The organism is Brevundimonas halotolerans, from assembly GCF_003730275.1.
GTDB classification, from domain to species: Bacteria; Pseudomonadota; Alphaproteobacteria; order Caulobacterales; family Caulobacteraceae; genus Brevundimonas; species Brevundimonas halotolerans.
Map to the genome: position 1 here is coordinate 1 of NZ_QTTA01000007.1, position 56373 is coordinate 56373.

Below are 56373 nucleotides of genomic sequence, written 5' to 3' on the forward strand. Positions count from 1 at the left end.
CGACCCGACGGCGTCAGACGGGCATTCTTGTGTACGTTCATCCGGGGAACTCTTCGGTTGAGGTTGGTGCTTCGCAACCCCAGCTTCTCAGCCCACCCCCGGGTGAACAACCTTCATAGCTTCGACAACTAGCCGGCTGCCTTCACCGCCGCGCAGATGTCGTCAACGACCGACCGGACCAGCGCCTCGTCGTCGCCCTCGGCCATGACGCGGATCAGCTTTTCTGTGCCCGATTTGCGGACCAGAACCCGGCCCTGCCCCTTCAGTCGCGCCTCGCCCTCGGCAATGGCGGCCTTGACGCTGGCGGCCTCCATCGGCTTGCCCGCCACATAGCGGACGTTCTCGAGGATCTGCGGCACCGGGTCGAACTGGCGGGCCAGATCGCTCATCTTGCGCCCGCTCTTGACCAGCACGGCCAGCACCTGCAGCGCCGAAATCAGCCCGTCGCCGGTGGTCGCATGGTCGCGCAGGATGATGTGGCCCGACTGTTCGCCGCCCAGATTGAAGCCGCCCTCGCGCATCCGCTCCATGACATAGCGGTCGCCGACCCTGGTCCGCTCCAGCGTCAGACCGTCAGCCAGCAGGGCCCGCTCCAGTCCCAGATTGGACATGACGGTGGCGACCACCCCGCCGCCCATCAGCAGCCCTTGCGCGGCCCAGTCCCTTGCCACCAGCGCCATGATCTGGTCGCCGTCGACGACCTGGCCCTTCTCGTCGCAGATGATGACCCGGTCGGCGTCACCGTCCAGCGCAATGCCGATATCGGCCCGGTGCAGATTGACCGCCGCGCTCAGCGCCTGCGGATAGGTCGAGCCGCAATCGGCATTGATGTTCAGGCCATTGGGCTCGACGCCCAGCGGGAAAACCTCGGCGCCCAGCTCATAAAGCGTGGTCGGCGCGACGCGGTACCCGGCCCCGTTGGCGCAGTCGATCACGACTCTTAGGCCCTTCAGGCTGAGCGCCTTGGGAAAGGTCGCCTTGGCCACCTCGATATAGCGCGCCTGGCTGTCGTCGATGCGCCGGACCCGGCCCAACTGGTCGGCGGGGGCCAGATCGGCATCCAGATCGGCGTCCATCATCGCCTCGATCTTCAGCTCGACCGAGTCCGACAGCTTGTAGCCGTCCGGCCCGAACAGCTTGATGCCATTGTCCATGAAGCCATTGTGCGAGGCCGAGATCATCACGCCCAGATCGGCGCGCATCGACCGGGTCATCATGGCCACGCCCGGCGTGGGCAGGGGGCCAAAGGTGATCACGTCCATGCCGGCGCTGGCAAAGCCGGCGACCAGGGCGGGTTCGATCATATAGCCGGACAGGCGGGTATCCTTGCCGATCACCACGGTGTGGCGCCGGTCATCCTCGGACATGAACATCCGCCCGGCCGCGAGGCCCACCCGCAGCGCCACCTCGGGCGTCATGGGGTGGGTGTTGGCCCGGCCCCGGATTCCGTCGGTCCCGAAATAGCGTCTCTCAGCCATGAATATCCCTCACTCCCGGCCCCCCGGCATGCCCGACATCAGAGACAGAAACCTTGCGAAACCGCAATTTAGGTGTCAGGCCCCGTCGTCTTGGCCTAGGGGGGAGCCGCCCCCCTAGGGCGGAGTGGGCTTAGACCGTCACAGGCCTGTGCGTAAAGCCATGGTTTTCTGACGATCTTTGATAAGGGACGAACCTATGTGCGGCATCATTGGCGTCACCGGTACCGGACCGGCGATCCCCCGGCTGATCGAGAGCCTGAAGCGGCTCGAATATCGCGGCTATGACTCGGCGGGCGTCGCCGCCCTGGTCGAGGGTCGCATCGAGCGTCGCCGGGCCAAGGGCAAGATCGCCGCGCTGGAGGCGGTTTTGCGGGCCGAACCCCTGTCCTCGACCGTCGGCATCGGCCACACGCGCTGGGCCACCCACGGCGCGCCCACGACCCAGAACGCCCACCCGCACAAGGCGGGCCGCGTGACCCTGGTCCACAACGGCATCATCGAGAATTTCGCCGACCTCAAGGCCGAGCTCGAGGCGTTCGGCAATACTTTCGAGAGCCAGACCGACACCGAGGTCGTGGCCCACCTGCTGGATCGCGCCCTCGGCGGCGGCAACGATCCGGTCGTCGCCTTCAAGTCGGTGCTCGACCGGCTGACGGGTGCCTATGCGCTGGCCGTGCTGATCGAGGGCGAGGACGGCATGATCCTCGGCGCCCGCCGCGGCAGCCCGCTGGTGGTCGGCTGGGGCGAGGGCGAAATGTATCTGGGCTCGGATGCGCTGGCCGTCGGCCCCTTCACCCAGACCATCAGCTATCTGGAAGAGGGGGACTATGTCGCCCTCGACCGCACCGGCGCCCGCATGTTCGACGTCGATGGAGAACCGGTCGAACGTCAGAAGGTGATTGTCTCCGCCTCGGCCGCCCAGGTCGAGAAGGGCGAATACCGCCACTTCATGGAAAAGGAGATCCACGAGCAGCCCGACAGCGTCCAGCGCACGCTCTCGGCCTATCTGGATTTCGTCAACGGCCGGGCCCTGAAACAGGACGTCGACTTCAAATCGATCGCCCGCATCCAGATCGTGGCCTGCGGCACCGCCTTCTATGCCGCCCAGATCGGGCGCTATGCCTTTGAAAAACTGGCCGGCCTGCCCTGCGATGTCGAGATCGCGTCCGAGTTTCGCTATCGCTCCCCGGCCCTGATGCCCGACACACTGGCCGTGGCCGTCAGCCAGTCGGGCGAGACCGCCGACACCCTCGCCTGTTTGACCTGGTGCAAGGGGCTGGGCCTGCCGACGGCGGCGCTGGTCAATGTCCACACCTCATCAATGGCGCGCGAGTCGCAATATCTGTGGCCCACCCACGCCGGCCCCGAGATCGGCGTCGCCTCGACCAAGGCCTTTACCGCCCAGGTCGCCGCCCTGCTGGCGCTGGCCGTCACCGCCGGTGTCGCGCGCGGCCGGATCAGCGCGGACGAAGAAGCCAGACTGGTTCAGGCCCTGTTCGAGTCTCCGCGCCTGATCGCCGAGGCCCTGCAGATGGAAGACCGGATGCGCGATGTGGCCCACGACCTGTCGCGCGCCACCGACGTCCTGTTCCTCGGCCGGGGTGCCATGTTCCCTCTGGCCATGGAAGGCGCGCTGAAGCTCAAGGAGATCAGCTATATCCACGCTGAGGGCTATGCCGCCGGCGAGCTCAAGCATGGCCCGATCGCCCTGATCGACGAGGACACGCCGACCGTCGCCCTCGCTCCGCTGGACGATCTGTTTGAAAAGACCGCCTCTAACCTTCAGGAAGTGGCCGCGCGCGGCGGTCCGGTGGTGATGATCGCGCCCCTGTCGGCGCCCACGCCCCACGGCACCGGCATTACCCGGATCGAGGCGCCGGACTGTCATCCCCTGATCGCGCCGCTGGTCTATGCCATTCCCGTCCAGATGCTGGCCTATTTCACCGCCGTCCATAAGGGCACCGACGTCGACCAGCCCCGGAACCTTGCCAAGTCCGTCACGGTTGAGTGATCCCGTACAGGAGTCGTCCATGCCCGCCACCCCCGCCCGCCTGCGCAAGGCCGTCCTTCCCGTCGCCGGTCTCGGCACCCGGGTCCTGCCCGGCACCAAGACCACGCCCAAGGAACTGCTGAACGTCGTCGATCGCCCCATCCTCAGCTATATCGTCGAGGAAGCGCGCGAGGCGGGGATCGAGCATATCGTCTTCGTCACAGGCCGCGCCAAACAGGCGATCGAGGACTATTTCGACCACCAGATCGAGCTGGAGGCCCAGCTGGAGGCCAAGGGCAAGACCGACATCCTCGAGATGATGAACGGCGAACTGGCCATGGCCGGCGAGATGAGCTTCACCCGCCAGATGCAGCCCAAGGGCCTCGGCCACGCCGTCTGGTGCGCCCGCGACATCATCGGCGACGAACCCTTTGCCGTCATCCTTCCCGACGTCATCGTCGACGGTCAGCCCGGCGCCCTGAAACAGCTGGCCGACGTCTATGCCGAGGTCGGCGGCAATGTCATCGGCGTCGAACAGGTGCCCGAGGCCGACACCCACAAATACGGCATCGTCGACCCGGCCGAGCGCGACGGCCGCCGCATCTCGATGAAGGGCATGGTCGAAAAGCCCCCGCGCGGCGAGGCGCCCTCCAATCTTTCGATCTCGGGCCGCTACATCCTCCAGCCGCAGATCTTCGACCTGCTGGCCACGCAGGGCCGGGGCGCGGGCGGCGAAATCCAGCTGACCGACGCCATGGCCCGCCTGATGCAGGATCAGGCCTTCACCGCCTACGAGTATGAGGGCGTCACCCACGACTGCGGCGACAAGATCGGCCTGCTGCGCGCCAATGTCGCCCTGGCCCTCAAACGCCCCGACCTCGGCGAGGCCGCGCGGGAAGCCATCTCGGCCCTGCTGTAGAGGGCCACGGTCCGGCGGGGCCCCCGGGGCCTTAATCGTGACGGGTTCTGTGGTATAAGCCCCGCCTTTCCACCCGTCCCGCCCGCTTCGACAGGATTGCTCCCGTGAGCATCACGCTCGATCTTTCCCGCGCCCAACCGGCCACGGCTGCGCCCGTCAACCTCTCGGGGCTGACGCGCGAGGGCCTGCGTCAAGCGTTGATCGACGCTGACATCTGCCCGCCGGAAAAGGCAAAGATGCGCGCCTCGCAGGTCTGGGGCTGGATCCACCATTTCGGCGTCACCGACTTCGCCGCCATGAGCAATGTGGCCAAGGACACGCGCGAAAGGCTGGCCGCCGCCTTCACCCTCGCCCGGCCCGAGATCGTCGAGCGTCAGGTGTCGAACGACGGCACCCGCAAATGGCTGATCCGCACCGCCCCGGGCATCGAGATCGAGGCCGTCTACATCCCCGATGTCGGCCGCGCCGGCGCCCTCTGCGTCTCCTCCCAGGTCGGCTGCACCCTCAACTGCACCTTCTGCCACACCGGCACGCAAAAGCTGGTCCGCAACCTGACGGCGGCCGAAATCGTCGCCCAGGTCCAGGTGGCCCGCGACGACCTCGGCGAATGGCCCAGTCCCAAAGAGGACCGCCGCCTGTCCAATATCGTCTTCATGGGCATGGGCGAGCCGCTCTACAATCTCGACCACGTCGCCGACGCCATCGACATCATCTCGGACAATGAGGGCATCGCCCTCTCGCGCCGCCGCATCACCGTCTCGACCTCGGGCGTCGTGCCGCAACTCGAGGCTCTGGGCACCCGCACCCAGGCCATGCTGGCCATCAGCCTGCACGCCACCAACGACCCCCTGCGCGACGTGCTGGTGCCGCTGAACAAGAAATATGACCTGGCCCAGCTGATGGCCGGCATCCGCGCCTATCCCGGCCTGTCGAACGCCCGCCGCGTGACCTTCGAATACGTGATGCTCAAGGGCGTCAACGACAGCCCCGACGAAGCCCGCGCCCTGCTGAAGCTGATCGAGGGCATCCCGGCCAAGGTGAACCTCATCCCGTTCAACCCCTGGCCCGGCACCGACTATGAATGCTCGGACTGGAAGACCATCGAGCGGTTCGCCGCCATCCTCAACAAGGCCGGCTACGCCAGCCCCATCCGCACCCCCCGCGGCCGCGACATCCTCGCCGCCTGCGGCCAGCTCAAGTCCGAAAGCGAAAAGGTCCGGGCGTCCACGCTCAGGAAGGCGGAGCAGGACGCGGCTTAGGTCGCGCCCTCAGCCATCATGCGCTGAAATATTCCCCCGCCGACGCCGCCCGCGAGCGGAAAGGCTGCGGTGATCCACACTCCATCCCAACCGGCCCAGCTGAGAAACAGCAAAGCCCCGGCAATGAGCGCAATCCCGGCCCCGATCAGGGCTGAGGGCTGTGGCTGATTCAGGCGCGTCTTCCTGACGATCAGCCAGATGGGCGGTCCAAACAGCGCCGTGCCAATCAGGAAGGCGGGACCCGCGAGGAAGAAGGTCACCGCCCCGACTACGGCCCCAGCCGGACCGTCCTTCACAACGCCGAACACGGCGAGCTGCATCACATAGGCGGTGGCTGCCAGAACTCCTGCGCACAAAGTCGCGACAACAAGTCGGCTGGCTGTGGGAACGGCTTTCATCGCACCGCCTCCAGCCGCTCGATCCGCCCCGGCATGACCTCCGGTGTCCGCACATCCCACGCCAGACCCATCCGTACGAGCAACTGGATGACGCGGTAGCCCCAGTCGCTCTGGCCCGGATAAAGGCCGAGGCGCGCCGAGCCTGGAAAGGCGTGATGATTGTTATGCCAGGCCTCGCCCATGGTCGGGATGGCCGCCCAAGGCACATCGTGGGCCTGCACACCCGACGCCGGCACCCGCCAGCTCTGCGGACCCTGCGTATGGGCCAGACGCCCGACGAACCAGTGGCCGATGATCGAGACGGAGATCCGGACACAAACGCCCCAGACGACAAAGCTCCACCCTCCGGCCAGCCACAGCAGCCCCGCAATTGGCAACTGCTGCAGCATCCAGGTGCGCTCCAGAAACCGGTAGAACCGGTCCCGCTGGAATCGACCCAGATCGAACGCGGGCGGGTGGGCCAGCTCCAGCCGACAGTGCATCTGCCACCAGGCATCGGTCAGGATCGGCGCACGATGGGCCAGATACGGATGGCACTCGGGCTGCCGCTGGGCCCAGTCGCGCAGGTCGTGGGCGCGGATCATCCAGAACGGGCCGCTCATGCCGACCGCGGTGCCGATCCAGACCAGCGCATGTTCCAGCCACAGCGGGCACTGGAAGCTCCCGTGGATCATGCGCCGGTGAAAGCCGATGGAGTGACCGAGCAGCAAGGCGCCCCCGGTTGTGACGACGAACACGACAAGCGCGCTCCAGCTGAAGGTCAGCGGCGCCAGAACGACCGCTGCGACCAGCATGCCGCCGTTCCACAGCGAGTGAACGGGGTCCCAGACGACCCGGCCTTCGACCGGGCTGCACCCCGGCAGTTCGACAAGACTGTTGACGGCATTCGGATCGTGGACGTCTGACATGCGCATGGCCCTTCGGTAATTAAGTAATAGCTTACACATACGAATGCGGCTGGCAAGCCCTTAGCAAATCGCTTAAATACTCAGGGATGCAACGTGTGTTCGAAGCCCTCTCCAGTCCCGTGCGGCGCAAGATTCTGGCCTATCTGGCCCATGCCGACCTGACGGCGGGAGAGATCGCGGCCCGGTTCGAAATCTCCAAACCGGCCGTGTCCCAGCACCTCTCGGTGCTCGAGAATGCCGGTCTGGTCGCCAGCGAAAAGAAGGGCCAGTTCGTTCACTACAGCCTGGTTGCCGACGCCTTGGCCAACACTCTGAACGGCTATGTGCAGGAGGTCTGCCCCGTCTCGCGCCCGCTGAAGAAGGAAAGCGCCGCCCTCGCCAGTAAGAGCGCGCCTCCGACGTCAGACTGACGCCCTCCACTGCGCCATATGGCTGCAGGAATTCCTCGCCGGATCAGCGCCCTGCCCGCATCCCGTACCGACTTTCCGGCCCTGCTCCGGAATGCCCCTACACTGTCGGCCCGCCGGGCGGCACAGGAGGCAATCCAGACGGTTCAGACGGTATTCTTCTCCCCCTCTCCGTTGGGACCCGAAGGGCAGCGCGGAGCCTGAGAGGGAGTGGGGGGTGAGGGTCTCTCCGTGGCCTTCGGCGTGAGCCGTCGCACCGGCCCTGCTACGGCATTCGCCGACAGACACCGCCGCCCCTCATCCGGCGCTCACGCGCCACCTTCTCCCATCGGGAGAAGGGAAGCACCCCAACGAACGGAGAAGCCATTTCATACGGTTCAGACTATCCAGACTATCCAGATTATCCAGACTATCCAGACCATCCAGACCCTTCAGACCATTCAGACGGTATTTCCCCCACCCCACCCCGTAACCTTTCGTCACAGACTGTGGCTCCGCCGCGCTTGCGGATTGGGGCTGGATTGAGGCAAGGACGGGGGGCGGTTTTTTTGTTCCGTGATCCTCAGGCCCGCATACCCCTTCCATGGACTCCTCGTCCCTCTCCAGCGTCCTGACCAGCCCCGAAGTCCAGGCCTTTGCCCGGGGCTTTCCGGTTCTGATGACCCATCTGGCGGTGACCATCGCCCTGCTGGTGCTGGGCGCGACCCTGTACGCCCTGCTGACCCCCTGGAAAGAGGTCGCCCTGATCCGTGAGGGCAACTCCGCCGCCGCCGTGGCCTTTGCCGGCGTCCTGATCGGTCTCGCCATTCCGCTGGCCATCAGCCTGTCGGTCTCGACCTCGATCCGCGACATCGTCATCTGGGGCGTGGCGACCGTGGTGCTGCAGCTGTTCGTCTTCCGGCTGGTCGACATGCTGCTGACCGGCCTGCCCCAGCGCATCCGCGAGGGCGAGGTCTCGGCCGCCGTGCTGCTGGTCGGGGCCAAGCTGGCGACCGCCCTGATCCTCGGCGCCGCCCTGGCGGGCTAGGGGGGCAAATGTCGCGACTGACCGACTGGGCCTTCTACGGTCTCCTGTCGCTGGCGATCCTGATCTGGGCGCTGGACCGGCGCGAGGAGGTCTTCACCCCGCCCCCGCCGCCCGAACCGGATGAGGTCGAGGGCGCGCTTCTGGGGCCCATCACCCCCTTCGACCCGGCCATCACCCTGAATGCGCCGGACATTCCCTTCCAGCCCGCCTCGGGCACCGCCTTCTCGGTCGCGGGCGAGGGGCGCTGGGTCACCGCCCGCCATGTGGTCGAGGGCTGCCCAAGGCCCGCCCTGATGGTCGGCGGGGGGCGCGCCGTCGCCGCCAGTGTCCGCATCGCGCCGCGCGCCGACGTCGCCGTCCTGATCACCGAAGGGGGCCCGGAGCCGCTGGCGGTGGTCACGGCCCCCGAGCTCCGCAAGGGCCAGCGGGGCTTTCACCCCGGCTATCCCCAGGGCCGGGCGGGCGAGGTCACCTCGCGCCTGCTGGGCCGCGAGACCTTCCGGGTGCGCGGGCGGGGCCAGCGGGACGAGCCGGTCCTCGCCTGGGCCGAGGTCGGCCGTACGTCGGGGCTGAAGGGCACCCTCTCGGGCCTGTCCGGCGCCCCGGTGCTGGATCGTCAGGGCCGGGTGCTGGGCGTGACCATCGCCGAGGCCCCGCGCCGCGGCCGCATCTACACCACGGCCCCCGACACCTTCGGCCCCGCCATCCGCGGCATGCCGGACCGGGACGCCCGGCCGCTGGAGGAGCCTGTGACGCTGGCCAACTACGGCCGCGTCGCCGACGCCCTCCGCCGCGACCTCCGCGTCGCCCAGGTCATCTGCCTGTCGGCCTGAGCTAAGGCTCAGTCGTTGAAGACGGCGACGCCAATCTCGCCCTCGGGGGTCAGCCAGGCCCGCTTCATGCCCTGGCTGTTGTAGGGGTCGGCGTGGCGCCCATGGCGGTCGAGCGCGATCAGGCCCCCGTCGCCGCCCATGGCGCCGATGGCGTCGATCACGGCCTGTCCGGCCTCGGCCACCGTCTGGCCCGAGGCCACGCGCCAGGCGACCTGCGCCGCTGCTGCCGAGCGGATGAAGTACTCCCCCTGACCGGTCGAGGAGACCGCGGCATGGCCGTCGGCCCAGGTGCCGCTGGCGGGCAGGGGGGTGTCGCCGACCCGGCCCGGCAGCTTGCCGAATACTCCGGCGGTCGAGGTCGCGGCCGCCAGCCGTCCCTGTGTGTCCAGCACGCAGCAGCCGACCGTGCCGTGCGCCAGCGTCCCCGGCGGATGGTTGTCCTCGCCCTGTCCGGCCCGGGTGAACCAGTCGTTGCCGCCGGGGACGGGCTCCAGCCCCTGTTCCTCGCAGAACCGCCGCGCTCCCTCGCCGACCAGCAGGACGTGCGGCGTGTGGTCCATGACCGCCCGGGCGGCCCGCACCGGATTGCGGAACCCCTGCAGGGCGGCAATGCCCCCGGCCCGACCCGTGGCCCCGTCCATCAGGCTGGCGTCCAGCTCATAGTCCCCGTCCAGATTGGGCGAGGCGCCGCGCCCGGCGACATAGAGGCCCGAGTCCTCCAGCAGGCACACGGCCTCGACCGCGACGTCCAGTGCGGCCTCTCCGGCCTCCAGACGGGCCTGCATGGCGCGCACGACCTCGACCATATCGGCCCGCTCGGCGGCATAGTCGCGGCTACGCCGGGCACCGGCGCCTCCGTGCAGGATCAGGGCGGGTCGGGTCATCTCGGGGTCTCCGCAGTCCGGCAGGGCCGGTTCCTGTCTTTCCAGTTCGGGGCCGGAGCGTTACCGTCTGACCGGCAGGGGTGGCAAGTCGCCCCGGTCGTCCGGCATCCGTCTCCCCGAAAGGTTCTCCATGCGCGCAGTCCTGTCCAAGGCCCCCGGTGGCCCGGAAACCCTGGTGGTCGAGGAGGTGTCGGACCCGACCCCCAAGGCCGGCGAGGTGGTCATCGAGGTCCGGGCCGTGGGCATCAACTTCCCTGACACCCTGATCATCGAGGACAAATACCAGTTCCGGCCCCAGAGGCCCTTCGCGCCGGGTGCCGAGGTGGCGGGCGTGGTCGAGGCGATCGGCGAGGGCGTCAAGGGCATCCACAAGGGCGACCGGGTCATTGCCGTGCCCGGGTGGGGCGGACTGGTCGAGCGGATCGCCGTCCCCGCCGCCAGCGTCATCCCCATCCCCAGGGAGATGGACTTCGAGACCGCCGCCGCCCTGATCATGACCTATGGCACCAGCTACTATGCCCTGAAGGACCGGGCGAAGCTGCAGGCGGGCGAAACCCTGCTGGTGCTGGGCGCCGCCGGTGGCGTGGGCGCTGCCGCGGTCGAGCTGGGCAAGGCCATGGGCGCGCGCGTCGTCGCCGCCGCCTCGACCAACGACAAGGTCGAGTTCGCGCTGGAGCTGGGTGCCGACAACGGCCTGATCTACCCCTCGGGCCCCATGGACAAGGCGGCCCAGAAGGAGCTGTCCGGCGAGCTGAAACTGGCTACCGGGCGCGACGGGGCCGATGTCGTCTATGACGCGGTCGGCGGCGACTATGCCGAGCCGGCGCTCCGGGCCATGGACTGGTGCGGTCGCTATCTGGTGGTGGGCTTCCCGGCCGGGATCCCGTCCCTGCCCCTCAACCTGACCCTGCTCAAGTCAGTGGCGGTAATCGGCGTCTTCTGGGGCGCCGCCGTCATGCGCGATCCCAAGGGCCACGCCGCCAATATGGCCGACCTGATGACGCTGTGGAGCGAGGGCAAGATCCGCCCGCGCGTCAGCCGCACCTTCCCCCTGCACAAGGCGCATGAGGCCATCCAGGCCCTGGGTGATCGCTCGGCCATGGGCAAGATCGTGGTGACGGTCGGGCCGTGACCCTCGCCCTTGCCCCGGACCTTGATCTGACGGGCGCGGCGGATCGGCTGGCCGCCACCGGCCGCGGGCGCGTGGCCGGTCTGCTGGGTGAGGGGGCCGGGGTCCTGCACGACGCCCTGACCGGGCCCGACATGGTCTGGAACCGCGCCATCCAGAACCCCTACAACGCCGACGTCCCGGTCGCCGTGTTCGAGGCCGAGCCGCTGACCGAACAGGCCCGCCTCTACGCCATGGCCCATGAGGAGGCGACCGAGGGCTTCCAGTTCATCTTCGACCGGATCAAGCTGGGACAGGCGCGCGCCATGGGCCTGCCCCTGCCGCCCGTCCTGTTCGAGCTGCACGCCCTATTCAACGCGGACCCGTTTCTGGACTTCGCGCGCGGCCTGACCGGCGATGACCGGATCGCCTATGTCGATGCCCAGTCGACGCGCTATCTGCCCGGCCATTTCCTCAATGGCCATACGGACGCACATGAGGATGCCGGGCGGCTCTATGCCTATGTGCTGAACCTGTCGCCGCGCTGGCGGGCGGAATGGGGCGGGCTGCTGATGTTCCTCGACGGCGAGGGGGCGGTGACCGAGACCTTCACGCCTTCGTTCGGCACGCTGAACCTGTTCAAGGTGCCCCAGGACCACGCCGTATCCATGGTGGCGCCGTTCGCAGGCGCCCCCCGCTATTCGATCACGGGCTGGTGGCGGACGCGCGCGCCGGGTGCCTAGTCTTCGGACCGGGCCAGACGGGTCAGCGCCTGACGGGCCGCCTCGCGGTGCCGGGACCGGATATGGGCCGACAGGGTCGCGACCACGGCCGTGATCACGGCGGCGTCGTCGGTAAAGCCGATTCCGACCAGAACATCGGGGATCGCATCGACCGGCATGACGAAATACGCCAGCGCTGCCAGCATCATCCCCTTGGCCCCGGCCGGCGTCTGCGGGTCGCGGGCGGCATACCAGACGCTCAGCAGGTGATCAGCAAAGGGGATCCGCGCCAGGCTCCGCTGCACCTTGGGCCAGAAGCGGCGCTCGACCTTGACCTCGTCGACCTTGTCGATGCGGGGGATCAGGGCCTTGCCCCGGGCGATTTCGGCGGATGAGGGTTTGGCAGGACGGACCATGACCCCTAAATCGTCACAGACCCCTTCCGGTTCAATCCCGATCTGACAAAGGACTTCCCATGAAACTCGACGCCTCCATTTCCGCAGTCGTCACCGGCGGCGCCTCGGGCCTCGGTGAGGGCACGGCCCGCGCTCTGGCGGCCAAAGGGGTCAAGGTCGCCCTGTTCGACCTGAACGAGGAGGCGGGCGAAAAGATTGCGGCCGAAATCGGCGGCGTTTTCTGCAAGGTCGATGTGACCTCGGATGAGGATGTCGCCGCCGGTTTCGAAAAGGCCCGCGCGGCACACGGACAGGAGCGCCTGACCGTCAACTGCGCCGGCATCGCCACCGGCCAGAAGACCGTCAGCCGCAAGCGCGACACCGGCGAGCTGCGCGCCCATGACATGGCCGCCTTCGAGCGCACCGTCCGCATCAATCTGTTCGGCACCTTCCGGGTGCTCAGCCAGTCGGCGCTGGGCATGGTGGCGACCGAGCCCATGGCCGACGGCGAGCGCGGCCTGATCGTCAACACGGCCTCGGTGGCGGCCCAGGACGGCCAGATCGGCCAGGCGGCCTATTCGGCCTCCAAGGGCGGCGTCTATGCCATGACCCTGCCGGTTGCGCGCGACCTGGCCCAGGAAGGCGTTCGGGTGAACACCATCCTGCCCGGCATCATGTGGACGCCGATGATGGCCGGGATGGACCAGAAGATCCAGGACGCCCTGGCCGCCGCCATCCCCTTCCCCAGCCGCCTCGGCACCCCGGCCGACTATGCCGCGCTGGCCCTGCATCTGGCCGAGAACGTCTACATCAACGGCGAGTGCATCCGCCTGGATGGCGCCATCCGCCTCGCGCCCAGATAGTCGCGCTACCGCTCGCGTCGCGGACGCTCGCTGCTTGAGCGCAGGATCGTAGCAATTTGCGTTCTGCCTCTTGCGGCCACCGCCCGTGCTCGGCTATACGCCCCGCTCTCGACTGAGAGTGCGGGCGTAGCTCAGGGGTAGAGCATCACCTTGCCAAGGTGAGGGTCGGGCGTTCGAATCGCCTCGCCCGCTCCAGTCGAACCGACCAGAAGGCCCTGCTCCGGCGGGGCCTTTTCGTTTCTGTCCGGCCTTGCGAGACCGGGTCCTAAAGTCCCAGGGCCTCGCGGATCACACGCCAGTCGACGATCTTGAAGTTCTGCTGGCCGGGGCTCGGGGAGTCGATGTCGTCGTGGAAGGCCACCGCGCCTTCGGGGAAGGGACCGATCGGTCCCGAGAAAGCGTCAAGTCCATCGGTTGAGGTGACACCGTCGATCGTCGGCCCATCGACGATGGCGAACCGACCGACATAGATGTGGCGCTGGCCCTCGATGCGATAGACCGGATAGGTGCTGTCGCCCTGGCTGGACACAATCAGATACTCGACCCCGCGGTCCCGCATGATGGTCAGCCCCTCGACGTCGTCGCGAATGCGAATCCGGTCGACGCGGGCGATCTCCGTCGCGGTGGACGGTCCGGACGGGTCGAAGTCGAAACGCCAGACCCCGACGTCTTCCTCGCCGACATAAAGGGTGTCAGCGGCGTCATGGACGACGCAGCCCTCCAGCTGGCTGGCCAGGGTCAGGACCCGTTCTGGCCCGATAACCGGCCCGTTCGGGCCGTCGGCAACGGACATCTGGTGGACGGTGCCCGCCTTGGTGGTCACGATCAGGTAGAAGGCCTCGCCCCGCCGCCCCATGCAGAAGCCGTAGGGCTCATAGGCCGTGGGCAGGAAGCCATAGTCCGCCGTGGTCAGGGTGGCCGGATCGAACAGATACAGATTCACGCCATTGGCGCCCGGCGCATCATTGCTGGCCGCGACCAGCACCCGCTCACCGACCGAGGTCGGGAAGCCAACACGCAGGTCGACATTGTTGACCGGACCCGAGGGCAGGAACTGGCGGACCGAACCGTCCATGTTGTGGACGTACAGGCCGTCCGACTTGTCGGTGCCGAACATCACAGCCCGCGCCGGATCGCGCGGGTCGGCCCACAGGGCGGGGTCGTCGGCGTCCACTTCCGGATCGGTCGTCAAGACTGTTTCGACGGCAGCCATGACGGAGCGGGCCGGGTCTCCGGGCGCGAAAATGCCCTGCGGCCCGCGATCTTCGGTCATGGCGCAGGCCGAGAGGGCCAGGACGGAGGCGGCAATCAGAAGCGAGGGGGTCAGGCGCATGGCAAAGCTCCGCTGCAGATGCCCGCCCCCTAGCGCCTCCTGCGCGCACGGCAAGCTAAATGTATGTATTGGTTGCGAAACCGTGACATACCGTCGGTATACAGGCGAGCCGTCTTTGAAGTGTGACCCCGGCGTCAACCGAGCTTGCATAAAGCGTCACTGTAGCGTCTCCGCGAAGCGCTAACGGCGATCTCAGGGCAGGGACGAGACAACGTCCGCCCAAGGGGACGACATAGTCATGAAACTGAAGCTTCTCGTGGGCGCCGCACTGGCGCCCGTTCTGGCGGCCGGCGCCGCCTTCGCCCAGGACGCCGAGTACGAGGGTCCGGTTACGGCCGTCGAGGATGTGATCGTGACCGGTCAGCCGGCCATGCGGAACCGCACCGATGCCGTTGTGCCGACCCTGTCCTACGACCTCGACTATTTCCAGCGGTTCGAGCCGCTGACCGTGGGCGACGCCCTGCGCCGCGTGCCGTCGGTCACCTTCCTGTCCGACGTGCTCGAGTCCGATGGCGCGCGCCTGCGCGGCCTCGACCCCGGGTACACCAAGATCCTGATCGACGGGGAGGAAGTGCCCGGTTCGGGCGTCGACCGCTCCTTCTTCGTCGACCGCATCCCCGCTGAACTGATCGAGCGCGTCGAAGTGGTCCGCTCCTCCTCGGCCAACCGGTCGGGCGACGCCGTGGCCGGGACCATCAACATCGTCCTGCGCGATGCCCTGTCGCTGGACGGTGGCTATATCCGTCTGGGCGCCCTGATGTTCCCGGACAGCGACTATGGCGAGTTCGGCGGCACCTATGGGGCCGTCTGGGGTGGTCAGGTCGGCGAGGGCCGCCTGCTGGTCGGGGCCAATGTCCAGGACCGGCGCAACCCGAAGAACAAGTACAGCATCCGCTATGACGAGCCGGGTGGCACCATCGACAACACCGAGGTCCAGACCGACGTCCGCGACGGCACGGACTATGCCTTCAACGCCTCGTACGAAGTGCCGCTGGCCGGCGGCATGCTGGACCTTTCAGGCGTCTTCGTTCGCACCGACCGTTTCCAGGACGAGGATTCCCTCGAGTATGAGGGGGGCGTCGAAACCCGGGCCAATCTGGCCGTGGTCAACGACAACGACCTCGACATCCGCACCGACAACCTGTCGCTGCGTGGCCGCTATGAGCGCGAGATGTTCGGCGGCGAGACGACCTTCAAGCTGGGCTATGCGACCATCGACGACGAGCAGTACGAGTTCGAGGCCGAGTCCGAATATCTGCGCGACGGCACGCCCTTCCCTGACGAGGACCGCTTCACCCTCGATTCCGAGACCATCGACATCCAGGACGAGGAATGGAAGGCCGCGATCGAGCACAAGATCGAGCTGTCCGGCGACATGGAGCTGGAGTTCGGCGTCCAGGCCAATTGGAAGACACGCGACAGCCTGATCACCGAGACGCCGCGCATTCGCTTCAATGTGCCGAATGCGCCCGCGCCGCGCCCCGCCGTGCCGCCGTTCGGCGCGTCCAGCCCGGTTCTGGGCGGCGATGCGAGCATCGAGGAAAATCGTATCGACCCGTATGTCATGGTGTCGGGCAACTCCGGCGCCCTGCGCTGGGAAGCCGGTCTGCGCTATGAGGCGACCGACGTCACCATCACCGACCGGACGGTTCCGGCCGCCCAGCAGGTGACCGAGAATGACTATGGCGAGTTCCTGCCCTCGTTCAGCCTGCGCTGGCGACTGAATGACACGGACCGGGTGATCTTCTCGGCCGCGCGCACCGTGCGTCGTCCGAACTTTGATCGCCTGTCGCCCGCGCTGCTGGAAGAAGAGTTCGGCGACAGTGACTTCGTCGGCAATCCGGAGCTGCAGCCCGAAACTGCGGTCGGCTTCGACCTCGGCTTCGAGCGTCGTCTGGGTCGTCGTGGCGTCGTCGGCATCAACGCCTTCTATCGCGACATCACCGACCTGATCGAGGAGACCAACACGGGCGTTGAAGGCTCGGCGGGTCCCGGCACCTTCATCTACACCGTCGACAATGTCGGCGACGGCAAGGTCTATGGCCTGGAGTTCGACCTCTCGACCCCGCTGGACTTCATCGGGATGGAATCGACCGGAGTCTTCCTCAACTACTCGTGGCTGGACAGCGAGATCACGGACTTCGCCGGCGAGCGCCGCTTCAACGGCCAGTCGGACTTCGTCTTCTCGGCCGGCTTCACCCAGGATCTTCCGACCTGGGGCGCAGCCTTCGGCGCCAGCTACCGCAAGCAGGGCGACGCCGAGGATCGCGTCCTGACGGAAGAGGTCCTGACCTCGTATGGTGCGGACCTCGAAGTGTTCATCGAGAAGCAGATCGGCGAGAACATCGTCGTCCGTCTCACCGGCTCCAACCTGCTGGACTCGTCGAAAGACGAAGTGTTCGACAAGTTCGACAGCGTCGGCGATCAACTGGCCCGCGACTACGACGAGTACGAAATCGAGACCGAGGCCGCCGGCCCGGTTTATCAGCTGGTCATGCGCATCGCTTTCTAGGAATAGCGATCTGCAGGAATGACGGGGGCCGGGCGGAAACGTCCGGCCCCTTTTGTTGTGGATCATCAGTGATCTCTCCGGAACGTGACCGCGGGTCGCTGGACCCGGCTGCTGTGGCGGTCTAGTCGCCTTGCGGGGGAGCGGGTGCGGAACCGGTTCGCCTCTTGCACGGTGTCGTGCCTTAACCGCGCAACTGCTTCAAATCGGGATCAAGGCCGTCAATGTTTCTGGAAGGTGAGGTGAACTGGACCCTGGTGCTCTGGGCCGTGACGGCAGTCTCGGTCTGTGTCGCCCTGTTCAGCGCATGGTTTGCCGTGACCCACAGGGTCCGCCACGTTACGACCTCGTCCGAGCTGGATCTGGTTCAAAAGGCCGCCGAGAGCGCCGACAAGCGCCTGTTCGAGACCCTCAATGCCGTGCCCGTGGCCCTGGTCGAGACCGACAGCCAGGGCAAGTTCGTTTATGCCAACCGCGCCGCCCACCAGCTGCTGGGGCGCCGTGACGCCGAGCTACTGGGGCTGCGGTTCCATTCGGCGACCTGGGGCATCACCTTTCCCGACGGGCGGCCCGTGCCGCCGGACCTTTTGCCCAGCGCCCGCGCGCTGAGGGGCCAGACGGTCAAGGGATTCCAGCATCTTCTGGCCAATCCGGCGACCCGCAGGACCATGCTGGTCTCGGTCACCGCCATGCCGATCGAGAATGAATACGGACAGGTGGTCGGCTCTATGGCCGCCATTGTCGAGACTGAGGGGCTGACGACGCCCCAGATCGAGACAGCCCCGGCTGTCACCCCCGATCCGGGCTATGTCCGGCGCGTGTTCGAGGCCGCCTCCAGCGCGCTGGTCGTCGTCGATGCAGAGGGACAGGTGCGGGAGGTCAATCCCGTCGCCGAGAGTCTGGCGCATGGAGCCGACGCCCCCGTGGGCCGGTCGTTCATGGATGTCTTCCTGACCGAGGCGGACCGCGCGGCGGCGCATCAGGCGATCCGTGCCGGCCTTGTGGCGTCGCCCGAGGATACCCCTGTCATCGATGCGGGTGAGGTGCGCTGGCGGATGCTGCCCCTGACCGACGATGATGGACGCGTCGATGCCTTGCTGCTGGCGGGCGAGCAGCGCGAACCCGAAGCCGAACCGTCGGTCGAGCAGATCCCACAGATCGACCCGGCCGAGCTGGATGCCGCGACCGCCCGCCAGGGCGAACTCGAGGCCGAACTGGCCGCCGCGCGGGCTGAACTGGACAGTGAACGCGACGCCCTGCGCCGGATCGAGGCCGAGGCTCGTTTTGAGCTCGAGGGCAGCCAGCGACTGGCCGACGTCGGCCGCCTGACCGGAGGTCTGGTCCATGACCTCAACGCCCTGATCGGGGTGATGACCAGCGCGCTCGATATGATGCTGAAGCAGGCCGACGACCCCAGCCGCATCCGTCGTCTCGGCGAAGCGGCGCTGGCGGCCGGTCAGCGCGGCGAACATCTGACCCGCCGTCTGGGTGCCTTCAGCGAGGGCGAGGACGAGTCTCCCGTTCAGGTGATGGACGTCGCCGTCCTGTTGAAAGGTCTGGAAACGAAACTGCGGACCCAGGTCGGCCCCGGCGTCGATCTGATGGTCGAGGTTCCGTCCGAGCCCGCACCGGTGCGGCTGGATCCCGTGATCTTTGACGGGGCCGTCCGCGCGCTGGTCGCCAATGCGCTGGAGGCGGTCGCAGGGCAGGGTTCGGTCGCCGTGCGCCTGGAGCCCAAGATGGAGGGCGGCTGGCTGTTGTCGGTGCGCGACAGCGGGCCCGGCTTTTCTGACGAAGCCCGCACCCGGGCGGTCGAGCCGTTCTTTTCGACCAAGCCAGGCGCCCAGGGGCTGGGTCTGGCCCAGGCCCATGCCTTTGCCCGGCAGGTCCGGGGCCGGATGTCGATCGACCGCGCGCCGGGGGGCGGCGCCGAAGTCAGCCTGTCCCTGCCCGAAGCGCCCGCAGATCAGCTTGTGTCGCCGGATCAAAGTCAGGCAAGCTAGACAGATGCACGCGCGCTCCCCCTCATGAACCGCTGGCTGTTCTACTGGCGCAAGCTGACCCGTCAGCTGTGGGTGCGGGCGACCGCCTATGCCGGGTTCGGGGTCGGCGCGGCCCTGATCGCGGCCTGGGGCTCCCCGTTCGTGCCTTCAGAGATGGCCGAGCGCCTCGGCAATGAGTCGGTTGAGGAAATCCTGACCATTCTGGCCTCCAGCCTGCTGGCGGTGGCCACCTTCTCGGTCGGGGCCATGGTGACGGCCTATACGTCGGTCTCCAGTTCTGCCACGCCGCGTGTCGCCGCCCTCGTGACGGCCGATGACCGGACGCAAAAGGCCCTGTCGACCTTCGTGGGCGCCTTCCTCTATGCGATCGTCGCGGTCACGGCGATCAATGCGCAATATTACGGGGCCGGCGGCCGGGCCATCCTGTTCCTGACCAGCCTGGCTGTCGTGGGTCTCGTGGCATTCCGGCTGCTGGCGTGGATCAACACCCTGGCGCAGCTGGCCCGCGTCGGACATATGATCGAGCGGGTCGAGGCCGAGGCCCGACAGGCCCTTTGCCGCCGCGCGGCCCGTCCGTTTCTGGGTGGAGTGGAGGGCCGGATCGAGTCTGGCGCAACGATTGCGGCCTCGCGCACTGGCTATGTCCAGAATGTTGACCCCGAACGCCTTCAGGCGCTGGCCGCGGATGCGGACTGCCGCGTGGAAATCCTCGCCATGCCCGGCACGCTGGTGCGACGTGGTGAGCCCTTGGCCCGGGTCGGGGTGAAGGCCCTGACCGATGAAGCCCTCGAAGATTGGCAGGGGGCCTTTGCCGTGGGGCACAGTCGGTCGTTTGATCAGGACCCGCGTTATGGCCTGATCGTGCTGGGTGAGATCGCGGCCCGCGCCCTGTCGCCCGGAATCAATGATCCCGGCACAGCCATTCAAGTGGTAGCCGCGGGCCTCAGACTGCTGGACGAATGGGAGCAGGCCCGGACCGATCCGGATCCGGTCAGCTGTGACCGTATTCTGGCCCCGGCGCTTGATCCTGCGGATCTGCTCGAGGACGTGCTGGCGACCACGGCCCGCTACGGCGCAGGCGACGTCGGCGCGTCGGTGCGTCTGCGAAAGGTGCTGGCCAGTCTGGCGGCGAATCCGGGCCCGTTCCGCGAACCGGCGCGCCGCATGGCTCGTGATCAGCTGGAGCGGGTTCGCAGCGGGCCGTCAACCCGGGCCGATCGGTCGCAAATCGAGGCGGTAAAGGTCTGATCGGTCCTGTCCGGTCTGGACGGCATGGCCGCCGCCTGCCATTAAGACCTGCCCGTGCGCAGGCCGCGCCACGTCCCGGGCGTCCGTCTAACCACGAACAGCCCGCTCATGAATTCCTCCGCTGCTTCCGCCGAATCCACCGGCTTCGTCTCCGTGCAAGACGTGTCCAAGACGTTCGGCGTCTTCAAGGCGCTGGATGGCGTGTCCCTGTCGGTTCAGCCCGGCGAGATGGTGGCCCTGATCGGTCCCTCCGGCTCGGGCAAGTCGACGCTGCTGCGCTCCATCACCGGTCTGGTCGATATCGATCGCGGCGGCCGCATCGAGGTGTTCGGCGAGACGGTCCAGGTCAATGGCCGCACCACCGCTGCTGTGCGCCGCGCCCGCTCGCGATTGGGCATGATCTTTCAGCAGTTCAATCTGGTCGGCCGGCTGAGCCTGTTCAGCAACGTCATGCTGGGCGCGCTGGGTCGCATTCCCGCGTGGAAGGGCCTGCTGGGCCTGTGGCCGCAGGAAGACCGCACGCGCGCCATGGCGGCCCTGCACCGCGTCGGCGTCGCCGACTATGCCGCCCAGCGCGCCAACACCCTGTCGGGTGGCCAGCAGCAGCGCGGCGCCATCGCCCGCGCCATCGTCCAGGGTGCTCGCGCCATTCTGGCCGATGAGCCGGTCGCCTCGCTGGACCCCGTTTCGGCCCGCAAGGTCATGGAGATGCTCGTCGAGCTGAACACTCGCGACGGGATGGGTGTGCTGGTGACGCTGCACCAGGTCGACTACGCCATCCGTTACTGCAACCGCGTCGTGGCGCTGAAGGGCGGCAAGCTGGTCTATGACGGCCCCGCCACCGGGCTGGACCACGACCGGCTGGTCGACATCTACGGCCCCGAGTTCGAGGATGCGTTCTGGGAGGCCAAGGTATGATCCGCGCCTTCTTCACCCGTTTGGCTCCCGCCCTTGCTGCGGCTGTTGCCGTCGTCGCGCTCGGCCTGCCCGCGCAGGCCCAGACCGCGCCGACCCGGCCCGACGCCCCGGACAAGCTGGTCTTCTCGATCCTCTCGGCCGAGGGTCAGGCGTCGTCCGGCCCGCTGTGGACGCCGCTTCTGGACGACCTTGAGCGCGAGCTCGGCATTCCGGTCGAACCGATCTTTGGCTCCAACTATTCGGTGCTGGTCGAGGCGATGAGCGCCGACCAGACCCAGATCGGCTGGTTCTCGGCCCTGCCCGCCGTGCAGGCCATCGACCGGGCGGGGGCCGAGGTCATCGCCCGGGCCGTCGACGTCGAGGGCAAGGATTCCTACACCTCGACCCTGATCGTGCGGCGGGGCTCCGGCATCACGATCGAGGACATCGTCGCCTGTGACCGGACGCTGGATTTCGGTCTCGGCGATGCCCAGTCGACCTCGGGCACGCTTGCGCCCATGACCTACTTCTTCAGCCCGCGAAACATCGATCCGCGCGCCTGTTTCGCCACGGTGCGCTCGGCGAACCACCAGGCCAATTCGTTTGCCACCGCCAATGGTCAGGTCGATGTCGCAACGTCGAACTCGGTCAATACGGTCTTCCTGACCCGCCAGAATCCCGAAATTGCCTCCCAGATCGAGGTCATCTGGGAATCGCCGCCGATCCCGGAATCGGGCATTCTGGTCAAGGGCGACCTGCCCCGCTGGCTCAAGGCCGAGATCGCCGAGTTTTTTACCGGCTATGGCCAGGGCTTTGGTCCCGAGGCGGATCGCCAGCGCCGGATCATGCAGGGGCTGAACTATTCCCAGTTCCGCGCTGCCGATAACAGCTATCTGAACCCGATCCGTGAGATGAAGGCCGATCAGGCCCGCCGCGAGGGCACCCCCCCCGAGGTCGCTCCGCCCGAAGCCCTGAATCTGGTCCAGATGGCGCGCCAGTGGGGGCCGTTCGGTCTGGTCGGCCTGCTGATCCTCTTCGCCCTTCTGGCCAATATGCGTCGCCAGGCTGCGCCTGCGTCGCGCGACCCCGCCACCGTGCCGCCGCCGCCCGAGAAGTCGACGGCCGCATGGTCGCTCGACCTGCTGCTCTGGGGCGGTCTGGCCATCATCCTGATCGCCAGCTTCGGCCGCGTGGACATGCCCAACCTCGGCAATCTGTTCACCAATACCGAGAACATGCGGAACTATGGCCGGGACTTCCTGTCGCCGGACTTCTCGGACTGGCAGTTGCTGGTCGGACAGATGTGGCTGACGGTCCAGATCGCCCTGTGGGGCACCTTCCTCGCCGTCTTCATCGCCGTGCCGCTCAGCCTGATGGCGTCGCGCAACCTGTCACCGCCCTGGCTGGTCTGGCCGGTACGCCGTTTCATGGACCTGCTACGGTCGATCCCGGATCTGGTCAGCGCCACCCTGTTTATCGTGGCTGTGGGGCTGGGGCCTCTCGCCGGGGTGCTCGCCATTGGGCTGAACACGGCGGGCGTCCTCGCCAAGCTGTTCTCGGAAGCGGTCGAGTCGATCGACGCCGGCCCGATCGACGGGGTCAAGGCGACCGGTGCCGGACGCCTGCACGAAATCGCCTGGGGGGTGATCCCGCAGGTCGCGCCCCTGTGGACCAGCTTTGCCCTCTACCGTTTCGAATCCAACAGCCGTGCGGCCACCGTGCTGGGTCTGATCGGCGCGGGCGGCATCGGCCAGGTGCTGTTCGAGAGCCTGCAGGCCTTCGACTACAATACGGTCTCGACCATCGCCATCATCATCATCGTGGCCGTGACCCTGATCGACATGCTGTCACAAGCCATGCGCAAACGTCTGCTTTAAGGGCGCCAGGCTCTCATCCGCATACGAGGTAATTTCCATGCGTCTCCGCTTCCTGACCCTTGCCGCTGTCTCCGCCCTGGCCCTCGCCGCCTGTGGCGATCAGGGCGGGTCGTCCACCCGTGACGGCATCTGGGCTGCGGGTTCCTCGACGGTCTTCCCCTTCACCACCCGCGTGGCCGAGAATTTCGCCCGCAGCACCGGCGGGGCCATGCCGCGCGTCGAATCGCTCGGCACTGGCGGCGGTATCCAGGCCTTCTGTCAGGGCATCGGCGCGCAGACGCCGGACATCGCCAATGCCTCGCGCCGGATGAAGCCGTCGGAATACGACATGTGCGCCGCCAATGGCGTGACAGAGATCATCGAGCTCAAGATCGGCTTTGACGGACTGGTTATCGCCACCGCCCGCACCGGCGCCGACTTCGCCTTCGAGGGCGATGACCTGTATCTGGCGCTGGCCAAGGATGTGCCGGGCGAGGGCGGCTTTGTCGCCAACCCCAACACCAGCTGGGATCAGGTGCGCTCAGGCCTGCCGTCCACCCGCATTCTGGTCTATGGCCCGCCGCCGACCTCGGGCACGCGCGACTCCTGGCTTGAGCTCGGCATGGCGCCGGCCGCCATGGCCAATCCGACGCTGGCGGCCCTGTCGGAAACCGACGAGGACGCGTTTGAGACCCGGGCCCACACCCTGCGAGAAGATCAGGTCTGGGTCGACTCGGGCGAGAATGACAATGCCATCGTCCAGACCCTGACCCGCACCCCGGGCTCGGTCGGCGTGTTCGGCTATTCCTTCCTCGAGCAGAATTCGGAATCGGTGAAGGCGGCCAGCGTCAACGGCGTCTATCCGACGCTCGAGACCATTTCGTCGGGCGAATATCCGATCAGCCGGTCGATGTATATCTACATCAAAAAGGCCCACATCGGCGTGACGCCGGGTCTGGACCAGTTCATCGCCGAGTTCGTCTCGGACGCTGCGTCTGGCCCGGGTGGCTATCTGCAGGACCGGGGTCTGGTGCCGCTTCCCGAAGCCGAACTGGCCGCCCAGCGTGAGATCGCCCGCGCCCACACGCCGATGACCCGTCCCGCCGAATAGGCGGCCGAGAGATCAGGACGTCGCGCGTTCGGCCAGCCGCCGCGCGACGTCTTCCATCCGGTACAGCAGCAGATAGTGATCGCCCGATACCGGCTCCGGCAGGCTGTACGGCGGGGCCTCTAGATCCAGAACCCGCGAAGCGTGCGGCACGACGGGGTCCAGATCGACGTTTTCGAAGCCCCGGTTGGTGGTGACCAGCAGCCAGTCCGCGCCCGAGGCCACCATATTCTCCAGCGCCGCCCACACATCGGCCTCCGACAGGTGATTCAGCAGGTCCTTGCTGAAGATCAGGTCGGTGCGTTCCGGGGCGGCCAGCGTGATGTCCAGCAAGCGGAATTCGTGCGTGGGGTGGCTGAGGCGGTTGTCCCGGATCAGCGCCGGCACGACGTCATAGCCGACATAGGTCACGTCCGGATGCGCAGCCAGTAACTCTGGCATCCAGTTGAAATCCCCGCACGGGATGTCCGCCATCGAGCGAACGCCATGCTCGCGGATCACCGTGTCCAGCACATGCAGGGCGAGCAAGACGGTCGGTGCGGCGCGTTCCGACCCCGGCCCGGAAGCCGATTCCCGGGATCCCCACAGACGTTGCTCATAGACCCCGGAGAACCGTTTTTCATTGTCTCCGGTCATGGTCGTCATGCCGCCTGGGATCGGCGGCGCAGGCGGGTGATACGGCGCAGGCGGCGCCAGAAACGGCCCCGCTCCGGCTCGGGATAGGGCTCAAGGTTCTCGACGAACTGTTCGGCCGAGGCTCGCCAGCTGAACTTCTCGGCATAGGCGCGCACATCGGCCCGATCCAGATCGAGGCAGGCCATGCAGGCGACCCTCAGGTCGTCGTCGATGGCGCCGGCGCCCGACCCCGGAATGATGTCGATCGGGCCGTGCGCCGGATAGGCCGCGACCGGCGTGCCCGTGGCCATGGCCTCCAGGATCACCAGGCCAAAGGTGTCGGTCCAGCTGGGGAAGACGAAGACATCGGCGTCGCGGAAACAGCGGGCCAGTTCCTCGCCGAACCGGGCGCCGAGGAATTTGGCCTCGGGATATTTCTTTGCCAGCTCGGCGCGCGCCGGACCGTCACCGACCACGATCTTGGTGCCCGGCAGGTCCTGTTCGAGGAAGGTCTCGATATTCTTCTCGACCGCCACCCGGCCGACATTCAGCCAGAAGGGACGCGGCCAGTCCTTACCACCAAGCTCGTCGTAGATGCGCGGCAGATCCGGGTTGAACAGCTCGGTATCCACACCGCGCGACCAGGGCGAGACGTTGCGAAATCCATGCTCCAGCAGCTCGTCGCGCAGCGTCGGCGTGGCCACCATCAGCCGCCCGGACGGCTTGTGGAACCACTTCATATAGGCATAGCCAACCTGCACCGGGACCGGGAAACGGGCGGAGATATATTCCGGAAATTTCGTGTGATAGCTGGTCGTAAAGGGCAGTTTCCATTCCACACAGATGCGGCGCGTGGCGATGCCGATCGGCCCCTCGGTGGCGATATGGACGGCATCGGGCTCGAATGCCCTCAGGCGCTCCCGGATTTCCTCTTCTGCCCCCAGTGCCAGCCGGATTTCGGGATAGGTGGGGCAGGGGATGGTCTTGAATTGGCTGGGTTCGATGACCTCGACCTCATGGCCCATGCCGCGACATTCCGCCACGGTTCGGGTCAGGGTTCGGACGACGCCATTGACCTGGGGCTCCCAGGCGTCGGTGGCCAGAATGATGCGCATGGAGGGGCCGCTGCAGCCTTTGTCTCTGTCGGGGATCGAGACTTACCCCGAAGCGGGGGCGATGGCGAGCCGGGATCATCCCCAAGCGTGGCGGCAAAGACTTGGACACGCCCCCCTCCCGCTCGGTGAAAGAAGTCGCTAAGGGGGCCGGATGGCCTCGAACGATACCTCCGCCCCCTTCGACGAATCCACCCTGTCCCAGAACTGGGAGACGCTGGACCGTGCCAAATTCGCAGATGAGACCACCGCCGTGCGCGAGCTGCTGGGCCGGGTGCCCCTGTCGGCCGAGGAGCGCACGCGGGTCGTCGATGAGGCCGTCGCCCTGGTCGAGTCCGCGCGCAAGGACTACCGGCTGGAAGGCGTGGTCGAAAGCTTCCTGCAGGAATTCTCGCTGGGCACACGCGAGGGTCTGGCCCTCATGTGTCTGGCCGAGGCCCTGCTGCGAACCCCCGATGAGGACACGCGCGACAAGCTGATCGCGGAGAAGATCGGCTCGGCCGATTGGGCCAGCCACATGGGTCAGTCCGAAAGCCTGTTCGTCAATGCCTCCACCTGGGGCCTCATGCTGACCGGCAAGCTGGTCGAGGTCGACGAGGATGCACGCCGGGATCTGCCGGCCTTCCTCAGGCGGGTGGCTGGACGGGTCGGCGAGCCCGTGATCCGTCAGGCGGTCGCGGCCGCCGTGCGCATGATGGGCGAACAGTTCGTCGTTGGCCGCTCGATCAACAGCGCCCTGAAGCGGGCCAACCGCGAAAAGTGGCTGTGCAGCTTCGACATGCTGGGCGAGGGCGCCCGCACCGTCGCCGACGCCGCCCGCTACGAAAAAATCTATGCCGACGCCATCCATGCGGTCGGCAAGGGCCGGGCCCAGCGCCCCGAGTCAAAGGGGCCCCAAACCGGCCACGGCGTCTCGGTCAAGCTGTCGGCCCTGTCGCCCCGCTATGAAGCGACCCAAAGCCCCCGCGTCTGGGACGAGCTGTATCCCCGGGTCAAGCGACTGGCCCTGATCGCCGCCGAATACGACCTTAACTTCTGCATGGACGCCGAGGAGGCCGACCGGTTGGTCATCTCGCTCAAACTGCTCGACCGGCTGGCCCACGATCCCGATCTGGGCGAGTGGAAAGGCCTCGGTCTGGCAGTCCAGGCCTATCAGAAGCGCGGACCCGAAGTGATCACGCGCGTCGCCGAGCTGGCGCGCGCCTCGGGCCGTCGCCTGATGGTGCGTCTGGTGAAGGGCGCCTATTGGGACACCGAGATCAAGCGCGCCCAGGTCATGGGCCGCCCCGACTATCCGGTCTATACGACCAAGGCCGCGACCGACCTCAACTATCTGGTCTGCGCCCAGGGGATCATCGACGCCGCCCCGCATCTGTACGGCCAGTTCGCCACCCACAATGCCGTGTCGCTGACGGCCGTGCACCGCATGGCCAGACGCGCAGACGTCAAGGTCGAGTTCCAGCGTCTGCACGGCATGGGCGAGGCCCTGTATGACGCCGCCGAAGCCGCCTGGAAGGCAGACCGCCCGGTGGTCCGGGCCTATGCCCCCGTGGGTGGGCACGAGGAACTGCTGCCGTATCTGGTCCGGCGTCTGCTCGAGAACGGCGCCAACTCTTCCTTCGTCCACGTGCTGATGGACGAGCGCGTGCCCGCCGCCACCGTGGCGACCGATCCTATTTCCCTGGTCGAGGCCCAGCCCGACCGTCACCCCAAGATCCCGGTGCCCAGAGACATGTATGGTGACCGCCTGAACTCGCTCGGCCGCGACTATTCCCGCCAGGAAGACCGCGACACCCACCTCCAGGCGCTGGAGCTGGTGGACCGTGAGAAACTGACCTCCGGCCCCATCATCAACGGCCGCATGCAGGCCGGCATCAATGCCGAGGACGTGACCAACCCCTACTGGCGCGATGACATTCTCGGCCATGTGTCCGAGGCCTCGCCCGAGGACATCGACACCGCCATCGCCAACGCCGGGCGCGCCCAGATTGCCTGGGACCGCAAGGGCGGTCACGCTCGCGCCCATGTACTGCGTGCCATGGCCGATTGCCTTGAAGAGGACCTCGATCGTCTGGTCGCCTTGCTCAGCCGCGAGGCCGGCAAGACCCTGAACGACGGCGTCGCCGAGGTGCGCGAGGCCGCCGACTTCTGTCGCTATTACGCCATGCTGGCCGAGCGGGACTTCGGCGGGCCGGAAGCCCTGACCGGCCCGGCGGGTGAGACCAACAAGCTGATCCTTCACGGGCGCGGCGTGTTCGCCTGTATCAGCCCGTGGAACTTCCCGCTGGCCATCTTCACCGGCCAGATCGCCGCCGCCCTCGCCGCCGGCAATGCCGTGGTGGCCAAGCCCGCCGAACAGACGCCCCTGATCGCGGCTGAGGCTGTGCGCGTGTTCCACCGCTGTGGTCTGGACCCCAACCTGCTGGCCCTGTTGCCGGGCAAGGGGGAAACGGTCGGGGCCAAACTGGTCTCCCACCCCGGCATCGACGGTGTGGCCTTTACCGGCGGCACCGAAACCGCCTGGGCGATCAACAAGGCCATTGCGGCCCGGCCCGGACCGATCCTGCCCTTCATCGCCGAAACCGGCGGGCTGAACGCCATGTTCGTCGACACCACGGCCCTGCGCGAACAGGTGATCGACGATGTGCTGGTCTCGGCCTTTGGCTCGGCCGGCCAGCGCTGCTCTGCGCTGCGCATCCTCTATGTGCCCAAGGACCGGGCCCAGATCCTGATCGACGGGCTGAAGGGCGCGCTGGACGCCCTGGTGGTCGGCGATCCGGCCGACCCGGCCACCGACGTCGGCCCGGTGATCGACGCCGAAAGCCGCAAGATCCTCGAGGATCACGTCGCCCGACTGGAAAAGGAGGGCAAGGTCCTTGCCCGCGGCAATCTGCCGGAGGAGGCCGCACGCGGCGATCTGTTCGCCCCCGTCATCGCCGAAATCCCCACGCCGGACTTCCTTGAGAAGGAGGTGTTCGGCCCGATCCTGCACATCTATCGCTATGGCCCGAACGAGCTGAAGTCGGTCACAGAAAAGCTGGCCGGGCGCGGCTATGGCCTGACGCTGGGCGTGCACAGCCGGATCGAGGCCTTTGCCGATCAGGTCATCCGTCTGGTCCCCGCCGGCAATGTCTACATCAACCGCTCGATGACCGGCGCGGTGGTCGGCGTCCAGCCGTTCGGCGGCGAGGGCCTGTCGGGCACAGGCCCCAAGGCCGGCGGCCCCAACAGCCTGATCCGCTATGCCGCCGAGAAAGCCATCAGCAACAATATCGCAGCCCAGGGCGGCGACCCGGCGCTGATGAACCTCTGATCCGAACGACGAAAGCCGGCTCCGCTTGCGCGAAACCGGCCTCCGTCATCCCTTGACGCACACCACCTGACGCAGGGTGTGCACGACCTCGATCAGGTCGGTCTGGGCCGCGATGACCGCGTCGATGTCCTTGTAGGCCATCGGCGTTTCGTCGATCACCTCGGCGTCCTTGCGGCATTCGACGCCTTCAGTGGCGCGGACGTGGTCCTCCACCGTGAAGCGTCGCTTGGCCTCGGTCCGGCTCATCGCCCGACCGGCGCCGTGCGAGCAGGTGCAGAACGAGTCCGCATTGCCCTTGCCGCGCACGATGAAGGATTTCGCCCCCATCGAGCCGGGGATGATGCCCAGCTCATCCAGCTTGGCCGACACCGCGCCCTTCCGGGTCAGGAACACGTCCTTGCCGAAATGCTTCTCCTTCGAGACGTAGTTGTGGTGGCAGTTCACCGCTTCCTGCGTCGTCTCCAGATCCGGCCAGAAGGCCTTCAGCACCCCCAGCACCTGCTCCATCATCACCTCGCGGTTGGCGCACGCGTATTTCTGCGCCCACGACACCGCCCGGACATAGTGGATGAAGCCGTCCGTCCCTTCCGGGAAATAGGCCAGGTCCTGATCCGGCAGGTTGATGTGCCAGCGCCGCATTTCGTGCTTGGCCCGTTCGATGAAATAGGTCCCGAACCGGTTGCCCACGCCGCGAGAGCCCGAGTGGAGCATCACCCAGACGTCGCCCACTTCATCGAGGCACAGCTCGATGAAGTGGTTGCCCGTGCCCAGCGTGCCCAGGTGGCCAAAGCCCCGCGGGTGTGCCGCCTTGGGGTGGGCCTCGACGACGGCGTCGTAGCCGGCCTTGAGGTCAGCCCAGCGCGTCACGGCCGAGGCCGGCGGCTCGCCCGACCAGGCGCCCTTGTCGTTGCGCCCGCCGTTGTCGGTGCGGCCGTGCGGAACGGCCGCCTCGATGGCGGAGCGGATGCCCGACAGGTCGTCCGGCAGATGCTCGGCGCGGATCGAGGTCCGCACCGCCATCATGCCGCAGCCGATGTCCACGCCCACGGCCGCCGGGATGATGGCCCCCACGGTCGGGATCACGGACCCCACGGTCGCGCCCTTGCCCCAGTGCACGTCAGGCATGACCGCCAGATGTTTATGGATGAAGGGCAGGGAAGCCACATTCTTCAGCTGCTGCAGCGCCGCATCCTCGATGGGCACCCCGCGGGTCCATGCCTTGATCGGCACTCGCTCGCTTTCGATTACATTGTAGCCGGACATGGCCGACGTCTCCTCTTCTGAATGGTTCTCCCGAACCGGTCAGAGGGAGTCGCCAGATATGACAAACCCCTCTGCCGGAAGCAGGAGGGGTTGGAAAAAACCGAAGCCGTTACGCCTCGTTGCTCACCATTGCCCTCCCGCGCACGCGCCATTGACCTCGACCGGCTGGCGGTCGAGGTCCATGGGCAGGTACGAAGGGGCGGTTCTGGTGAACATGGGTGTCTCGGTTTCGGGAGGGCGCTGTTAGCCGAAACCGAACGGCGAAGCCAGCCCGGTTTTTGGATACCATGCCTTAAGCGGTGGCGGTCGGCACGACGTAGTTCGGATTCGGCCGCGCGTAAGCCATGGGCTTCAGCCCGAGATATGACAGGCCAACCTCGGCTCGCCGCCACAGGTCGAGCCGATCCACGACCGGGTTCACCCAGTCCGTGATCAGGCAGTAATGTTCGGTCGGTGAGGCGCCGTGATGAACGCCGTGATGGCGCGGCGACTGTAGAATCCCGAACCGCTGCAGCGGCCTGACGATTCTCGCGAGGTAGCGGGGACGGCGGTGCGCCCACGCGTGAATCTGATTGGCGCATGCGCCGAAGGCGAAGGCGCTGAGCGTCACGGGATTCAACCAGCCGAAAGCGCAGCAGAGGCCGAACAGACTACCGACAAGTATGAAAAAGCCGGCGTTGTTCACGACCCATAAAAGCTGAAACATCGCATGGGGCCGTTCGTGGTGTTCATGGATGAACCGGACGAAATGCGTCCCGATCACAGGCGTGGAACCGGGGGTGTAGCGATCGATGACCCAATGGATGACCCCGGACGCGAAGTCGGCCAACAGCAGGCCAGCAATAAGCGTCACGACGACCTGAAGCAGAGCGAGCATGGGTCCCCCTATTAATCGCGAGGTTGCGCGATCTGCGGCAACCACACAATGCGACGTTCCGTCCCTACCCTTTGAACGAGAGTCCACTGACCGGGACCTGCTCAGCCCACCCCCGGCCATCCCCCCGCGCGGCTGAGGGCGCTGGGGGCTGGGCGGCCGATCTTTTCGCCGATCCAGCGGGCGGTTTCGATCAGGGCGTCGAGGTCATAGCCGGTGTCGAACCCGGCCCGTTCCAGCATATAGACCAGGTCCTCGGTGGCGATATTGCCGGTGGCGCCCGGTGCGAACGGACAGCCGCCGATGCCGCCGACCGAGGCGTCCAGAACATCGACCCCGGCCTCAATCCCGGCATGGGCATTGGCCAGACCGGTGTTGCGCGTATCGTGGAAATGCAGACGCAGGGTGGCGTCGGGCGCGGCCTTGCGCGCCGCCTCGACCTTTTTCGTCACGGCCCAGGGGTCGCCCGCGCCGATGGTGTCGGCCAGGGCGATCTCGCGGATGCCGAGGGCGGCATAGGCCCCGACCATGTCGGCGACCTGATCAACACTGACCTCGCCGTCGAAGGGACAGCCCCAGACGCACGAGAGGGTCACCGTCAGTGAGGGCGCCGCATCGCCCCGCTCGGCATTGTGGCGCCGGGCGACGATGGCCTCCACCATGGCGCGCTGCCCGGCCCGGTCCAGCCCCTGATTCTTCAGGCCGAACCCGTCGGTGGCGGCGACCGAGATATTGACCTCATCGACGGCGGTGGTGATGGCCCGGTCATAGCCCCTCCCGTTCAGGACCAGCCCGATGCGGCTGCGGCCGGGCTCGGGGGGCAGGGCGGCCATCACCTCTTCGGCCCCGGCCATCTGCGGCACATATTTCGGATGCACGAAGCTGACGGCCTCGATCCGGCGTGCGCCGGCGGCCTCGAGCCGGCGGGCCAGCTCGGCCCGGATGGCGGGCTCCAGCACCGCCTTTTCGTTCTGCAGGCCGTCGCGGGGCCCGACCTCGACGATCTGGATCGGGCGGCTCATCGGGCCGATCCGGGGGCGACCTCGCTTCCGGGCGGGGCATAGACGGTCAGGTTCACATCATCCCCGGTCGAATAGTTGTGGCCGCTGACCTCCCCGACCGCACGGCCGGTCACGCCCAGTCGGGCGGCGGCCTGGGCAAAGGCCTCGGCATCGCCGGCCTCGACAATGGCCGGGCGTCCCTCGGCCAGCGCCCGGGCCGCGCCCTCGGCATCGGTCAGCTGGGTCGCCCGCCCGGTCAGGAAGACAAAGCTGGGCTCATGGAAGGTGGTGATGGCCACCGGGCTGGTAGTCAGCCCCTGACGCGGATGCAGATTGGCCTGCTCCAGAACCTTGGTCAGCTGCGGGGCGATGGCCAGTGGACGCAGCTGGCGGATGGTCCCGGACAGGGCGGCGTGGCTGAAGATGCCGAGCGCCAGCGCCGCGATCAGTCCCGCCACCGGCGCCTTGTTCAGCAGAAGGAAGCCGCCGATGGCCGCCGCCGCCACAGCCGTGACCATGGTGACCGCCGCCCAGGTCTGGGCCGTCGAGGTGGCAAAGTTCGACACGCCATAGATGGTTATGGCCACGATCAGCCCGGCGGCGACCAGGCCCAGCACCGCGCCCAGACGCCGCGACAGCGTCCCGATGGGCCGGGTCAGGGCGACCGCCGCCAGCAGGGCCAGCGCGCCGAAGGTCGGCAGGGTATAGTGGGCCAGCTTGGTCGGGGTCAGCTCAAAGATCAGCCAGGCGGGCACCAGCCAGCAGATCAGGAAGCGGATGGCCGGCTCGGTGCGCCGCTGCCAGGCGGTCGAGATCGACGCCGGCAGCAGCAGGGTCGCCGGAAAGAACAACAGCGGCAGGAGTAGCAGATAGACACCCGGGGGCGCCCCGTGGCTTTCGTGGCCGCCGGCGATCTTGGGCGCCAGATCGCCGCCGATGGCCTCGCGCCAGAAACCGCCGTCGGTCGCGACCGTAATCGCCAGCGCCCACGGCCCGACGATCAGCGCCACCAGCGCCAGCCCCCAGCCCCAGCCCAGCGGCCTCAGCCAGCGAATGTCCCGGTCCCAGAGCGACAGCGTCAGAGCGGCGGGCACGATGACAATCAGGCCAATGGGACCCTTGACCAGAATCGACAGGCCCAGCGCCCCCCAGAAGATCAGCTTGTGACCCCGGTTCGGTGGGTCATTGGCCCGCACCGCCAGATAGATACGCATCAGGGCCGCCATGGCCGCTGTCACACAGGCCACCAGAACCGCATCCGTCTTGGCGATCCCGGCCTCGGTCGACAGCAGGAAGCTGGCCCCCATGATGGCGCCTGCCAGAATGCCGGTGCGGGCGCCGAACACGGCCGAGCCGACCCAGGCACAGGCGATGGCGGCGATCATCGCCCCCAGCAGGGACGGCAGGCGATAGGGCACGATGTTCCGAGCCTCGACACTTCCGGTCACGGCCACTGCGGCGGCCTGCATCCAGTAGATGCCGATCGGCTTTTTCCAGCGCGGTTCATCCTGGAAGCGGATGTCAACATAGTCGCCCGTCTCCAGCATCTGCGAGGTGGCCTGGGCATAGCGGCTTTCGTCGCGATCCAGCGGCGGCAGCAGCATCAGGCTGGGCAGACCCGCGACCAGCGCCACAAGCGCCGCCAGGGCCAGACCGCGCCAGCCGCGCAGTCGATGAGCAAGATCGAAACCGGTCATGGTCCCGCTTCTATCACGCGGTTTCGGATCGCGTCAGCCGTCTCTCGCGACCGTGAGCGCCCGCCCTCCCCCTTCGCCGCAAAACGGGCTAGACAGCGGCCATGACAGCCGAGCTTCCCCGCATCTCCGTAGTCGTTCCCGTGCATGACGAGGCGGGGGCGGTTGAAACCCTTGTCACCGAAATCGCCGAGGCCTTTTCCGGCCGGGCGTATGAAATGGTGCTGGTCAATGACGCCAGCCGTGATCAGACCCTGACCATCCTGCAGGACCTCAAGGCCCGATTCCCGGCGCTGCGCGTGCTGTCGCATGGGGCCAATGCAGGCCAGAGCCGCGCGGTGCGCACCGGCATTCTGGCCGCGCGCGGTGAGGTCGTCGTGACCCTGGACGGCGATGGCCAGAACCCGCCGTCCGAGGCGCCGAAACTGGTCGATGCCCTGCTGGCCGCCCCGCCGGAGGTCGCCCTGGTCGGCGGTGTTCGTCAGCGGCGTCAGGATACGGGCGCCAAGCTGTGGGCCTCGCGCTGGGCCAACCGCATCCGCAAGCGCCTGCTGGGCGACGATGCCGACGACACCGGCTGCGGTCTCAAGGCCTTCCGGCGCGACGCCTTCCTGCGGCTCCCCTATTTCGATCACATCCACCGCTATCTGCCGGCCCTGATGATCCGCGAGGGCTACCAGAACCGCTATCTGCCCATTACTCACCGGGCGCGCGATTCCGGCCGGTCCAAATACACCAACTGGGAGAGGCTGATGGCCAGCCTTTCGGACCTTCTGGGCGTTATGTGGTTGAAATCGCGGTCAAGAAACCCGGGACGGGTCACCGAAGTCTGACTCCCGCCCTGCCCCCGATGGCGCAGCCGAAGGAACAGGGTTAGACTGGCGTAAAGGTTAACCGGCTCCAGAGTCGGATCAAAGGTCCGCGCGCCGGACGACGAGGGGATAGGCCATGTGGATTGCTGTACCGCTGCTGGTCGTGCCGTGGCTGCTCTATAATGTTGTTGTTCTGACCGGGCTGCTGGGGGGCGACCCGTCGCTGGGCGCCGATCCGTCTTTGCGTCAGGCGGTCTTTTCCCTGCCCATGACCTCGGGCGTGCGGTGGAACGTCGGCGTCGGTGACATGATCCTGTTCCTCGGCCTGATCTTCCTGTTCTTCGAGCTGCTGAAATCCACCTCCAGCCAGAAGGTGGCGATCGTCAATCACGCCCTGTCGATGATCCTGTTCGTGGTCTGCCTGGTGCAGTTCCTGTTGATCCCGACCTTTGCCACATCGACCTTCTTCCTGATCACGGTGATGGTCATGCTGGATGTGCTGGCCGGCTTCATCGTGACGATCATCGCGGCCCGCAAGGATCTCGACTTCAGCGGCGCCTGATCAGCCGAAGACGCTGAACACCAGGGCCACGATCATCACATCGGTGGCGCGGGCGGTGAACGAGAACAGATTGGCCAGAGACATGATCCGGGCTCCGATACGGGACAGGGGTCCCGCATCCAGCAAGGGTCATGCCGCAGGGTGGGCTGGTCGTCAGACCTCGGTCTTGCCGGTCTTGCCCGGTAGCGGGCGACGGTCCTTCGCCCCGGAATATTCATTGCCCAGATAGGCCGAACGCGCGGCATCCAGGACGGGTGGGCCGCCTCTCAGCCCTTTGCGGGCCCCGGTCTGGCCCAGCATCTGGGCCTCGAACGCGCCGGTCCCGAGCGGGGAGACGGGGGGCGGCGTGGCGGCAGGGCCTGCCGCCGGATCGGCAGTTTCGTCCGGGCTCCCGGCAGGGGTTTCCCGGGGCACCAGGGCGCGGCCCTCGGCCCGGCGATCGGCCTGGCGACGCTCGTCCTCGCGACGTCGACCCTCACGCCGATCCGGCACGACGCCCGTGACGGGCGGGGTCGGACCGACAGGCGGGATGCGCCCGGTCATGCCGGATCCGATCCGCCCTTCTTGCCGCCCCGGGCGCTGCCCTCGGCCAGCCGCTCGATCTGGGCACGCATCTCGTCCATCTGGCGACGCATTTCGTCCAGCGCCGGGTCGTTGCCGGACGCGGCGGGTCGGGACGGGGCTTGGGCCGCCTCGGGGGTCTCTTCGGTCGCTCCCGCGCGCGCATAGGCGTTGAAGCCCGGAAACAGGGTCATGGCCTTCTGGAACATCACCATATTCTGGCGAACGGCATCCTCCATCAGCCCCGCGCCGGCGCCGGTGCCGAACGCGCGGTTCAGCTGGGTCCGGAACTGCTCCTGCTGCTTGGAGAAGGAATCCAGTGACATCTCCAGATAGCTGGGCAGCACGCCCTGCATCTGCCCGCCGTAAAAGCCGATCAGCCGCCGCAGGAATTGCACGGGCAGAAGGGCCTCCCCCCGGCTTTCTTCCTCGAAGATGATCTGCGTCAGGATGGTCCGCGTCAGATCGTCGTTGGTCTTGGCGTCATAGACGACAAAGTCGATCCCCTCGCGCACCATGGCGGCCAGATCGTCGAGCGTCACATAGGAAGATGTGGCGGTGTTATAGAGCCGCCGGTTCGCATACTTCTTGATGACGACCGTGTCGCCACCGGGCTTGGCATCCGTCACGCTGATGTCCTTGTGGTGAAACCGGGGTCACTATCGCGCGGCCCGACGCTTTACGCCAGCCTCGACCGCGCGGGGGTCAGGCCGCAGGCGCCAGCACCACCCCCACCAGGATGGCGGCCCAGTGCACACCGGCCCCGGCGACCACGAATCCGTGCCAGATGGCGCGGCGGAACTTCACCTTGGGGCTGATGAAGACGAACACGCCCGACGTATAGACCAGCCCGCCGATCACCAGCAGCGTCAGGGCGGCCGGGTGCACCGTGTCCAGCATGGGCTTGAGCGCCAGCACGGCCAGCCATCCGAAGATCACATAGACGGTGCTCCAGATGGCGTCGGAAAGGCGCGGCAGGACCAGTTTGGCGGCCACACCGGCCAGCGCCAGCGCCCAGATCAGCAGGGTAAAGCCGGTCGACCAGGCCCCCTCGAACCTCTGGGTGGTAAAGGGCGTATAGCTGCCGGCGATCATCAGAAAGATGGCCGCCTCGTCCAGCCGCCGCAGCAGGGGCCGGGCCGGGCCGGGCTGGGTCAGATTATAGACGGTCGAGGCCGCCAGCATGGCGATCAGGCACAGCGCATAGACGGCGGTCGCGATGATCAGGCCCGCGCCTGCTGCCGAGAACGACGACATGACGGCCAGCACGATACCGCCGATCCCGGCCAGTCCCAGTCCGACCAGATGCACCCACAGATCGGCCAGACGTTCGCAGCGCGTTTCATAGTGCTCGGCCATGTCCAGCTCGTCAGGCTGCATCAGGCGGCGGATCAGGGCGGGCAGTGTCCGGGTCATGGGCCGTGCTTTCTTCAGGCCGTTGCAGAAGACGCGTCGAGACAGTCACTGTGGCCGACACTAGGGCGATGAAATGACTCGACCCTGAATCCGCTCCGGTCCGGGCGACAAGAATTCCCCCTGCGGCAGTTGCGCCACACCGGGCCCTGCGCGGCCCTAAAGGATGTATCGGCTCAGATCGCTGTCTCCGGTCAGGTCGCCCAGACGCTCGCGGACCGCCTCCGCGTCAAAGCGGATCGTCTGGCCCGACAGGTCGGCGGCCTTGAAGCTGGTCTCTTCCAGCACCCGTTCGACCACGGTGATCAGCCGGCGGGCGCCGATGTTCTCGATGGCGCTGTTGGCCCCCACGGCGGCGTCGGCCATCGCCTCGACGGCGTCCTCGGTGAACTCGAGTGTCACATTCTCGGTCGCCAGAAGGGCCTGGTTCTGGCGGATCAGATTGGCCTCGGGCTCGGTCAGGATGCGTCGGAAGTCCTCCCGCGTCAGGGCCTTCAGCTCGACCCGGATCGGCAGGCGCCCCTGCAGTTCGGGCAGCAGGTCGCTGGGCTTGGACACGTGGAAGGCTCCAGAGGCCACGAACAGCACATGATCCGATTTCACCGGGCCGTAGCGCGTGGCGACCGTCGTGCCCTCGATCAGCGGCAACAGGTCGCGCTGCACGCCCTCGCGGCTGACGTCGGCGCCGCCTCGATCCTGCCTTGCGGCGACCTTGTCGATCTCGTCGATGAAGACGATGCCTTCGGTTTCGGCCAGCTGAACCGCCTCGCGCGCCAGACTGTCATTGTCGAGCAGCTTGTCGGACTCCTCGGCGATCAGCGGCGCATGGGCGGCCTTGACCGACAGGCGGACGGTCTTGGTCCGCGGGCCGCCCATCTTGCCCAGCATCTCGGTCAGATTGATCATGCCGACATTGCCGCCGGGGGCCATGCCGGGCAGGTCCAGCCCCGGCATGGGCGAGGAAGTGTCGGCGAGGGCCAGATCGATCTCCTTGTCATCCAGCTCGCCCTTGCGCAGGCGGGTGCGGAAGGCGTCGCGCGTGGCCTTTTGCGCGCCCGCCCCGACCAGAGCGTCCAGAATCCGGTCCTCGGCCGCGCGTTCGGCCTGGGCCCGGACCTCGTCCCGGCGGCGGTCACGGACGATGATCAGCGCGGCCTCGACCAGATCGCGCAGGATCTGGTCGACGTCCCGGCCCACATAGCCGACCTCGGTGAATTTGGTCGCCTCGACCTTCAGGAAGGGCGAGCCCGTCAACCGCGCCAGCCGGCGGGCGATCTCGGTCTTGCCGACGCCGGTCGGCCCGATCATCAGGATGTTCTTCGGCGTCACCTCGTCGCGCAGGTCATCGGGCACGCGCTTCCGCCGCCAGCGATTACGAAGGGCCAGGGCCACGGCGCGCTTGGCATCGGCCTGGCCGACAATGAAGCGGTCCAGCTCGGAGACGATTTCGCGGGGGGACAGGTCAGTCATGGCGCTCAGATGGGTGGGCGGAGGGACGTTTGCGAGAGGGGAAGGTTCATCACAAAGGACAGGAAGGAGCCACGAAGATCACGAAGGTCAACGCACGACCCGCCGAAGTCCGTTCTTGATCAATGTCGTGTTGAAGTTGATCAGGTAGCCGAGCCGGCGACCCGAAAAGCGAAGATAGGTTGCAACCTGAGCCGTATGGATCGAAGCCAAGGCGTCGATCGCCTTGATCTCGATCACGACGAGATCGTCGACCAGAAGATCAAGCCGCAGGCCGACATCCACGCGAATGTCGCCGTAGGCGACGGGCACGCCAATCTGACGCTCAACGCGGAGTCCCCGACCCCGGAGCTCTTCGGCGAGGCAGGCCTAGTAGACCGATTCCAGCAAGCCCGGCCCCAATGCACGGTGCACTGTCAGTGCGGCGTCCACGACGACACTCCCGACGCGCTCGACTTCGGCAGGCAGTGGCTCGGGCCCTTCGTGTCCTTCGTGCATCCTCTGTGACCTTCGTGTAGAACCAGCCACCGCTCGGGCAAGCCCCTGCGGCCAAACTACTCCAGTCGCTCCACGGTCAGATTGCCGTTGGTGTAGACGCAGACCTCAGCGGCGATGGCCATGGCCTTGCGGGCGATCGCCTCGGCATCAAGGTCGGTATTCTCGATCAGGGCCCGGGCCGCCGACAGGGCGAAATTTCCGCCGGACCCGACGGCCGCCACCCCGTGTTCCGGCTCCAGTACATCGCCGACGCCCGTTACGGTGAAGATCGAGGTCTTGTCCGCGACCAGCAGCATGGCTTCCAACCGTCGAAGGTAGCGGTCGGTACGCCAGTCCTTGGCCAGATCGACGCAGGCCCGCGCCAGCTGATCCGGATACTGCTCCAGCTTGGCTTCCAGTCGCTCCAGCAGGGTGAAGGCGTCGGCGGTCGCTCCGGCAAAGCCTGCGACAACGCGCCCCCCGGCCAGGGTCCGCACCTTGCGGGCCGCGCCCTTGACGATGGTGGGGCCCATGGAGACCTGACCGTCACCGGCGATGACGGTCGTTCCGCCCTTGCGGACCGCGAGGATGGTGGTGCCGTGCCAGCCGGGCCCGGAAGACTGGGGAGGTGCGGGGAGAGCGTCAGAATAATTCATCATGCCGAAATGGGGCCACCTTTCACCCCTGGCAAGACAACGGCCTGAAATGTAACACGGATATGAAGGTCACATTGTTGCCAATGTAACCCGTTACAGTGGACAACGATTCCATACTGAGTGAACCAAAGGCAAATTTATGCTCCATCGCATCACATATGTGAGCGAGGCGACCGGCACGTTCGGAAAAACCGTCCTGTCGATCGCCCAGATTCTTGGCGTATCGGAAGCCAACAACCGTCGCGACGACGTGACTGGCGCCATGGCGATTGAAGACGGCTTGGTCGTCCAGGTCATTGAGGGCTCGCGGCCCGATGTTGATCGCCTGCTGGGCCGCCTAAGGACCGACCCCCGCCACACCAATCTGTCGATCCTGGCCGACCGCCCGGTCCCTGAGCGCCTGTTCGACGTGCCCATGGCCCACTGCCATTTCGAAAACGGGTCGGCCAGACTCGACCTTTTGGCTCTGGCCGAAGGTCAGATTCCGGTGGGTCGCGCCGAGGATCTTCTGGCCCGGTGCGCCCGCGGTGACGACGCGCCCGAAGCTGCGCGGACCGGCACGGGCAGATAGGCGAACAATCCGGCTCGCCTCGCCGCACTCTGCAGCCTAGAACAGGGCCGTGACCTTTTCCGAAGACGAGATCGAACGCTACGCCCGCCACCTGGTTCTGGCTGATGTCGGCGGGCCGGGCCAGCAGCGACTGAAGGCCGCGCGTGTGCTGATCGTCGGTATGGGGGGCGTCGGCGGTCCGGCCGCCCTCTATCTGGCGGCAGCCGGGGTCGGCACCCTGGGTCTTGTCGATGATGACACGGTCTCTCTCTCGAACCTGCAGCGCCAGATCCAGTTCGAGACGGCCGATATTGGCCGACCCAAGGTCGAGGTCGCGGCGCGGAGACTGACCGCCCTCAATCCCCATGTCGAGGTCCAGACCTTCGCCGAGCGGCTGTCGACCGCCACGGCGTCGGCGCGCGTCGCCCGATGGGATCTGGTGATCGACGGTACGGATGACTTCGACACCCGGATGGCGGTCAATGCCGCCTGCGTGGCCGCCGGCATCCCACTGGTCTCGGGGGCCCTCGGCACCTGGAGCGGTCAGGTCGGGGTGTTCGAGGGGCGCCCCTGCTATCGCTGTCTGGTGCCCGACGTGCCGCCCGATGCCGAAACCTGTGCCCGGGTTGGCGTGGTCGGCGCCCTGGCCGGTCTGGTCGGCAGTATGACGGCGCTGGAAACCCTCAAGCGGCTGACCGGCGCGGGCGAACCCCTGACCGGGCGCCTCTGGATTCACGACGCCCTGACCGGCCAGACCCGCACCGTGAGGATCGCGGCCGATCCGGCCTGTCCCGTCTGCAGCTGAAGATCAGGCAAACGCCTGTTTCAGCAGGACGATGTAGCGCTCCAGCAGTTCCTGCTCCTTTTCCGCAGGCCAGTCGGCGTGGCCGGCGTCCTCGACCTCGATCAGCTCCACCGCCTTGCCGGCCTGTCTCAGGGCCTCGTTCATGCGCCGGGATTCGATCACCGGCACGATCGGGTCATCGACGCCATGGACCAGCAGCACCGGACAGGTGATCTCGGTCGCCCGCCGACTGGGTGAGGCTGCCACCAGTTGCGGTCCCATCGTCTCGGGATCGCCGATCCGCTTGACCCAGAAATTATAGACCTGCCGGTCCGGGGTGTCGTCCTCGCGACGCTCCCACGCCAGCATTTCCGGCAGGTCGGCCACACCGCAGATGGCGATCGCCGCCTTGTAAAGATCCGGTCTGCGCACCGCGCCCATCAGGGCGGCATAGCCGCCATAGCTGGTGCCCATGATAGCGACGCGGCTGGCGTCGAGCCCCTTGAGGGCGATGGCCTGATCGATGGCGTCCTCGACGTCCTCCTGCATCCGGTCGCCCCAGCGGGTCCACCCCTCGCGGGCAAAGGCCATGCCGTAGCCGCCCGAGCCCCGGAAATTGGGCCGCAGCACCCACCAGCCCTGCGCCGCCAGAACCTGCACCTGCCGGTCCCAGCTGCGCAGGTCGCGCACCTCGGGCCCGCCATGCGGCAAAACCACCAGCGGCCCCGGCTGCCCGCCCGGAGGCGCCGTCAGATAGGCCTCTATGCTGGCGCCGTCGCGCGTCGTGACCGACAGGGTGTCGGTCAGGCCCAGCCGGTCGAAATCCAGCAGTCTCACGGCGCCCAGATTGACGATGGCCCGGGCCTCCCGGTCATAGAAATACCAGGCGCCCGGCTCGCGCGGGCCGGTGACCCCAACCACCATCCGGTTATGGTCGCGGCTGAGATCGTTCAGATAGACATCGCAGTCATTGTCCAGAAAGGCGTTCAGGGCGCGGTGGTGCGCCCCCAGGGCCGCGTCGGCAAACTCATATTCCAGCCGCTCGCCATAGAAAGCCGCCCCCACATAGCGCCCGGCGGCATCAACGACGCCATGCATGACGTCGCGCCCGGCGCGATGGGACAGGGCCGCCCCCATACCAAAGGTCTCTAGGTTCATTTCCCGAACCACCATCGTGTCCTCGCCCTCGGCGCGGGCGGTCACCAGAATGGTGCCCGGCGTCTCCGTCTCGCCGACCCAGCTGAACTCGGGCAGGTCACCGATCCGGTTGCGGCGGATAGGCCTCCAGGCGCCGCTGCTGGTCGCGCGGCCGGAAATGGTCAACACCGTGCCGCGCGGGTTGATGTCGTAGCGAATGACCGGCACGCCCTGCTGGGTCTCCCAGCCGATGGTGCCGGAGCTGCCGCGCTCGATCCTTTCGGCCGAACCGGTCGCGACATTGACCTTGTGCAGGCCCAGAACCCCGTCTCGCTCCCATGCCGCCATCAACACATGGTCGTCATCGCTGCGCAGAAGATCGACCACACTGCCCAGATCGCGCGAGGCCCGCAGGCGTTGCCGGTCATCCTGGAACATGACCGCCATCTCGCCCGTGACGGCGCTGACCGACATGAGGCGTTTCGAGGTGATCTCCCGGGCGGCGGTCCGTCGGTTGGATCCGGAGATGGACTGCGGGGCGATCCTTGTCGTCACGGCAAGCCTGACCAAAAGCCGCTCGTCATTGGCCCAGTCCAGGCTTTCGACCTTGGTCGGCCCCAGATCGATTCGCTTGCGCGCGCCTTCCGGATCACTCGCATCCAGAACGTCGATCACGCCATGGGGCTCGTCCTCGGTGCCCAGCTGGTCCAGTACCGCGATCAGGGTGCCGCCGGGGGACAGGGTCGCCGCGCGTGTGCGGGCCGTCGTGAAAAAGGCCTCGATCGGATAGGGGGAGGTCCGTGCGCGGGCGACGTCAGGCCGCAGTCCCATGGCCGCCGCGCCACCGAACCCCGCAGCCATCGTCAGCAGCGCCCGCCGCGACACGACCGCAAGGGTCGTCACGTCTCTGGATTTCATCGATTTTCCCCCGCAACACAACTCGGGGAAATCGACCATGCGGGCCACAACCCGTCAAGCGCTACAGCATCGCCGGAATGACGCGGTCGGGGGGCCTGTGTCCAGTCTGGAACGTCATGATGTTGGCGATCACCCGATCGCCCATGTCCTGCCGCGACTCCAGCGTCGCCGAGCCCAGATGCGGCATCAGCACGACCTCGGCCCGGTTCAGCAGGCCGGGGTGAACGACGGGCTCCTGTTCGAACACATCCAGGCCGACGCCCCCCAGCGCGCGCCGGCCGACCGCCTCAGCCAGCGCCGCCTCATCGATCAGCTCGCCCCGCGCCGTATTGATCAGGATCGCGTGCGGCGCCAGCAGTGCCAGCCGGCGGGCATCCATCAGATGATGCGTCTCGCGCGTCGCCGGGCAGTTGAGGGAAATGATGTCCATGCGGTGCAGCATGGCGTCGAGGTCGTCCCACCAGGTGGCCTGGAGATCCTCTACGATCATCGGGCTCAGCGGCTTGCGGTTATGATAGTGCACCTGCATGCCAAAGGCACGCGCGCGCCGGGCCAGGGCCTGGCCGATCCGGCCCATGCCGACGATGCCCAGTCGCTTGCCCCACAGCTTGCGGCCGCACATCCAGGTCGGGGTCCATCCCGAGAATTCCCCTTTCTGAACAACGCCTGCGCCCTCGACCAGTCGTCGGCTGACCGCCAGGATCAGCCCCATGGCCAGATCGGCGGTATCCTCGGTCAGGACCCCCGGCGTATTGGTCACGATCAGCCCGCGCCCGACCGCCGCCTCGACATCAATGTGATCCACGCCCGCCCCGAAATTAGCGATCATTTTCAACTGCCCACCGGATTTCGACAGCAGATCGGCGTCGATCCGATCGGTGATGGTCGGCACCAGAACCTCCGCCCGGCCGATGGTGTCTTCCAGCGCCGCGCGGCTGAAGGGCTCGTCCTTCAGGTTCAGCTCGGCGTCGAACAGCTCGCGCATGCGCGTTTCCACCGCGTCCGGCAGGCGTCTGGTTAACACGACCTTAAGTCTGCGGCTCGACATTGGCGGGGACTTTGGAACTGGAGGATCGAAGCGGGATGGCAAGGGTGTCTAGCAGCCCCCTGACCCAAGGCCAAAGGGGGCGCCGCATCGCCGGCGTCACGGCGGCCGCGCTTGGCCTGTTCATCATGCTGTCTGGACAGGCCGTGCGGCCTGACGGGCGGCCGACGCCCAGCAGCTATCCTGTGCCCCGCTGGATCACGCTCAAGGCGGATCAGGTCCACGCCCGTAAGGGGCCCGGGCTGGATCACCAGATCCTGTGGACCTATCAGGTCGAAGGCCTACCGGTGCAGGTGGTGGCCGAGACCTTTGAGTGGCGCAAGATCTGCGATCCCGAGGGCTCGCTGGTCTGGGTTCACCGCAGCACCACCTCGGGCCGCCGGACGGTGCTGAACCGCGGCGACGCAGCGCTCGAGGTTCGCTCAGCCCGACGCGAGGATGCGAGCATCCGTGCCCGGTTGTCGTCCCATGCCCTGGTACCCATCACCGACTGCGAGGACGGCTGGTGCGAGGTCCGCTCGGGCCGCGTCCGGGGCTGGGTCCGTGAGGCCGCTGTGTTCGGCACCCAGGCCTCCCCCCTGTGCGAAGCCAACCGCCCCGCCGGGCCCGCCCCTCGCCGGCGCTGAGCGCCTTTCGCGGAACCCTTGCCGGTTGACCGGGGCGATTTCACGTGTCACGCCCGCCGCTCAGCATACGGAGGCCCCCTTGAGCCAGTCAGAACGCCCGTCTTCCTATGACTATGAGGCCCTGCTCGCCTCTGGCCGGGGCGAGCTTTTCGGCCCGGGCAATGCTCAGTTGCCAGCCCCGCCCATGCTCATGTTCGACCGCATCACCCGGATCAACGATGACGGCGGCGTGCACGGCAAGGGCTATGTTGAGGCCGAGCTCGACGTGCATCCCGACCTCTGGTTCTTCAAATGCCACTTCATCGGCGACCCGGTCATGCCGGGTTGCCTGGGTCTGGATGCCATGTGGCAGCTGGTTGGCTTCTACCTCGGCTGGATCGGCGGTCCCGGAAAGGGGCGCGCCCTGGGCGTGGGCGAGGTCAAGTTCACCGGTCAGGTGCAGCCGGACGTCAAAAAGGTCGTCTACAAGATCGACCTGAAGCGGGTGATCAACCGCCGTCTGGTGATGGGCATCGCCGACGGGGTTCTCGAAGCCGATGGCGTTCCTATCTATACAGCCACGGACATGCGCGTTGGCCTGTTCGGCGGCCAGGAAACCAAGGCCGAATAGTCGGGGCCATCACCCCACAGGATAGGCTGGAAGGATCGCGGATTACGCGGCGGAATAACGGACAGGATCAGGAAAACAGCATGCGGCGCGTCGTAGTTACAGGATTGGGGATTGTCTCATCGATCGGGACCGGCGCCGCCGCGGTCACCGACTCCTTGAAACAGGCCCGTTCGGGCGTGGTCGCCGCCCCGGATCACACCACCCATGGATTCCGCAGCCAGGTCTGGGCTCCGCCGAAAATCGGCGACTGGGCCGAGCTTGTCGATCGCCGCGCCTCGCGCTTTCTGGCCGACGGCACCGCCTGGGCCCACATCGCCTTTGAGGAGGCGCTGGCCTCCAGCGGGATGACTCCGGACGAGATCAAGGACGAGCGAATCGGCTTGATCGTCGGCGAGGGCGGTCCCTCGACCCGCGTCATTCTGGAAGCGGCCCAGATCACCATCGACAAGGGCGCACCCAAGCGGATCGGCCCGTTCGCCGTGCCCAAGGCCATGGCCTCCGGACCCTCGGCCGTGCTGGCCACCTGGTTCCAGATGAAGGGCATCAACTACTCGATCAGCTCGGCCTGTGCGACCAGCGCCCACTGCATCGGCGCGGCTGCCGAACAGATCGCCTGGGGCAAGCAGGACGTGGTCTTTGCCGGCGGCTGCGAGGACATCCACTGGTCGATGTCGAACCTGTTCGATGCCATGGGCGCCATGTCCTCGAATTTCAACGACACCCCTTCGGTCGCCTCGCGCGCCTATGACGCGGCCCGGGACGGCTTTGTCATCGCCGGCGGCGCAGGCATCGTGGTTCTGGAAGAGTATGAGCGCGCAAAAGCACGCGGCGCGACCATCCTCGCCGAAGTCACCGGCTATGGGGCCAATTCCGACGGCTACGACATGGTCGCCCCGTCGGGCGAAGGCGCCGAGCGCTGCATGAAGATCGCGCTGGAGATGGCCGGTAATCCGCGCATCGACTATCTGAATCCGCACGGCACCTCGACGCCGGTCGGCGATTCCAAAGAGATGGGCGCGGTTCGCAATGTCTTCGGCGACCGCATGCCGATGATCTCCTCGACCAAGTCCCTGACCGGCCACAGCTTGGGTGCGGCCGGTGCGCAGGAAGCCATCTACTGCCTGCTGATGATGCAGAACGGCTTTGCCGCCGAAAGCGCCCACATCGAAAATCTCGACCCCGAGTTCGAGGGCATGCCCATCCTGCGGCAGCGGCACGACGGCGAACTGACCCACGTCATGTCCAATTCGTTTGGATTCGGCGGCACCAACGGCACCCTGATCCTGTCGAAGGTCTGACCGGCTACCAGCCGCTTTCGGCGCCCGCTGCGGTGATGCATCCGGCGAGGGCATTCAGGTCTTCGTCGAACTGCGCTGTGCCCGCATAGAGTACTGAGGCGGGATTCATCGCCGCCGTTTGCCGCTCGTCCGAGTGCGGCTGTCCGCCGATGCCGATGCAACGGGCTTGGGCCGTGCCTCCCTCGCCCGGCCCGACCAGGACGACCACGTGGACCGGGCGCACCTGTTTCAGGTCCTGTTCGGCGATCTGGTAGCGGACACAGACCTCGGCCCCGCTGATCGAACTGTCCATACAACGCTCAAGGCTTTCCGGCTCGAACTGCGAGGGCTGGTACTCGAACCAGGCCGACGGCTCGCCCGCGCGTTCGACCAGACCCTCGACATAACGTCCCTGCTCATAGGTGGCGCTGTCGAGGGCCGCGACCTCGATCGCGATCGGCAGCCGGGGCGGGGCGGCCGTCCCCGCAGCCAGCAGGGCCGCGCCAAGGATGCCAAATGCAGTCAGGAAGGGAACGCGCATGACGCTGGGGCCTTCTGTAGCGGGCCACCGGCCCCTCTGACCGCACTCTAGCGGAGGGCGCGTGAAGCGGCCAATATCGTAAACCTGACGACCCGTCGCGCTTATCCGGAGTTCCCCCCTGGCGCCGCCTGATCCCTACATCCTGTTCCTGCTCGGCCTCGGCGCTGTCGTGTTGATGGTGTCCTGGGCCCCGGTGGGGCTGAGGAAGACGCCGCTGACGCTGGCCATTGTCTGCGTCCTGCTGGGTGTGGCGGTCTTCAGTCTCGGCTGGCTGGGGTTCGACCCCGATCCCCGGACCTGGGATACCATCACCGAACGCCTGACCGAGGTTGTGGTCATCATCAGCCTGATGGGTGCGGGTCTGAAGCTGGACCGCAAGGTGGGCTGGCGCAGCTGGAATTCGACCTGGCGGCTGCTGGCCATCGCCATGCCCCTGACCATCCTCGGTGTTATGGCGTTGGGCCTGTACGGCCTCGGCTTTTCACTGGCCATGGCCCTGTTGCTGGGGGCGTCTCTGGCCCCGACAGACCCGGTGCTGGCCGCCGATGTCCAGGTGGGGCCGCCCAAGTCCGGCGACGAGGACGAGGTGCGCTTTGGCCTCACCTCCGAAGCCGGACTGAACGACTCCCTCGCCTTTCCCTTCGTCCATCTGGCCATTCTGGCCTCGGTCGGCGGGCTGGCCACCTCGGCGGGGTGGATGGACTGGGTCACCGTCAAGGTGTTCTGGAAGTTGCTGGCGGGCGCCGGGATCGGCTGGCTGGTCGGCAAGGGGCTGGGCTGGCTGATCTTCGCCAGCGAGAAGGCCGGGCTGTCGCGGCTGGGCGACGGGCTGGTGGCGCTGGCGGCGACCTTCATCGCCTATGCGGTCGCCGAGGTGGCCCACGGCTACGGATTCCTTGCCGTCTTCGTCTGCGGCGTCACGATCCGGGCCTGGGAGCGTGACAACGACTTCCACAAGGAGATGCACCATTTCGCGGATCAGTTCGAACGCCTGCTGATCATGCTGCTGCTGGTGCTGTTCGGCGGGGCGCTGGCCAATGGCCTGCTCTCATCCCTGACCTGGACGGACGCCGCCATCGGTCTGGCCATCCTGCTGATCGTGCGACCCGTGGCGGGAGTGATCGCCATGATCGGCTCGCCGCATCCCTTCAGGGACCGGCTGCTTATGGCCTTTCTGGGCATCCGCGGGATCGGCTCAGTGTATTATGTCGCCTATGGCATCAACCATGGTGAGTTCGGCTCCAGCGAGCGGCTATGGGCCATTCTGGGCTTTGTCATCCTCGCCTCGATCGTGATTCACGGGGTCACGGCCAATCCCCTGCTGGAACGGCTCCGGCGCTGGCGCAGCGTGGACTGAGCGAAAACAGACGCTTTCCCCCCGGCGGAGGCCCTGCTAACCCTCCCGCCCTGATTTCCGAGGAGATGACCATGGCTTCCGACAGCGGCTGGACCTTCCCCACCGGCGACCTGATGAAGGGCAAGAAGGGCCTGATCCTGGGCGTCGCCAATTCCAACTCCATTGCCTGGGGTATCGCCCAGCAGCTGGCCGCCCAGGGCGCCGAGCTGGCCTTCACCTATCTGGGTGAGGGGCTGGAGCGCCGGGTGCGTCCGCTGGCCGAAAGCGTCGGCGCCAGGCTGATCGTTCAGGCTGACGTCACCGACGATGCCTCCATGGACGCGGCCTTTGCCGAGCTGGAAAAGACCTTCGGCACGATCGACTTCGTCGTCCATTCGGTGGCCTTCGCCAACAAGAATGAGCTGCAGGGCAGCTTCGTCGACAACACCACGCGCGACAGCTTCCTGCTGGCCATGAACATCTCGGTGTTCAGCTTCGTCGATGTGGCCAGACGCGCCGCGAAACTGATGCCGAACGGCGGGGCCATGATCACCATGACCTATCTGGGCGCCGAGCGGGCCATCCCCAACTACAACACCATGGGCGTGGCCAAGGCCGGTCTGGAGGCCGCCACCCGCTACATCGCCCGCGACCTGGGGCCCAAGGGTATTCGCGTCAACGCCATCTCGGCAGGGGCCATGCGCACCCTGTCGCTGGCCGGTATCTCCGGCGGTCGCGGCATGATCGCTCAGGGCCGCGCCATGTCGGCCATGAAGGAGGACACCTCAATGGAAGGCGTGGCCGGTTGCGCCCTGTGGCTGTGCTCGGACCTCGGCTTTTCGACCACGGGCGAAGTCGTCCACGTCGACGCCGGCTTCCACATGATGGGTCTGGGCGACGCCGAAGACTGAAGCGGGCGTCCTGTCAAAAACCGGCCATTTCTGTGGTTGGCCTTGCGGCCACGGCATGCCAGCCTGAGACGGATCCGCTTCCGTCTGGATCGCATCAGGGAGACGCCCGGCATGGCGCACACGTTCGAAATCTACAAGGACAAGGCCGGAGAGTTTCGGGTCCGCTTCAAATACAATTCCGAAGTGATGTTCTCGACCGAGGGCTATGCGTCCAGGGCCTCGGCCCAGAACGCGATCGACTCGATCAAGAAGAACGGCCCGGCAGCCCCGGTCGAAGACAACAGCTAGTCTGGCTCGCGTTCGCCGATCTCGGCGGGGCGTAACGCCCGCAGCCAACCGTCGGCGGTACGGATCTCCGGCACGGCCTCGCGCGTGAAGGTCAGGTACCAGGTCTGGCCGCCGCCAGCCGGGGTGATCTCCAGCATGTCGTCGGCGCCGAAATTCTGCACGGCCCGAACCGTCCCGATCACCGTATCGGTCGCATCGCGGGCCTCCAGTCCGATCAAGTCCGCCAGATAGAATTCGTCGTCCTCGGGCGGGGGCAGGCGGTCGCGCGGGATGAACAGCTTCAGGCCCCGCAGGGCGTCGGCGTCCTCCTTGGTCGCGACCTCGGCGGCACGGGCGACGATGCCCTTCTTGTCCGGCCGGGCGGTGGTCAGGGTCAGGCCGGTCGAGCCATCGGCGCGCAACAGGGTGCGGTACTCAAGCAGGGTCATGGGCGCGGCGGTGAAGGTGGTGATCCGCACCTCGCCCCGCACGCCGAACGATCCGCCCACCTGGGCCACAAGGATCAGTCTGTCGTCGCTCACACCATTCTCCGATTGACCCGGCGCCCGATTGTCCCGGTTCATGCCGGGACCCGGACCCTTACGCTGCCTGCCGCCAACAAAAAAGCGGTGCCCGTTCGCGGACACCGCCTTCCTGTCTCTGCGCCCCGGCCTGCGCTGGGGTGAGCGGATGAGTCTTAGGCCTCGGTCTTGTCTTCAGCAGCGGCCTCTTCGGCGGGAGCTTCTTCCGAAGCAGCTTCCTCAGCGGGAGCCTCTTCAGCCGGAGCTTCGGCAGCCGGAGCTTCCTCGGCGGGGGCTTCGGGCTCCGGAGCCGGCGGAGCGTTCTTGGCGGCTTCGGCCTCTTCCTTGGCCTTGGCAGCGGCTTCGGCAGCCTCGACCTTGGCGGCGGCTTCGGCTTCCAGACGGTCGGCTTCGCGCTGGGCGCGCTCGGCGGCGCGTTCCTGGGCCTTCTTGCCGGGCTGGGCCTTGTTCGGGTTGTTCGACTGGGTCCACTTGACCTTGCCGACCAGGGCTTCGTCCTGGCTCTGGCTGATAAAGCGGGCGACGCGGTCGGTCGGCTGCGCGCCCTTGCCCAGCCATTCCGAGATGCGGTCGGCCTTCAGGGTGACGCGCGGCTTGTCGCCGTCCTTGGGCAGCATCGGGTTATAGGTGCCGACGCGCTCGATGAACTTGCCATCGCGCGGGGCGTGGCTGTCGGCGATCACGATGTGATAGTAGGGGCGCTTCTTGGTGCCGCCACGCGACAGACGAATCTTCAGCATTTTCAGTCTCTTTCTTTAGGGAAAAGGGGTCAGGATTTCTTGGTGGGCAGACCGGGCAGGCCGGGCAGTCCACCGGGGGGCATGCCACCACCCAGACCGGACAGCCGGTCCTGGATGGCCTTCATTTCATCAGCCGAGGGTTCCGGCATCTTGCCGCCGCCCATGGCCTTCAGCCGGGCCATGTCAGGCTGGCCGGGTCCGCCGCCGAGACCACCCATCATGGCGGCCATCTGCTGCATCTTCCTGGGACCGCCGCGCGCCAGTGACTTGACCATGTCGGCCATCTGGCGGTGCTGTTTCAAAAGGCGGTTGATGTCCTGGACCTCGACGCCGGCGCCGGCGGCGATGCGCTTCTTGCGGCTGGCGTTCAGCAGGTCCGGCTTCTTGCGCTCGGTTTTCGTCATCGAGCTGAGGATGGCTTCCTGGCGGGCGATCATCCGGTCATCGACGCCGGTGTCGGCCATCTGGGCCTTCATCTTGGCTACGCCGGGCAGCATGCCCATGATGCCTTGAAGGCCGCCCATCTTCTTCATCTGCTGCAGCTGAGCCGCGAGGTCGTCCAGGTCGAACTTGCCCTTGGCCAGCTTTTTGGCCATGGCCTCGGCCTTGGACTGGTCGAGGTCCTGACTGGCCTTTTCGACCAGGGCGACGATATCGCCCTGTCCGAGAATGCGACCGGCGACCCGGCGGGCATCGAAGACGTCCAGCGCGTCGACCTTTTCGCCCGCACCGATGTATTTGATCGGCAGGCCGGTGACGGCCCGCATCGACAGCATGGCCCCGCCGCGCCCGTCGCCGTCGGCGCGGGTCAGGACCAGACCGGTCAGCGGCAGCCGCTCGTGGAAGGCCTTGGCCGTGCGCACCGCATCCTGACCCGTCAGGCTGTCGGCGACCAGCAGGGTCTCGACCGGCTTGGACACCGCGGCGACCTCGGCCACCTCATTCATCAGCCCCTCGTCCAGGGTGATGCGACCGGCGGTGTCGAGGATCAGGACGTCAAAGCCCTGCAGCTTCGCCGATTGCAGGGCCCGGCGGGTGATCTGGACGGCGCTCTCGCCCACCACGATCGGCAGGGTCGCGACCTCAATCTGTTCGCCCAGCTTGGCCAGCTGTTCCATGGCGGCCGGACGACGCGTGTCCAGCGAGGCCATCATGACCTTCTTGCGATCGAACTTGGTCAGACGCAGCGCCAGCTTGGCCGAGCTGGTGGTCTTGCCCGAGCCCTGCAGGCCGGCCATCAGGATCACGGCGGGCGGGGTGGCGTTCAGATTGATGCCGACCGGCTCTTCGCCGCCCAGCATCTCGATCAGGCCGTCATAGACGATCTTGACCACCTGATCGGCCGGCTTGACCGAGCGGATGACCTCTTCGCCCTTGGCCTTTTCGCTGGCGAAGGCGATGAAGTCCTTGACCACCGGCAGGGCGACGTCGGCCTCCAGCAGGGCCACGCGCACTTCGCGCATCGCCTCGGCAATGTCCTTTTCGGACAGGGCGCCGCGACCGGTGATCCGGTCAAAGACGCCTGTCAGTCGCTCGTTCAGAGCCTCGAACATTCGATTCCTCGGTCAAGGCGCCGATCCATCCCTCGCTCCATGAGACTACGCCTCTGGCGACGATCACGTCGGCAGAGGGGGCTCGCCCGCCTCGTCCTCGCCAGCGGGAGGGGTCGTGCGGGTGGAGACGCAAGGATGACAAGCGCCGGAAGCGGCGGTGTATGGCGGAAAAGCTCCAAAAGGGCAAGCCGGGCACCAATCCGGGGCGCGCCGGGGGCACGGAACCGGACAAATTCCGTTACGCAGGGGCGTGCCGCCTGTCCTTGATGGGCCCGGGACGCCTATCGTTGATCTTCAAGGAGCCCTCATGACCGACACCATGCCCGCCGACACCGCGACCCCGGACCGCCTGCGCGAAGAGGTCCGCCTGCTGGGCAGTGTGCTGGGCGACGTCATCCGCGAGGCGGGGGGTCAGGATCTGTATGACCGGATCGAGGCGGTCCGTCGCGCCTCGGTCGCCTATCACCGCGACGGCGCCGATACCCGCGACGCGTCCGAGCTGGAGCGCCTGCTGGCCGGGCTCAGCTCGGAACAGGCGGTGGGCCTGACCCACGGCTTTGCGGTCTTTTCCCTGCTGGCCAATGTCGCCGAGGATCGGGAGGCCCGCCGGCGCGCCCGCGAGGCGGAGGGCCAGGGCGCCGCGACCGACGATCGCCCGGACACGCCCGAGGCGGCGCTGGCCTGGCTGTCGGGCGGCGGCGCGGACCGCAAGGCGGTGGTCGACATCCTCGCCCGGAGCCTGATCTCGCCGGTGCTGACGGCCCACCCGTCCGAGGTTCGGCGCAAGAGCGTGCTGGACCGGATCGCGGCCCTGTCGGCCCTGCTGGATGGGCACGGCGAGGGGCAGGGGCCCAGTCCGGCCCTGCGGCGTCAGGTCTTCCTGCTGTGGGCCACGCGCCTGGTCCGCACCTCGGGCCTCGTGGTGCAGGACGAGATCGACACCGTCGTCTCCTTTCTGGAACAGGTGTTCCTGGAGGCCATACCGGAACACCTGAACGCCTGGCGCAAGCGGCTGGACGCGCCGCAGCTCAAGCCCTTCATGACGGTCGGCAGCTGGGTCGGTGGCGACCGCGACGGCAATCCCAATGTCGACGCCTCCGTCATGGACGCGGCCTTCCGCACCCAGACGCGGGCGGCGCTGGGGGCCTGTCTCGACTCGGTTCATGCGCTGGGGGCGGAGCTCAGCCTGTCCGAGGAACTGGTCGAGCCCACCCCCGAACTGACCGCCCTGTCGGACGCCTCGGGCGACACCTCGCCCCACCGCAAGGGCGAACCCTTCCGCCGGGCGCTGACCCAGATCTATGCGCGACTGGCCGCGGACTATCAGGCCAAGGTCGGCACACCCCCACCGCGTCCCGCTGGCTTTGCTGCTGATCCCTATGGGCAGCCCGAACCCTTCCTCGCCGATCTGAAAGTGCTCCGCGACGCCCTGCAGACCGCCGATGCCCGGGCCTTCACCGATGATGCCCTGTCGCGTCTGATCGACCGGGTCGAGGCCTTCGGGTTCCATCTGGCCGTGATCGACATGCGCCAGAACGCCGATGTGCACGAGCGGGTCGTCGCCGACCTGTTCCGCGTCGCAGGGGTCGCCGATGACTATGACACGCGCGACGAGGCCGGGCGCATGGATCTGCTGCGGGCCGAGCTGTCCAGCCGCCGCCCGCTGTTCGTGCCCGGCGCCTCCGACTATGCCGAAGAGACGCTCAAGGAACGCGCCATTCTGATGGCCGCCGCCCGCGCCATCGGCACCTTCGGCCCGGACGCTATCCGGACCTATATCGTCTCCAAGACCGAAAGCCCGTCCGACCTGCTCGAGGTCTATCTGGTGCTGAAGGAGGTCGGCCTGTTCGACCCGGCGACGCCGGAGGTCTGCCCCATCCAGGCCGTGCCCCTGTTCGAGACCATCACCGACCTGCAGGCGGCCCCCGCCACCCTCAAGGCCCTGATGGCCGAGCCCGCGCCGCTGGCGCTGGCCCGCGCGCGGGGGGTGCAGGAGGTGATGATCGGCTACTCTGACTCCAACAAGGACGGCTCCTATCTCACCTCGACCTGGGAGCTGAACCACGCCTCGCGGGCCCTGCGCGATGTCGCGCGCGAGGCGGGCCTCGGCCTGCAGCTGTTCCACGGCCGGGGCGGGGCGGTCGGTCGGGGCGGTGGCTCCAGCTTTGCCGGGGTCGTGGCCCAGCCGCGCGGCACGGTCGAGGGCCGCATCCGCGTCACCGAACAGGGCGAGGTCATCGCCAACAAATACGGCGAGCCCGGCGTGGCCCGGCGCAACCTGGACGCCCTGACCAGCGGCGTGGTGCTGGCGTCGTTGCGGAAGGAAAGCGGAGAAGGTCCAGCCGAACGGCATGGCGCTCTGATCTCGCGCCTCAGCGAGGCGTCGATGCAGGCCTATCGCGCCCTCGTCTATGAGACCGAGGGCTTCATCGACTATTTCCGCGCAGCAACGCCCATTTCGGAACTGTCCGAGCTCAAGATCGGCTCGCGCCCGGCCTCGCGCAGTTCATCGACGCGCATCGAGGACCTGCGGGCCATTCCCTGGGTGTTCAGCTGGAGCCAGTCGCGGGTCATGCTGCCCGGCTGGTACGGCTTCGGCTCGGCGCTGGCCACTCTCGACGCCGCCGAGGTCGACACGCTGAAAGGGCTGGTCGGGGACTGGCCCTTCCTCGCCACCCTGATCCAGAACATGGAAATGGTCATGGCCAAGTCGGACATGGCTGTGGCCCGCCGCTATGCCAGCCTGGTGCCGGACCGCGCTCTGGCGGACGATATCCACGGCCGGATCGCCGCCGAATGGCAGTTGACCCACGATGCCGTCATGCGCCTGACCGGCCAGGCCAGCCTGCTGGAACGACAGCCGGAACTGGCGCGCCTGATCCAGCTGCGCCTGCCCTATATCGAGCCGCTCAACCATGTGCAGGTCGAGCTGATCCGCCGCCGCCGGGCCGGTGACGACGACCCCGCCGTGCGCGAGGGCATCCTCGTGGCCCTGAACGGCATTGCCGCCGGGCTCCGGAACAGCGGCTGACAGAAAAAGGGCCGGAGGATCGCTCCCCCGGCCCCACATCTTCATGCCCGTCACGCTCAAGCAGCGAGCGGTAGCGTCATTAGTTGACGGGGAAGCCACGCACGCGCAGCAGGGCGGCAACGTCCGGATCGCGACCCCGGAAGCGGCGATAGGCCTCGCCCCGGTCGGTGGTGTTGCCTTCAGCCAGAATGATCGCCTTGTATTTGCTGGCGATTTCCGGATTGAAGACGTCACCCGACTGCTCGAAATAGGCCCAGGTGTCGGCGTCCATCACTTCCGACCAGAGGTAGGAGTAATAGCCCGCCGAATAGGCGTCCGAGGTGAACAGGTGATTGAACTGCGGCAGGCGGTGCCGCATCACAATCTCGTCCGGCATGCCATAGCGCGCCAGGCTTTCCCGCTCGAAGGCATCGATGTCGGTCGGCGGGGTGGCGCGGGTGTGCAGGTCCATGTCGACCAGGGCCGACGACAGATAGCTGACCGTGGCATAGCCCTGGTTGAAGGTGGACGCCGCCTCGATCTTGTCGACCAGTTCCTGGG

At 67.1% G+C, this 56373-nt stretch carries 52 protein-coding genes, 1 tRNA gene and 2 pseudogenes (1 of these 55 only partly in view); 29 read left to right on the forward strand and 26 right to left on the reverse strand.

Features of this window, described 5'->3' with window-relative positions:
• Positions 1-128 precede the first annotated feature (128 nt).
• Positions 129-1478: a phosphoglucosamine mutase gene (glmM, locus tag EG854_RS02560; protein WP_123286174.1), complete on the reverse strand. Its 1350-nt coding sequence runs from the start codon at positions 1476-1478 to the stop codon at positions 129-131.
• Between the two features lie 196 nt (positions 1479-1674).
• Here glmM and glmS point away from each other — a divergent pair, with 196 nt between their 5' ends.
• The 3 genes from glmS to rlmN all read left to right on the forward strand — a co-directional run bounded on the left by glmS (position 1675) and on the right by rlmN (position 5646).
• Positions 1675-3489, forward strand: a complete 1815-nt coding sequence (gene glmS, locus EG854_RS02565) for a glutamine--fructose-6-phosphate transaminase (isomerizing) (RefSeq protein ID WP_123286175.1) — start codon at positions 1675-1677, stop codon at positions 3487-3489.
• 19 nt (positions 3490-3508) lie between these two features.
• Positions 3509-4387: a UTP--glucose-1-phosphate uridylyltransferase GalU gene (gene galU, locus EG854_RS02570; RefSeq protein ID WP_123286176.1), complete on the forward strand. Its 879-nt coding sequence runs from the start codon at positions 3509-3511 to the stop codon at positions 4385-4387.
• 104 nt (positions 4388-4491) lie between these two features.
• Complete coding sequence (gene rlmN, locus EG854_RS02575) at positions 4492-5646, forward strand: dual-specificity RNA methyltransferase RlmN (protein ID WP_123286177.1); 1155 nt, start codon at positions 4492-4494, stop codon at positions 5644-5646.
• Here rlmN and EG854_RS02580 read toward each other — a convergent pair.
• Both EG854_RS02580 and EG854_RS02585 read right to left on the reverse strand, forming a co-directional pair.
• Complete coding sequence (locus EG854_RS02580; protein WP_164461787.1) at positions 5643-6044, reverse strand: hypothetical protein; 402 nt, start codon at positions 6042-6044, stop codon at positions 5643-5645. The genes rlmN and EG854_RS02580 overlap by 4 nt on opposite strands.
• Positions 6041-6952 (reverse strand): acyl-CoA desaturase, encoded by a 912-nt coding sequence (locus tag EG854_RS02585; RefSeq protein ID WP_206423369.1) that lies wholly within the window; start codon positions 6950-6952, stop codon positions 6041-6043. Before EG854_RS02585 ends, EG854_RS02580 begins: the two co-directional genes overlap by 4 nt.
• 86 nt (positions 6953-7038) lie before the next feature.
• Between EG854_RS02585 and EG854_RS02590 the strand changes: the two genes are divergently transcribed.
• The 3 genes from EG854_RS02590 (at position 7039) to EG854_RS02600 (ending at position 9219) form a co-directional block, all read left to right on the forward strand.
• Positions 7039-7362 (forward strand): metalloregulator ArsR/SmtB family transcription factor, encoded by a 324-nt coding sequence (locus tag EG854_RS02590; protein ID WP_123286180.1) that lies wholly within the window; start codon positions 7039-7041, stop codon positions 7360-7362.
• A 580-nt stretch (positions 7363-7942) separates the two neighbouring features.
• Positions 7943-8386, forward strand: coding sequence for a DUF350 domain-containing protein (locus tag EG854_RS02595; RefSeq protein WP_123286181.1), 444 nt, complete (start codon positions 7943-7945; stop codon positions 8384-8386).
• Positions 8387-8394: 8 nt separating this feature from the next.
• Positions 8395-9219 carry a S1 family peptidase gene (locus EG854_RS02600; RefSeq protein WP_123286182.1) on the forward strand — a complete coding sequence of 275 codons (825 nt, stop codon included), beginning with the start codon at positions 8395-8397 and terminating at the stop codon, positions 9217-9219.
• 8 nt (positions 9220-9227) lie between these two features.
• Here EG854_RS02600 and EG854_RS02605 read toward each other — a convergent pair whose 3' ends face one another.
• Positions 9228-10103, reverse strand: a complete 876-nt coding sequence (locus EG854_RS02605) for an isoaspartyl peptidase/L-asparaginase family protein (RefSeq protein ID WP_123286183.1) — start codon at positions 10101-10103, stop codon at positions 9228-9230.
• 130 nt (positions 10104-10233) lie between these two features.
• Between EG854_RS02605 and EG854_RS02610 the strand changes: the two genes are divergently transcribed.
• On the forward strand, positions 10234-11235 hold the full coding sequence (locus tag EG854_RS02610; protein WP_123286184.1) for an NADPH:quinone oxidoreductase family protein: 1002 nt from the start codon (positions 10234-10236) through the stop codon (positions 11233-11235).
• Positions 11232-11954, forward strand: coding sequence for a 2OG-Fe(II) oxygenase (locus EG854_RS02615; RefSeq protein ID WP_123286185.1), 723 nt, complete (start codon positions 11232-11234; stop codon positions 11952-11954). Before EG854_RS02610 ends, EG854_RS02615 begins: the two co-directional genes overlap by 4 nt.
• Here EG854_RS02615 and EG854_RS02620 read toward each other — a convergent pair.
• A complete protein-coding gene (locus EG854_RS02620; protein WP_123286186.1) occupies positions 11951-12349 on the reverse strand; it encodes a YkvA family protein in 399 nt (132 codons plus the stop codon). The two genes, EG854_RS02615 and EG854_RS02620, sit on opposite strands and share 4 nt — an antisense overlap.
• A 59-nt stretch (positions 12350-12408) precedes the next feature.
• Here EG854_RS02620 and EG854_RS02625 point away from each other — a divergent pair, with 59 nt between their 5' ends.
• Both EG854_RS02625 and EG854_RS02630 read left to right on the forward strand, forming a co-directional pair.
• A complete protein-coding gene (locus EG854_RS02625) occupies positions 12409-13191 on the forward strand; it encodes an SDR family oxidoreductase (protein ID WP_123286187.1) in 783 nt (260 codons plus the stop codon).
• A gap of 120 nt (positions 13192-13311) precedes the next feature.
• Positions 13312-13386 (forward strand) — tRNA-Gly (locus EG854_RS02630).
• A 70-nt stretch (positions 13387-13456) separates the two neighbouring features.
• On the opposite strand, the gene EG854_RS02635 is transcribed toward EG854_RS02630, so the two are convergent.
• Positions 13457-14524, reverse strand: a complete 1068-nt coding sequence (locus EG854_RS02635; protein WP_123286188.1) for a phytase — start codon at positions 14522-14524, stop codon at positions 13457-13459.
• 238 nt (positions 14525-14762) lie between these two features.
• Between EG854_RS02635 and EG854_RS02640 the strand changes: the two genes are divergently transcribed.
• From EG854_RS02640 to EG854_RS02670, 7 genes and pseudogenes are all read left to right on the forward strand, one after another.
• Positions 14763-17036: a TonB-dependent receptor plug domain-containing protein gene (locus tag EG854_RS02640; RefSeq protein ID WP_123286189.1), complete on the forward strand. Its 2274-nt coding sequence runs from the start codon at positions 14763-14765 to the stop codon at positions 17034-17036.
• Positions 17037-17275: 239 nt separating this feature from the next.
• Positions 17276-19036: a PAS domain-containing protein gene (locus tag EG854_RS02645; protein WP_241153097.1), complete on the forward strand. Its 1761-nt coding sequence runs from the start codon at positions 17276-17278 to the stop codon at positions 19034-19036.
• 24 nt (positions 19037-19060) lie between these two features.
• A complete protein-coding gene (locus EG854_RS02650; protein ID WP_123286191.1) occupies positions 19061-20284 on the forward strand; it encodes a DUF2254 domain-containing protein in 1224 nt (407 codons plus the stop codon).
• Between the two features lie 108 nt (positions 20285-20392).
• Entirely contained in the window at positions 20393-21202 is an 810-nt protein-coding gene (phnC, locus tag EG854_RS02655) for a phosphonate ABC transporter ATP-binding protein (protein WP_123286192.1), read from the forward strand.
• Positions 21199-22059, forward strand: a pseudogene (phnD, locus tag EG854_RS02660) (phosphate/phosphite/phosphonate ABC transporter substrate-binding protein); the annotation flags it as partial. The gene phnC and the pseudogene phnD, both read left to right, overlap by 4 nt.
• A gap of 174 nt (positions 22060-22233) precedes the next feature.
• Positions 22234-23058: a phosphonate ABC transporter, permease protein PhnE gene (phnE, locus tag EG854_RS02665; RefSeq protein ID WP_123286224.1), complete on the forward strand. Its 825-nt coding sequence runs from the start codon at positions 22234-22236 to the stop codon at positions 23056-23058.
• A 37-nt stretch (positions 23059-23095) separates the two neighbouring features.
• Entirely contained in the window at positions 23096-24148 is a 1053-nt protein-coding gene (locus tag EG854_RS02670; RefSeq protein WP_123286193.1) for a substrate-binding domain-containing protein, read from the forward strand.
• 12 nt (positions 24149-24160) lie between these two features.
• Here EG854_RS02670 and EG854_RS02675 read toward each other — a convergent pair whose 3' ends face one another.
• Positions 24161-24781, reverse strand: coding sequence for a class I SAM-dependent methyltransferase (locus tag EG854_RS02675; protein ID WP_164461789.1), 621 nt, complete (start codon positions 24779-24781; stop codon positions 24161-24163).
• Between the two features lie 5 nt (positions 24782-24786).
• Positions 24787-25875 (reverse strand): glycosyltransferase family 4 protein, encoded by a 1089-nt coding sequence (locus EG854_RS02680; protein ID WP_123286195.1) that lies wholly within the window; start codon positions 25873-25875, stop codon positions 24787-24789.
• Positions 25876-26026: 151 nt separating this feature from the next.
• Here EG854_RS02680 and putA point away from each other — a divergent pair, with 151 nt between their 5' ends.
• Positions 26027-29185: a bifunctional proline dehydrogenase/L-glutamate gamma-semialdehyde dehydrogenase PutA gene (putA, locus tag EG854_RS02685; RefSeq protein ID WP_123286196.1), complete on the forward strand. Its 3159-nt coding sequence runs from the start codon at positions 26027-26029 to the stop codon at positions 29183-29185.
• 45 nt (positions 29186-29230) lie between these two features.
• On the opposite strand, the gene EG854_RS02690 is transcribed toward putA, so the two are convergent.
• From EG854_RS02690 to EG854_RS02705, 4 genes are all read right to left on the reverse strand, one after another.
• Entirely contained in the window at positions 29231-30448 is a 1218-nt protein-coding gene (locus tag EG854_RS02690; RefSeq protein ID WP_123286197.1) for an RtcB family protein, read from the reverse strand.
• A gap of 292 nt (positions 30449-30740) precedes the next feature.
• Positions 30741-31325 carry a fatty acid desaturase CarF family protein gene (locus tag EG854_RS02695; RefSeq protein WP_164461791.1) on the reverse strand — a complete coding sequence of 195 codons (585 nt, stop codon included), beginning with the start codon at positions 31323-31325 and terminating at the stop codon, positions 30741-30743.
• Between the two features lie 101 nt (positions 31326-31426).
• Entirely contained in the window at positions 31427-32344 is a 918-nt protein-coding gene (locus tag EG854_RS02700) for a hydroxymethylglutaryl-CoA lyase (protein ID WP_123286199.1), read from the reverse strand.
• A complete protein-coding gene (locus tag EG854_RS02705) occupies positions 32341-34020 on the reverse strand; it encodes an ArnT family glycosyltransferase (protein WP_123286200.1) in 1680 nt (559 codons plus the stop codon). The genes EG854_RS02700 and EG854_RS02705 overlap by 4 nt, the downstream gene beginning before the upstream one ends.
• Positions 34021-34121: 101 nt before the next feature.
• Between EG854_RS02705 and EG854_RS02710 the strand changes: the two genes are divergently transcribed.
• Positions 34122-34850 (forward strand): glycosyltransferase family 2 protein, encoded by a 729-nt coding sequence (locus tag EG854_RS02710; protein WP_123286201.1) that lies wholly within the window; start codon positions 34122-34124, stop codon positions 34848-34850.
• A 115-nt stretch (positions 34851-34965) separates the two neighbouring features.
• Positions 34966-35391, forward strand: a complete 426-nt coding sequence (locus EG854_RS02715) for a hypothetical protein (RefSeq protein ID WP_123286202.1) — start codon at positions 34966-34968, stop codon at positions 35389-35391.
• On the opposite strand, the gene EG854_RS13340 is transcribed toward EG854_RS02715, so the two are convergent.
• The 7 genes and pseudogenes from EG854_RS13340 to hslV form a co-directional block, all read right to left on the reverse strand.
• Positions 35392-35517, reverse strand: coding sequence for a hypothetical protein (locus tag EG854_RS13340; protein WP_260155554.1), 126 nt, complete (start codon positions 35515-35517; stop codon positions 35392-35394).
• Positions 35518-35544: 27 nt separating this feature from the next.
• On the reverse strand, positions 35545-35934 hold the full coding sequence (locus EG854_RS02720; protein ID WP_123286203.1) for a hypothetical protein: 390 nt from the start codon (positions 35932-35934) through the stop codon (positions 35545-35547).
• On the reverse strand, positions 35931-36581 hold the full coding sequence (phaR, locus tag EG854_RS02725; RefSeq protein ID WP_241153098.1) for a polyhydroxyalkanoate synthesis repressor PhaR: 651 nt from the start codon (positions 36579-36581) through the stop codon (positions 35931-35933). The genes EG854_RS02720 and phaR overlap by 4 nt, the downstream gene beginning before the upstream one ends.
• 76 nt (positions 36582-36657) lie before the next feature.
• A complete protein-coding gene (gene trhA, locus EG854_RS02730) occupies positions 36658-37368 on the reverse strand; it encodes a PAQR family membrane homeostasis protein TrhA (protein WP_123286205.1) in 711 nt (236 codons plus the stop codon).
• A gap of 156 nt (positions 37369-37524) precedes the next feature.
• Positions 37525-38835 carry an ATP-dependent protease ATPase subunit HslU gene (hslU, locus tag EG854_RS02735; protein ID WP_123286206.1) on the reverse strand — a complete coding sequence of 437 codons (1311 nt, stop codon included), beginning with the start codon at positions 38833-38835 and terminating at the stop codon, positions 37525-37527.
• 87 nt (positions 38836-38922) lie between these two features.
• Positions 38923-39186 (reverse strand): annotated as a pseudogene (locus tag EG854_RS13250) (GxxExxY protein); the annotation flags it as partial.
• A 200-nt stretch (positions 39187-39386) separates the two neighbouring features.
• Entirely contained in the window at positions 39387-39968 is a 582-nt protein-coding gene (hslV, locus tag EG854_RS02745; protein ID WP_164461793.1) for an ATP-dependent protease subunit HslV, read from the reverse strand.
• Between the two features lie 136 nt (positions 39969-40104).
• Between hslV and EG854_RS02750 the strand changes: the two genes are divergently transcribed.
• Entirely contained in the window at positions 40105-40536 is a 432-nt protein-coding gene (locus EG854_RS02750) for a BLUF domain-containing protein (RefSeq protein ID WP_123286207.1), read from the forward strand.
• A 49-nt stretch (positions 40537-40585) separates the two neighbouring features.
• Entirely contained in the window at positions 40586-41320 is a 735-nt protein-coding gene (locus EG854_RS02755; protein ID WP_123286208.1) for a HesA/MoeB/ThiF family protein, read from the forward strand.
• A 3-nt stretch (positions 41321-41323) separates the two neighbouring features.
• Here the strand turns inward: EG854_RS02755 and EG854_RS02760 are convergent, their stop codons facing one another.
• Entirely contained in the window at positions 41324-43354 is a 2031-nt protein-coding gene (locus EG854_RS02760) for an alpha/beta hydrolase family protein (RefSeq protein ID WP_164461795.1), read from the reverse strand.
• Between the two features lie 61 nt (positions 43355-43415).
• Complete coding sequence (locus EG854_RS02765; protein ID WP_123286210.1) at positions 43416-44402, reverse strand: 2-hydroxyacid dehydrogenase; 987 nt, start codon at positions 44400-44402, stop codon at positions 43416-43418.
• Between the two features lie 35 nt (positions 44403-44437).
• On the opposite strand from EG854_RS02765, the gene EG854_RS02770 reads away from it, so the two are divergent.
• From EG854_RS02770 to fabB, 3 genes are all read left to right on the forward strand, one after another.
• A complete protein-coding gene (locus EG854_RS02770; protein ID WP_123286211.1) occupies positions 44438-45025 on the forward strand; it encodes an SH3 domain-containing protein in 588 nt (195 codons plus the stop codon).
• A 79-nt stretch (positions 45026-45104) separates the two neighbouring features.
• The gene (fabA, locus tag EG854_RS02775) at positions 45105-45635 is read left to right on the forward strand and encodes a 3-hydroxyacyl-[acyl-carrier-protein] dehydratase FabA (protein WP_123286212.1); all 531 of its coding nucleotides are present in this window, start codon (positions 45105-45107) and stop codon (positions 45633-45635) included.
• 80 nt (positions 45636-45715) lie between these two features.
• Positions 45716-46933, forward strand: coding sequence for a beta-ketoacyl-ACP synthase I (gene fabB, locus EG854_RS02780; protein ID WP_123286213.1), 1218 nt, complete (start codon positions 45716-45718; stop codon positions 46931-46933).
• A gap of 4 nt (positions 46934-46937) precedes the next feature.
• Here fabB and EG854_RS02785 read toward each other — a convergent pair whose 3' ends face one another.
• Positions 46938-47453: a hypothetical protein gene (locus EG854_RS02785; RefSeq protein WP_123286214.1), complete on the reverse strand. Its 516-nt coding sequence runs from the start codon at positions 47451-47453 to the stop codon at positions 46938-46940.
• Positions 47454-47628: 175 nt separating this feature from the next.
• On the opposite strand from EG854_RS02785, the gene EG854_RS02790 reads away from it, so the two are divergent.
• The 3 genes from EG854_RS02790 (at position 47629) to EG854_RS02800 (ending at position 49988) form a co-directional block, all read left to right on the forward strand.
• On the forward strand, positions 47629-48810 hold the full coding sequence (locus EG854_RS02790; protein WP_123286215.1) for a cation:proton antiporter: 1182 nt from the start codon (positions 47629-47631) through the stop codon (positions 48808-48810).
• Positions 48811-48881: 71 nt separating this feature from the next.
• Positions 48882-49700, forward strand: coding sequence for an enoyl-ACP reductase FabI (locus tag EG854_RS02795; protein ID WP_123286226.1), 819 nt, complete (start codon positions 48882-48884; stop codon positions 49698-49700).
• A gap of 111 nt (positions 49701-49811) precedes the next feature.
• Complete coding sequence (locus EG854_RS02800; protein WP_123286216.1) at positions 49812-49988, forward strand: YegP family protein; 177 nt, start codon at positions 49812-49814, stop codon at positions 49986-49988.
• On the opposite strand, the gene rimM is transcribed toward EG854_RS02800, so the two are convergent.
• From rimM to ffh, 3 genes are all read right to left on the reverse strand, one after another.
• Positions 49985-50509, reverse strand: a complete 525-nt coding sequence (rimM, locus tag EG854_RS02805; protein WP_241153100.1) for a ribosome maturation factor RimM — start codon at positions 50507-50509, stop codon at positions 49985-49987. The genes EG854_RS02800 and rimM overlap by 4 nt on opposite strands.
• Positions 50510-50664: 155 nt before the next feature.
• Positions 50665-51249, reverse strand: a complete 585-nt coding sequence (gene rpsP, locus EG854_RS02810) for a 30S ribosomal protein S16 (RefSeq protein WP_123286218.1) — start codon at positions 51247-51249, stop codon at positions 50665-50667.
• Positions 51250-51278: 29 nt separating this feature from the next.
• Positions 51279-52802 (reverse strand): signal recognition particle protein, encoded by a 1524-nt coding sequence (ffh, locus tag EG854_RS02815; protein WP_123286219.1) that lies wholly within the window; start codon positions 52800-52802, stop codon positions 51279-51281.
• A gap of 307 nt (positions 52803-53109) precedes the next feature.
• Here ffh and ppc point away from each other — a divergent pair, with 307 nt between their 5' ends.
• Positions 53110-55833, forward strand: a complete 2724-nt coding sequence (ppc, locus tag EG854_RS02820; protein WP_241153101.1) for a phosphoenolpyruvate carboxylase — start codon at positions 53110-53112, stop codon at positions 55831-55833.
• A 79-nt stretch (positions 55834-55912) separates the two neighbouring features.
• Here ppc and EG854_RS02825 read toward each other — a convergent pair whose 3' ends face one another.
• Positions 55913-56373 carry the final stretch of a M3 family metallopeptidase gene (locus tag EG854_RS02825; protein WP_123286220.1) on the reverse strand. 1726 nt of this gene lie beyond the right edge of the window, so 461 of the gene's 2187 nt are visible here — the last part of the coding sequence; the start codon falls outside the window, past its right edge — the gene reads right to left on this strand; its stop codon occupies positions 55913-55915.

Coding starts and splice junctions, on each gene's coding strand:
- EG854_RS02720 (WP_123286203.1), bottom strand. CDS start 35,934: ATGACCGGGCGCATCCCGCCTGTCGGTCCGACCCCGCCCGTCACGGGC.
- EG854_RS02695 (WP_164461791.1), bottom strand. CDS start 31,325: ATGCTCGCTCTGCTTCAGGTCGTCGTGACGCTTATTGCTGGCCTGCTG.
- EG854_RS02700 (WP_123286199.1), bottom strand. CDS start 32,344: ATGAGCCGCCCGATCCAGATCGTCGAGGTCGGGCCCCGCGACGGCCTG.
- EG854_RS02675 (WP_164461789.1), bottom strand. CDS start 24,781: ATGACCGGAGACAATGAAAAACGGTTCTCCGGGGTCTATGAGCAACGT.
- EG854_RS02715 (WP_123286202.1), top strand. CDS start 34,966: ATGTGGATTGCTGTACCGCTGCTGGTCGTGCCGTGGCTGCTCTATAAT.
- EG854_RS02600 (WP_123286182.1), top strand. CDS start 8,395: ATGTCGCGACTGACCGACTGGGCCTTCTACGGTCTCCTGTCGCTGGCG.
- EG854_RS02705 (WP_123286200.1), bottom strand. CDS start 34,020: ATGACCGGTTTCGATCTTGCTCATCGACTGCGCGGCTGGCGCGGTCTG.
- glmS (WP_123286175.1), top strand. CDS start 1,675: ATGTGCGGCATCATTGGCGTCACCGGTACCGGACCGGCGATCCCCCGG.
- rpsP (WP_123286218.1), bottom strand. CDS start 51,249: ATGCTGAAGATTCGTCTGTCGCGTGGCGGCACCAAGAAGCGCCCCTAC.
- EG854_RS02605 (WP_123286183.1), bottom strand. CDS start 10,103: ATGACCCGACCCGCCCTGATCCTGCACGGAGGCGCCGGTGCCCGGCGT.
- EG854_RS02610 (WP_123286184.1), top strand. CDS start 10,234: ATGCGCGCAGTCCTGTCCAAGGCCCCCGGTGGCCCGGAAACCCTGGTG.
- ffh (WP_123286219.1), bottom strand. CDS start 52,802: ATGTTCGAGGCTCTGAACGAGCGACTGACAGGCGTCTTTGACCGGATC.
- putA (WP_123286196.1), top strand. CDS start 26,027: ATGGCCTCGAACGATACCTCCGCCCCCTTCGACGAATCCACCCTGTCC.
- hslU (WP_123286206.1), bottom strand. CDS start 38,835: ATGACTGACCTGTCCCCCCGCGAAATCGTCTCCGAGCTGGACCGCTTC.
- EG854_RS02580 (WP_164461787.1), bottom strand. CDS start 6,044: ATGAAAGCCGTTCCCACAGCCAGCCGACTTGTTGTCGCGACTTTGTGC.
- EG854_RS02795 (WP_123286226.1), top strand. CDS start 48,882: ATGGCTTCCGACAGCGGCTGGACCTTCCCCACCGGCGACCTGATGAAG.
- glmM (WP_123286174.1), bottom strand. CDS start 1,478: ATGGCTGAGAGACGCTATTTCGGGACCGACGGAATCCGGGGCCGGGCC.
- EG854_RS02585 (WP_206423369.1), bottom strand. CDS start 6,952: ATGTCAGACGTCCACGATCCGAATGCCGTCAACAGTCTTGTCGAACTG.
- EG854_RS02625 (WP_123286187.1), top strand. CDS start 12,409: ATGAAACTCGACGCCTCCATTTCCGCAGTCGTCACCGGCGGCGCCTCG.
- EG854_RS02650 (WP_123286191.1), top strand. CDS start 19,061: ATGAACCGCTGGCTGTTCTACTGGCGCAAGCTGACCCGTCAGCTGTGG.
- EG854_RS02595 (WP_123286181.1), top strand. CDS start 7,943: ATGGACTCCTCGTCCCTCTCCAGCGTCCTGACCAGCCCCGAAGTCCAG.
- galU (WP_123286176.1), top strand. CDS start 3,509: ATGCCCGCCACCCCCGCCCGCCTGCGCAAGGCCGTCCTTCCCGTCGCC.
- phnE (WP_123286224.1), top strand. CDS start 22,234: ATGCGTCGCCAGGCTGCGCCTGCGTCGCGCGACCCCGCCACCGTGCCG.
- EG854_RS02640 (WP_123286189.1), top strand. CDS start 14,763: ATGAAACTGAAGCTTCTCGTGGGCGCCGCACTGGCGCCCGTTCTGGCG.
- ppc (WP_241153101.1), top strand. CDS start 53,110: ATGACCGACACCATGCCCGCCGACACCGCGACCCCGGACCGCCTGCGC.
- EG854_RS02770 (WP_123286211.1), top strand. CDS start 44,438: ATGGCAAGGGTGTCTAGCAGCCCCCTGACCCAAGGCCAAAGGGGGCGC.
- EG854_RS02690 (WP_123286197.1), bottom strand. CDS start 30,448: ATGTCCGGCTACAATGTAATCGAAAGCGAGCGAGTGCCGATCAAGGCA.
- EG854_RS02760 (WP_164461795.1), bottom strand. CDS start 43,354: ATGAAATCCAGAGACGTGACGACCCTTGCGGTCGTGTCGCGGCGGGCG.
- EG854_RS02590 (WP_123286180.1), top strand. CDS start 7,039: ATGCAACGTGTGTTCGAAGCCCTCTCCAGTCCCGTGCGGCGCAAGATT.
- EG854_RS02670 (WP_123286193.1), top strand. CDS start 23,096: ATGCGTCTCCGCTTCCTGACCCTTGCCGCTGTCTCCGCCCTGGCCCTC.
- EG854_RS02710 (WP_123286201.1), top strand. CDS start 34,122: ATGACAGCCGAGCTTCCCCGCATCTCCGTAGTCGTTCCCGTGCATGAC.
- phnC (WP_123286192.1), top strand. CDS start 20,393: ATGAATTCCTCCGCTGCTTCCGCCGAATCCACCGGCTTCGTCTCCGTG.
- EG854_RS02680 (WP_123286195.1), bottom strand. CDS start 25,875: ATGCGCATCATTCTGGCCACCGACGCCTGGGAGCCCCAGGTCAATGGC.
- EG854_RS02765 (WP_123286210.1), bottom strand. CDS start 44,402: ATGTCGAGCCGCAGACTTAAGGTCGTGTTAACCAGACGCCTGCCGGAC.
- EG854_RS02790 (WP_123286215.1), top strand. CDS start 47,629: ATGGTGTCCTGGGCCCCGGTGGGGCTGAGGAAGACGCCGCTGACGCTG.
- EG854_RS02750 (WP_123286207.1), top strand. CDS start 40,105: ATGCTCCATCGCATCACATATGTGAGCGAGGCGACCGGCACGTTCGGA.
- EG854_RS02635 (WP_123286188.1), bottom strand. CDS start 14,524: ATGCGCCTGACCCCCTCGCTTCTGATTGCCGCCTCCGTCCTGGCCCTC.
- EG854_RS02785 (WP_123286214.1), bottom strand. CDS start 47,453: ATGCGCGTTCCCTTCCTGACTGCATTTGGCATCCTTGGCGCGGCCCTG.
- EG854_RS02800 (WP_123286216.1), top strand. CDS start 49,812: ATGGCGCACACGTTCGAAATCTACAAGGACAAGGCCGGAGAGTTTCGG.
- trhA (WP_123286205.1), bottom strand. CDS start 37,368: ATGACCCGGACACTGCCCGCCCTGATCCGCCGCCTGATGCAGCCTGAC.
- hslV (WP_164461793.1), bottom strand. CDS start 39,968: ATGATGAATTATTCTGACGCTCTCCCCGCACCTCCCCAGTCTTCCGGG.
- EG854_RS02620 (WP_123286186.1), bottom strand. CDS start 12,349: ATGGTCCGTCCTGCCAAACCCTCATCCGCCGAAATCGCCCGGGGCAAG.
- fabB (WP_123286213.1), top strand. CDS start 45,716: ATGCGGCGCGTCGTAGTTACAGGATTGGGGATTGTCTCATCGATCGGG.